The organism is Stenotrophomonas africana, assembly GCF_013004645.1.
GTDB classification, from domain to species: Bacteria; Pseudomonadota; Gammaproteobacteria; order Xanthomonadales; family Xanthomonadaceae; genus Stenotrophomonas; species Stenotrophomonas africana.
The window spans coordinates 1-56,950 of record NZ_JABEME010000005.1; the positions used below are offsets into that span (position 1 = coordinate 1).

51 protein-coding genes (1 of these 51 cut by a window edge) are annotated in these 56,950 nt (G+C 67.0%); 28 read left to right on the forward strand and 23 right to left on the reverse strand.

What is annotated here, in order from left to right:
* Positions 1 to 362: 362 nt before the first annotated feature.
* The 9 genes from HLA98_RS10390 to HLA98_RS10430 form a co-directional block, all read right to left on the reverse strand.
* Positions 363 to 788 carry a DUF2752 domain-containing protein gene (locus HLA98_RS10390; RefSeq protein WP_057499265.1) on the reverse strand — a complete coding sequence of 142 codons (426 nt, stop codon included), beginning with the start codon at positions 786 to 788 and terminating at the stop codon, positions 363 to 365.
* 43 nt (positions 789 to 831) lie between these two features.
* Positions 832 to 1,110 carry a CD225/dispanin family protein gene (locus HLA98_RS10395; protein WP_006473644.1) on the reverse strand — a complete coding sequence of 93 codons (279 nt, stop codon included), beginning with the start codon at positions 1,108 to 1,110 and terminating at the stop codon, positions 832 to 834.
* A 34-nt stretch (positions 1,111 to 1,144) separates the two neighbouring features.
* Positions 1,145 to 1,432, reverse strand: coding sequence for a CD225/dispanin family protein (locus HLA98_RS10400; RefSeq protein WP_005419784.1), 288 nt, complete (start codon positions 1,430 to 1,432; stop codon positions 1,145 to 1,147).
* A gap of 182 nt (positions 1,433 to 1,614) precedes the next feature.
* Positions 1,615 to 3,504, reverse strand: coding sequence for an MFS transporter (locus tag HLA98_RS10405; protein WP_057499266.1), 1,890 nt, complete (start codon positions 3,502 to 3,504; stop codon positions 1,615 to 1,617).
* 97 nt (positions 3,505 to 3,601) lie between these two features.
* Entirely contained in the window at positions 3,602 to 4,396 is a 795-nt protein-coding gene (locus HLA98_RS10410; RefSeq protein WP_057499267.1) for an SDR family NAD(P)-dependent oxidoreductase, read from the reverse strand.
* 139 nt (positions 4,397 to 4,535) lie between these two features.
* On the reverse strand, positions 4,536 to 6,713 hold the full coding sequence (yccS, locus tag HLA98_RS10415; protein WP_057499268.1) for a YccS family putative transporter: 2,178 nt from the start codon (positions 6,711 to 6,713) through the stop codon (positions 4,536 to 4,538).
* Between the two features lie 191 nt (positions 6,714 to 6,904).
* Positions 6,905 to 10,027 carry an efflux RND transporter permease subunit gene (locus HLA98_RS10420; protein ID WP_049448400.1) on the reverse strand — a complete coding sequence of 1,041 codons (3,123 nt, stop codon included), beginning with the start codon at positions 10,025 to 10,027 and terminating at the stop codon, positions 6,905 to 6,907.
* 31 nt (positions 10,028 to 10,058) lie between these two features.
* Positions 10,059 to 13,292, reverse strand: coding sequence for an efflux RND transporter permease subunit (locus HLA98_RS10425; RefSeq protein ID WP_049448398.1), 3,234 nt, complete (start codon positions 13,290 to 13,292; stop codon positions 10,059 to 10,061).
* A gap of 74 nt (positions 13,293 to 13,366) precedes the next feature.
* Positions 13,367 to 14,611, reverse strand: coding sequence for an efflux RND transporter periplasmic adaptor subunit (locus HLA98_RS10430; protein ID WP_057499269.1), 1,245 nt, complete (start codon positions 14,609 to 14,611; stop codon positions 13,367 to 13,369).
* Positions 14,612 to 14,799: 188 nt separating this feature from the next.
* Here HLA98_RS10430 and HLA98_RS10435 point away from each other — a divergent pair, with 188 nt between their 5' ends.
* From HLA98_RS10435 to HLA98_RS10485, 11 genes are all read left to right on the forward strand, one after another.
* Positions 14,800 to 16,119 carry a M20 family metallopeptidase gene (locus HLA98_RS10435; RefSeq protein WP_057499270.1) on the forward strand — a complete coding sequence of 440 codons (1,320 nt, stop codon included), beginning with the start codon at positions 14,800 to 14,802 and terminating at the stop codon, positions 16,117 to 16,119.
* Between the two features lie 73 nt (positions 16,120 to 16,192).
* Entirely contained in the window at positions 16,193 to 17,038 is an 846-nt protein-coding gene (gene queF / locus HLA98_RS10440) for an NADPH-dependent 7-cyano-7-deazaguanine reductase QueF (protein ID WP_170272470.1), read from the forward strand.
* A 285-nt stretch (positions 17,039 to 17,323) separates the two neighbouring features.
* Positions 17,324 to 17,617 (forward strand): LysM peptidoglycan-binding domain-containing protein, encoded by a 294-nt coding sequence (locus HLA98_RS10445; protein WP_005419771.1) that lies wholly within the window; start codon positions 17,324 to 17,326, stop codon positions 17,615 to 17,617.
* A gap of 45 nt (positions 17,618 to 17,662) precedes the next feature.
* Complete coding sequence (locus tag HLA98_RS10450) at positions 17,663 to 18,175, forward strand: hypothetical protein (protein ID WP_049446756.1); 513 nt, start codon at positions 17,663 to 17,665, stop codon at positions 18,173 to 18,175.
* Between the two features lie 894 nt (positions 18,176 to 19,069).
* Positions 19,070 to 21,292 (forward strand): NADP-dependent isocitrate dehydrogenase, encoded by a 2,223-nt coding sequence (locus HLA98_RS10455; RefSeq protein ID WP_049446753.1) that lies wholly within the window; start codon positions 19,070 to 19,072, stop codon positions 21,290 to 21,292.
* A gap of 290 nt (positions 21,293 to 21,582) precedes the next feature.
* Positions 21,583 to 22,548: a hypothetical protein gene (locus HLA98_RS10460; protein ID WP_057501782.1), complete on the forward strand. Its 966-nt coding sequence runs from the start codon at positions 21,583 to 21,585 to the stop codon at positions 22,546 to 22,548.
* Positions 22,541 to 23,089, forward strand: coding sequence for a GTP-binding protein (locus tag HLA98_RS10465; protein ID WP_057501781.1), 549 nt, complete (start codon positions 22,541 to 22,543; stop codon positions 23,087 to 23,089). The genes HLA98_RS10460 and HLA98_RS10465 overlap by 8 nt, the downstream gene beginning before the upstream one ends.
* The gene (locus HLA98_RS10470; protein ID WP_057501780.1) at positions 23,082 to 23,498 is read left to right on the forward strand and encodes a roadblock/LC7 domain-containing protein; all 417 of its coding nucleotides are present in this window, start codon (positions 23,082 to 23,084) and stop codon (positions 23,496 to 23,498) included. The genes HLA98_RS10465 and HLA98_RS10470 overlap by 8 nt, the downstream gene beginning before the upstream one ends.
* Positions 23,499 to 23,551: 53 nt before the next feature.
* A complete protein-coding gene (locus tag HLA98_RS10475) occupies positions 23,552 to 23,911 on the forward strand; it encodes a hypothetical protein (protein WP_005419760.1) in 360 nt (119 codons plus the stop codon).
* A gap of 167 nt (positions 23,912 to 24,078) precedes the next feature.
* The gene (gene aceK, locus HLA98_RS10480; RefSeq protein ID WP_057501779.1) at positions 24,079 to 25,809 is read left to right on the forward strand and encodes a bifunctional isocitrate dehydrogenase kinase/phosphatase; all 1,731 of its coding nucleotides are present in this window, start codon (positions 24,079 to 24,081) and stop codon (positions 25,807 to 25,809) included.
* Between the two features lie 61 nt (positions 25,810 to 25,870).
* Positions 25,871 to 26,761: an energy transducer TonB gene (locus tag HLA98_RS10485; protein WP_057501778.1), complete on the forward strand. Its 891-nt coding sequence runs from the start codon at positions 25,871 to 25,873 to the stop codon at positions 26,759 to 26,761.
* A 34-nt stretch (positions 26,762 to 26,795) separates the two neighbouring features.
* Here the strand turns inward: HLA98_RS10485 and HLA98_RS10490 are convergent, their stop codons facing one another.
* From HLA98_RS10490 to trxA, 3 genes are all read right to left on the reverse strand, one after another.
* A complete protein-coding gene (locus HLA98_RS10490; RefSeq protein WP_057501777.1) occupies positions 26,796 to 28,370 on the reverse strand; it encodes a sensor domain-containing diguanylate cyclase in 1,575 nt (524 codons plus the stop codon).
* A gap of 209 nt (positions 28,371 to 28,579) precedes the next feature.
* On the reverse strand, positions 28,580 to 30,331 hold the full coding sequence (gene rho, locus HLA98_RS10495) for a transcription termination factor Rho (RefSeq protein ID WP_057501776.1): 1,752 nt from the start codon (positions 30,329 to 30,331) through the stop codon (positions 28,580 to 28,582).
* 229 nt (positions 30,332 to 30,560) lie between these two features.
* Positions 30,561 to 30,890, reverse strand: coding sequence for a thioredoxin (gene trxA, locus HLA98_RS10500; protein WP_005411275.1), 330 nt, complete (start codon positions 30,888 to 30,890; stop codon positions 30,561 to 30,563).
* A 510-nt stretch (positions 30,891 to 31,400) separates the two neighbouring features.
* Between trxA and rhlB the strand changes: the two genes are divergently transcribed.
* From rhlB to rpoH, 6 genes are all read left to right on the forward strand, one after another.
* Entirely contained in the window at positions 31,401 to 33,125 is a 1,725-nt protein-coding gene (rhlB, locus tag HLA98_RS10505; protein ID WP_129550625.1) for an ATP-dependent RNA helicase RhlB, read from the forward strand.
* A 104-nt stretch (positions 33,126 to 33,229) separates the two neighbouring features.
* Positions 33,230 to 33,916, forward strand: a complete 687-nt coding sequence (gene ftsE, locus HLA98_RS10510) for a cell division ATP-binding protein FtsE (protein ID WP_129550626.1) — start codon at positions 33,230 to 33,232, stop codon at positions 33,914 to 33,916.
* Between the two features lie 3 nt (positions 33,917 to 33,919).
* Positions 33,920 to 34,867, forward strand: coding sequence for a permease-like cell division protein FtsX (ftsX, locus tag HLA98_RS10515; RefSeq protein ID WP_129550627.1), 948 nt, complete (start codon positions 33,920 to 33,922; stop codon positions 34,865 to 34,867).
* Positions 34,868 to 34,874: 7 nt separating this feature from the next.
* Entirely contained in the window at positions 34,875 to 35,717 is an 843-nt protein-coding gene (locus HLA98_RS10520; RefSeq protein ID WP_005414663.1) for a response regulator, read from the forward strand.
* A complete protein-coding gene (gene ung / locus HLA98_RS10525; protein WP_088479098.1) occupies positions 35,714 to 36,427 on the forward strand; it encodes a uracil-DNA glycosylase in 714 nt (237 codons plus the stop codon). Before HLA98_RS10520 ends, ung begins: the two co-directional genes overlap by 4 nt.
* Positions 36,428 to 36,705: 278 nt before the next feature.
* Positions 36,706 to 37,581, forward strand: coding sequence for an RNA polymerase sigma factor RpoH (gene rpoH, locus HLA98_RS10530; protein WP_032129545.1), 876 nt, complete (start codon positions 36,706 to 36,708; stop codon positions 37,579 to 37,581).
* Positions 37,582 to 37,715: 134 nt separating this feature from the next.
* Here rpoH and purD read toward each other — a convergent pair whose 3' ends face one another.
* Positions 37,716 to 38,999 carry a phosphoribosylamine--glycine ligase gene (gene purD / locus HLA98_RS10535; RefSeq protein ID WP_129550628.1) on the reverse strand — a complete coding sequence of 428 codons (1,284 nt, stop codon included), beginning with the start codon at positions 38,997 to 38,999 and terminating at the stop codon, positions 37,716 to 37,718.
* A gap of 61 nt (positions 39,000 to 39,060) precedes the next feature.
* The gene (gene purH / locus HLA98_RS10540) at positions 39,061 to 40,644 is read right to left on the reverse strand and encodes a bifunctional phosphoribosylaminoimidazolecarboxamide formyltransferase/IMP cyclohydrolase (protein WP_129550629.1); all 1,584 of its coding nucleotides are present in this window, start codon (positions 40,642 to 40,644) and stop codon (positions 39,061 to 39,063) included.
* A gap of 207 nt (positions 40,645 to 40,851) precedes the next feature.
* Here purH and HLA98_RS10545 point away from each other — a divergent pair, with 207 nt between their 5' ends.
* The 6 genes from HLA98_RS10545 to HLA98_RS10570 are packed head-to-tail and all read left to right on the forward strand — an operon-like array spanning position 40,852 to position 46,652.
* A complete protein-coding gene (locus tag HLA98_RS10545; RefSeq protein WP_129550630.1) occupies positions 40,852 to 41,469 on the forward strand; it encodes a CDP-alcohol phosphatidyltransferase family protein in 618 nt (205 codons plus the stop codon).
* A gap of 34 nt (positions 41,470 to 41,503) precedes the next feature.
* The gene (locus tag HLA98_RS10550; protein ID WP_057500728.1) at positions 41,504 to 43,255 is read left to right on the forward strand and encodes a bifunctional alpha/beta hydrolase/class I SAM-dependent methyltransferase; all 1,752 of its coding nucleotides are present in this window, start codon (positions 41,504 to 41,506) and stop codon (positions 43,253 to 43,255) included.
* Entirely contained in the window at positions 43,255 to 44,583 is a 1,329-nt protein-coding gene (locus HLA98_RS10555) for a phosphatase PAP2/dual specificity phosphatase family protein (protein WP_057500729.1), read from the forward strand. Before HLA98_RS10550 ends, HLA98_RS10555 begins: the two co-directional genes overlap by 1 nt.
* Positions 44,580 to 45,017 carry a hypothetical protein gene (locus tag HLA98_RS10560; protein ID WP_057500730.1) on the forward strand — a complete coding sequence of 146 codons (438 nt, stop codon included), beginning with the start codon at positions 44,580 to 44,582 and terminating at the stop codon, positions 45,015 to 45,017. The genes HLA98_RS10555 and HLA98_RS10560 overlap by 4 nt, the downstream gene beginning before the upstream one ends.
* A gap of 13 nt (positions 45,018 to 45,030) precedes the next feature.
* Positions 45,031 to 45,660: a lysophospholipid acyltransferase family protein gene (locus HLA98_RS10565; RefSeq protein ID WP_014038692.1), complete on the forward strand. Its 630-nt coding sequence runs from the start codon at positions 45,031 to 45,033 to the stop codon at positions 45,658 to 45,660.
* Entirely contained in the window at positions 45,657 to 46,652 is a 996-nt protein-coding gene (locus HLA98_RS10570) for a phosphatidate cytidylyltransferase (protein WP_049446723.1), read from the forward strand. Before HLA98_RS10565 ends, HLA98_RS10570 begins: the two co-directional genes overlap by 4 nt.
* A gap of 136 nt (positions 46,653 to 46,788) precedes the next feature.
* Here the strand turns inward: HLA98_RS10570 and fis are convergent, their stop codons facing one another.
* The 3 genes from fis to prmA form a co-directional block, all read right to left on the reverse strand.
* Entirely contained in the window at positions 46,789 to 47,064 is a 276-nt protein-coding gene (gene fis / locus HLA98_RS10575) for a DNA-binding transcriptional regulator Fis (RefSeq protein WP_005419706.1), read from the reverse strand.
* Between the two features lie 114 nt (positions 47,065 to 47,178).
* On the reverse strand, positions 47,179 to 47,940 hold the full coding sequence (locus HLA98_RS10580) for a DUF3426 domain-containing protein (protein WP_057500731.1): 762 nt from the start codon (positions 47,938 to 47,940) through the stop codon (positions 47,179 to 47,181).
* A gap of 42 nt (positions 47,941 to 47,982) precedes the next feature.
* Complete coding sequence (gene prmA, locus HLA98_RS10585) at positions 47,983 to 48,903, reverse strand: 50S ribosomal protein L11 methyltransferase (protein ID WP_049446720.1); 921 nt, start codon at positions 48,901 to 48,903, stop codon at positions 47,983 to 47,985.
* 164 nt (positions 48,904 to 49,067) lie between these two features.
* Between prmA and HLA98_RS10590 the strand changes: the two genes are divergently transcribed.
* Positions 49,068 to 50,036 carry a hypothetical protein gene (locus HLA98_RS10590; RefSeq protein WP_049446718.1) on the forward strand — a complete coding sequence of 323 codons (969 nt, stop codon included), beginning with the start codon at positions 49,068 to 49,070 and terminating at the stop codon, positions 50,034 to 50,036.
* Positions 50,033 to 50,407 (forward strand): hypothetical protein, encoded by a 375-nt coding sequence (locus HLA98_RS10595; protein WP_049446717.1) that lies wholly within the window; start codon positions 50,033 to 50,035, stop codon positions 50,405 to 50,407. Before HLA98_RS10590 ends, HLA98_RS10595 begins: the two co-directional genes overlap by 4 nt.
* Positions 50,408 to 50,540: 133 nt before the next feature.
* Here HLA98_RS10595 and accC read toward each other — a convergent pair whose 3' ends face one another.
* The 5 genes from accC to HLA98_RS10620 form a co-directional block, all read right to left on the reverse strand.
* Complete coding sequence (accC, locus tag HLA98_RS10600) at positions 50,541 to 51,908, reverse strand: acetyl-CoA carboxylase biotin carboxylase subunit (RefSeq protein ID WP_049446715.1); 1,368 nt, start codon at positions 51,906 to 51,908, stop codon at positions 50,541 to 50,543.
* A 10-nt stretch (positions 51,909 to 51,918) separates the two neighbouring features.
* The gene (accB, locus tag HLA98_RS10605) at positions 51,919 to 52,398 is read right to left on the reverse strand and encodes an acetyl-CoA carboxylase biotin carboxyl carrier protein (protein WP_049446713.1); all 480 of its coding nucleotides are present in this window, start codon (positions 52,396 to 52,398) and stop codon (positions 51,919 to 51,921) included.
* A gap of 53 nt (positions 52,399 to 52,451) precedes the next feature.
* The gene (locus HLA98_RS10610) at positions 52,452 to 52,877 is read right to left on the reverse strand and encodes a lysozyme inhibitor LprI family protein (RefSeq protein ID WP_049446711.1); all 426 of its coding nucleotides are present in this window, start codon (positions 52,875 to 52,877) and stop codon (positions 52,452 to 52,454) included.
* A complete protein-coding gene (gene aroQ, locus HLA98_RS10615; protein WP_057500732.1) occupies positions 52,874 to 53,323 on the reverse strand; it encodes a type II 3-dehydroquinate dehydratase in 450 nt (149 codons plus the stop codon). The genes HLA98_RS10610 and aroQ overlap by 4 nt, the downstream gene beginning before the upstream one ends.
* A 350-nt stretch (positions 53,324 to 53,673) precedes the next feature.
* Complete coding sequence (locus HLA98_RS10620; RefSeq protein WP_057500733.1) at positions 53,674 to 54,402, reverse strand: DOPA 4,5-dioxygenase family protein; 729 nt, start codon at positions 54,400 to 54,402, stop codon at positions 53,674 to 53,676.
* A gap of 165 nt (positions 54,403 to 54,567) precedes the next feature.
* On the opposite strand from HLA98_RS10620, the gene HLA98_RS10625 reads away from it, so the two are divergent.
* Positions 54,568 to 55,395 (forward strand): isocitrate lyase/PEP mutase family protein, encoded by an 828-nt coding sequence (locus tag HLA98_RS10625; RefSeq protein WP_057500734.1) that lies wholly within the window; start codon positions 54,568 to 54,570, stop codon positions 55,393 to 55,395.
* Between the two features lie 33 nt (positions 55,396 to 55,428).
* Here the strand turns inward: HLA98_RS10625 and HLA98_RS10630 are convergent, their stop codons facing one another.
* On the reverse strand, positions 55,429 to 55,965 hold the full coding sequence (locus HLA98_RS10630) for a hypothetical protein (RefSeq protein ID WP_057500735.1): 537 nt from the start codon (positions 55,963 to 55,965) through the stop codon (positions 55,429 to 55,431).
* 127 nt (positions 55,966 to 56,092) lie between these two features.
* On the opposite strand from HLA98_RS10630, the gene HLA98_RS10635 reads away from it, so the two are divergent.
* Positions 56,093 to 56,689 (forward strand): NAD(P)H-dependent oxidoreductase, encoded by a 597-nt coding sequence (locus HLA98_RS10635; protein ID WP_057500736.1) that lies wholly within the window; start codon positions 56,093 to 56,095, stop codon positions 56,687 to 56,689.
* Positions 56,690 to 56,705: 16 nt separating this feature from the next.
* On the forward strand, positions 56,706 to 56,950 hold the start of the coding sequence (locus HLA98_RS10640) for a TetR/AcrR family transcriptional regulator (protein ID WP_049446699.1). Its footprint extends 349 nt past the window's final position; only the first 245 of its 594 coding nucleotides appear in the window; the start codon lies at positions 56,706 to 56,708; the stop codon falls past the right edge of the window.

The following is a 56,950-nucleotide window of genomic DNA, read 5'->3' on the forward strand; positions in this document are numbered from 1 at the left end:
CGTCCATGGAGGCTTGGTCGCCGCATCCATGCGGCTCACACCCCCGCCATCCGACCCACCCCGCCTTCGACAGTTTTCCGCGCACGGACGTTCTCCAGAGCCGAGCCATGCTTGGCTCCGAGCGAGCGTAGCGAAGCGATCCGCTTTTGCTTTTGATCTTTTCTTTCTTTTCCGTGGTGGACGCGCACGGAAACTGTCCGTGGCCGGGCGGGTGGGCTGCGCAGGGGCGTGAGCCGCATGGATGCGGCGACCGAGCTTACATGGACGTACTTGCAGCGACCCCTGCGCAGTCCACCCGCCCGGCCAATCCCATGATCGACAAACGCCGCCCACCACGAGGGGCTGCGCCGTTGGCTGGAAACCTAGATCGGTGCCAGTGCAGTGAACGGTGCCCACGGCAGGTTGCGCAGCAGCGCATACCCGGGCAGCACCCAGAGCCAGAACACGGGATTGGCCAGCACCCGCATCAGCGGATCGAGCACGCGCGGGCGGATGCCGGCGATGTTCAGCAGCATCAGCAACAGGAACGGCAGGCTGATGACCAGCAGCGGGTTCATCGCCATCGCGCCGGGCAGGTCGAAGTGGACCAGGGAATACAGGCAGCGCGTGCTGCCACAGCCCGGGCAGTACAGGCCGGTCAGGGCGTACAGCGGGCAGCTCGGCAATGGATTGCCGGCGACATACGGATTGACGTTGCGCAGGACCACCGCGGCACCCACGGCCAGGCCGGCGGAAACCAGCAGCGGCGCCCATCGGGCGAGTCGGGAAGGAGCGGGAAGCGCGGACATGCGACAACGGATCCGGCGCAGGCGCCGGATCCGTCCAGACGTATCAGTAGCCGCTGTTGCTCATCGCGCCCATGCCGCCGAGCACAACGAAGAACAGCACGTACAGCACGACCACGACGACCCAGGCGATGGCCGACCAGATGGCCCACTTCTTGGCCTTGGCGGCGGAGTCCTGGGCGCCGGCGATGTCGCCAGCGGCCAGCTTGCCGTTGACCTGGGCGGCGTAGACGATCGACACGATGCCGGCCGGCAGGCAGCAGAACAGGGTGGTCAGGATCGCCCAGACCAGGTTGTTCGGGACCTGCGGAGTCGCAGTATTCATGGGTTCAAGCTCCTTGATGGGTGGTGGTGGTAAATCATTGGTCGGAAAGAGCGCCCAGTACGGCCAAGCCGCCGAACAGCCCGAACCACAACAGCAACAGGACCGGCAGGGCCACGGCCGAAGCCACCGCCCACCAGCCCGCCTTGCGCGACGCACTGTAGGCCCCCGGCAGGTCGCCGGCCGCGCGGCGGCCATCGACCTGGGAGGCATAGACGATCGACACCACGCCCAACGGCAGGCAGCAGAACAGCGTCGTCAGGATCGCCCAGACCAGATGGTTGGGGATGTAAACCGGACGGCTGAGCGGTGGTGGCTGATTCAAAGCAAGACTCCATTCCTTGGTGGCCAGCCGTGATGTATCGGCCGGACCTCCCCCCTGTGGGTGCGTAATCTACCGCAACCGACGTTGCATGTATGCGTTTACAGTCAAGACATGTCGCGTACGTCACCGGACGGTGGCCTATGCGGGGGAGGCTGCCGGGCCCGCCTGGCGGGCCGGGTCCGTCAGGCGTGATCGCCGCGCAGGGCCCGCACCTGGGCCTCCAGCACCGGGGCGCTGGTGCTGTGGCCATCCACGGCCGGTGCCGCCACCACCTCGACGGTGGCGCGGAAACGGCGCGGCACGCGCATGCGGCCAAGGCGGCTGTCGCGACGGCTCCACATGCTGGACCACATGCCGCGCAGCGCCATCGGCACTACCGGCACCGGCCGCCGTTCGAGGATCTTCTCGACACCGGACTTGAACGGCGCCATCGCGCCATCCTTGGTCAGCGCGCCTTCCGGGAAAATGCAGACCAGCTCGCCCTCGGCCAGCGCGGCGTCGATCTCGTCGAACGCGCGCTGCATCAGCGCCGGGTCTTCGCGCGCACCGGCGATCGGGATCGCCTTGGCGGTACGGAAGATCCAGCGCATCACCGGGATGTTGAAGATCCTGTAGTACATGACGAAGCGCACCGGGCGCGGAATCGTCGCCGACAGGATCAGTGCGTCCATGTAGCTGACATGGTTGCAGACCAGCAGCGCGGCGCCCTCGTCGGGCACGTTCGCCTCGATGCCGTGCGGGCGCAGGCGGTACAGGGTGCGCACCATCAGCCAGCTGAGGAAGCGCATCAGGAATTCGGGGACGATGGTGAAGATGTAGATCGCCACCAGTGCGTTGGCGATGGCCAGCGCCAGGAACTGCTGCGGAATGCTCCAGTGCAGCAGCTTGTGCGCGGCCAGTGACAACAGGGCTGCGCCGACGATGAAGCCGGAGTTCTGGATGTTCAGTGCGGCGAACACGCGCGACATCTGCGCCTTCGGTGTGCGGCTCTGGATCAGAGCGAACAGCGGCACCACGAAGATGCCGGTGAACAGACCGATGCCGATCAGGTCGATGACGATGCGGATGCTGCCGGGCTGCTGCAGGAAGGTGCCGATGGTCAGCCCGTGCACCGTCGCCTCGCCGCTGCGGGCGAAGTACAGGTCGAGCAGGAACGCGGTCATGCCGAATGCACCCAGCGGCACCAGGCCGATCTCCACCGTGCGCGCCGACAGCTTCTCGCACAGCAGCGAGCCAACGCCGGTGCCGACCGAGAACAGGGCCAGCGCGAAGATGTACAGGGTCGGTTCGCCGCCGAGGTTGGTCACCGCATAGGCCGGCAGCTGCGAGGTCAGCACGGTGCCGACGAACCAGAACCAGGATACGCCCAGGATTGAATTGCGCACTGCCTTCTGCTGGCGCGCCATGCGCAGCACCGCCAGCGATTCCGGCAGCGGGTTCCAGTTGATTTTCAGGTCCGGGTCGCCGGCGTCGACCTTGGGAATCAGGCGCGCAGCGACGTTGCCGCAGATCGCCAGGCCGATGATCGCGCAGGCCGCCACCACCGTGCCGTGGCTGCCGGCCACGGTGAACACCAGTCCGCCGACGATCATGCCGGACAGGATCGACATCGAAGTGCCCATTTCAACCAGACCGTTGCCGCCGGTCAGCTCTTCGGGCTTGAGCACCGAGGGCAGCACCGAGTACTTCACCGGGCCGAACAGCGTGGATTGCATGCCAGTGCAGAACAGGGCGACCAGCAGCACCGGCAGGCTCTGGGTGAGGAAGCCGGTGGCCGCCAGCGACATGATCACGATCTCCATGGTGGTGGTGATCACGATCAGCCGCGACTTTTCCAGTTTGTCGGCGATCTGCCCGGCCAATGCCGAGAACAGGAAGTACGGCAGGATGAAGATGGCCGGCGCCAGCGTGGCATACAGCCCCAGTTCTTCCTCTGGCACGGCCATGAACAGCAACATGCTGATGATCGCCTGCCGGTACACGTTGTCGTTGAACGCACCGAGCGCCTGCACGACGAAGAACGGCAGGAAACGGCGCTGGCGCAGCAGGGCGAACTGGTTGTGACCGGACATGGGGCCTCCTTGACCGGCGCAGCCTAGCATTCCTGCCCATCTGCTGTGGGGGCGGACCTGTGGGTGCGGACCGTTGGTCCGCACCCTTTGAAAGATCTCAGATGATGTCGTCGACCACGCCGCCGTCCACGCGCAGGGCGGCACCGGACGTGGCCGAAGCCTGCGTCGAGGCCAGGTACACCACCATGTTGGCAACTTCCTCGACCGTGGCGGTGCGCTGGATCAACGAAGACGGCCGGTGCGCCATCACGAACTCGCGACCGATCTGCTCCAGTGGCTTGCCGCTGCGCTGTCGTTCATCTTCGAACATCGCCGCGAAGCCGTCGGACAGGGTCGGGCCGGGCAGCACCGCGTTGACGGTGACACCGCTACCGGCCACGCGCTTGGCCAGGCCACGCGACAACGACAGCTGCGCGGTCTTGCTGACCCCGTAATGGATCATGTCAGCGGGAATGTTGCGGGCCGATTCGGAGGAGATGAACAGCACGCGGCCCCAGCCGGCATCGACCATCGCCGGCAGCAGTGCACGCGACAGGCGCACGCCGGACATCACATTGGTCTGCCAGTAGCGCTCCCAGGTGGCATCGTCGGTCTCGAAGAAGTCCTCGGGGCCGAATATGCCGGCGTTGTTGACCAGGATGTCGACCTGGGGCAGGCCCGCCAGCAGCGTGTCCACGCCGGCCGCATCGGAGAGGTCGGCGGCGACGCCGATCACCTCGGCACCCGGAACGGCGGCGAGCAGCCACTGGCGGGCGCGTTCGACACTGTCGGTGCTGCGGCCATTGAGAATGACCCGCGCACCTGCGATGGCCAGGCCCTGGGCGATCGCCAGGCCGATGCCGGCGGTGGAAGCGGTGACCAGCGCGGTGCGGCCGGCGAGTTCGATCTTCATGCGGGAATCCGGAGCAGGGGATGACCCAGTATCCGCGCAGGCGCGTGATCGGGCTGCAGCGCCAGGCGCAACGCGCTGTTGCGCACAGTGCAGTAGATCCACGCCATGCGTGGATGGAACGTCCGATCAGCGATCGGGATCAAGTCAGGCTGGTCACCGCCTCATTCGCCGCTGCCCGAACCTTCGGCAGCATCCGCAGCACCAGCGCCATCTGCGTGCGGATCAGCTGCAGCTTCGGCGGCATCGCCTCGTCGATCTGCTCCAGCTCGGCCGCCACCGCGCGGTCGGCGTCGTTGTCGTCCTCACTGACCGGTTGCCGTGCGGTCAGGGCCGAGGCCAGCTGCTGCAGCGCCTTGCGTACGCGCTCACCGGCGGCCAGCGCCAGCGGATCGCCGGCGTAACTGTCCACCTGGTCGCGGTGCGCACCCAGCGCCGAAAGATGGCCGAGCAGCATGTTGGACAACGCCAGGAAATGGAAACCGGCATCGAGGTTGCGGCGCACGTGGCCCGGCTCGTGCAGCATGTTCGACAGCGCGGTGGACAGCGCGGCGTCGGCGTTGTGCATGTCGCGGCGGGCGATGCGGTAGGCCAGGTCATCGCGCATGCCACTGCGGTACTGACCCAGCACCGAATCCAGGTAGCGCGCGGCGGTGTCCAGCACGCGCGCCAGCACCAGGTGCAGCTGGCGGCCCTGCCAGTCGGGCAGGATCAGGAACGCGGCGGCAGCGGCGATCGCGCAGCCCAGCAGCGTATCGACCATGCGCGGCACGATCAGCACGAAGCCATCACCGATCAGGTTGAAGCAGGTCAGGGCCATCACCGTGATCGCCGCCGACGCCACCAGATAGCGGTCGGTGCGGGTGAAGAAGAACAACAGCGCCGACAGCAGCGCGATGAGCAGTTGCACGTGCAGTTGCGGGAACAGCTGCAGCAGCGCCCAGGTCAGTACCAGGCCGGCCACGGTGCCGACGATGCGTTGCGCCAGGCGCTGGCGGGTGGCACCGAAGTTGGGGCGGCACACGAATACGATGGTCAGCAGCACCCATGAGCCGTTCTGGGCATTGAACAGCCGGATCGCCGCGAAACCGGCGATCAGCGCCAATGCCATGCGCAGGCCGTGGCGGAACAGGACCGATCCGGGCGTGAGCTGCTGGCGCACGCGTACGCCCATCTCGCGCAGGGTGTGCGGGTTGCTGTCGCGCAGGCGCGTATCGACGTTGTCCAGGCTGGCTTCGGAGCGCTCCGCATCCAGCAGGCGGCGCTCGATGCTGCGCAGGTTGTGCACCAGCAGGTCCAGCGAGCCAAGCAGTCGCTGCCACTGCGGCCGCTGCTGGTCGCGCAGGTAGGCGAGCGCATCGGCCAGGTCGCGTCCGGCCTGCTGGTTGCTTTCGCCATACACGAACGGACGGCGCAGGCGGATCGCCTCGCCCAGCCGCGCGCAGGCCTGGCCCTGCAGGTCGAGCAGGCGCTGGCAGCGGTACAGCACATCGCTGTGGAAGAAGGCATCGACCAGCGCACCGTACGGGTAGTGCGAGGAGCTGGCACGCTCGTGGAAATCCTGTGCCATGTAATAGAGGCGCAGGTACAGGCCGGAGTTCACGCCGGGCCGGCCGGAGCGGCCGAAGCGGGCGAGAATCGCCGCCTTGGCCTCGTTCAATGCGCCGACCACGCGCCGGTTCTGCTCGGCCAGGTCGAGCTGGCGACGTTGCAGGTCAGCCTCGCGCACCGGCTCGAACAGTGTTGCCTTCAACTGCAGGTAGCGGCCCAGTTCAACGTACAGGCGCGCCACGCGTTCGCGAACCGGACGGTTGGCGAACAGTGCGGTCCACAGGATCGACAGCAGGCCGTACCAGACCGCACCGGCCAGCAGATGGCTGACCGCGTCCAGCGCGCTGTGCAGGTCGCTGGCGCCATGCTGCTCCAGCCCGATCATGGTGTAGATCGCCAGCGTCACCGTGGCCTGGGCGATCGACGCATAGCGCTCGCCGAGCGCACCCAGCAGGGTCAGCCCGAACGTGGACAGCGCCAGCGCACCGATGAAGATCCATGGCCAGGGGAACAGCCAGATCACCGAGGCGGCGGCGAGGCAGAAGCACAGCAGCGACAGCAGTACCGCCTTGGTACGGCCCCACCAGTTGTCATCGGTCTCGGCGATGGCGCTGGCGATGATGCCGAGGAACACGCCGGGCAGGGCGGTGAGCGCATCCAGCTGCCAGCACACGGCAAGCGCTGCGGTCAGGGCGATGAACACACGTAGGCCGTAACTGGCCTTTTCGTGGGCCCAGAGACGGCTGAGGCGGGATTCGCGGGCGGACATGCAGGCTCGGTGGAAGGGTCTTCCACCATTATTGCGGGCTGCGCGTGAAATATGGAGTGCGGACCAACGGTCTGCACCCACCGTCCGCACCCACGGTAGTGCCGGCCGCTGGCCGGCAGATTCGCGGTAAGGAGAAAGCCGGCCAGCGGCCGGCTCTACCCGTAGAACCACGCCATGCGTGATGGGCCCTTCTACGCCCGCTGTGCGCGCTTGAGCAGCTTCGCTTCGCGCTTGCGCGCGCGACGCGCCCGCCAGCGCTCGGCCAGGCAGGAGAAGATCACGTACAGCGCCGGCGTGCTGAGCAGGGTCAGGCTCTGCGAGAACAGCAGGCCGCCGATCATCGCGATGCCCAGCGGTCGACGCAGTTCGGACCCTTCACCCAGGCCGATCGCCAGCGGCACCGCCGCCAGGATCGCCACCATCGTGGTCATCATGATCGGGCGGAAGCGCACGATGCTGGCCTCGCGCGCAGCATCGCGTGGTGCCAGGCCATGCTCGCGCTGCGCGACCAGCGCGAAGTCGATCATCATGATCGCGTTCTTCTTGACGATGCCGATCAGCAGTACCAGGGCGATCATCGAGATCACCGACAGCTCGGTGTTGGTGCCAAACAACGCCAGCAACGCACCGACGCCCGCCGCCGGCAGTGTGGACAGGATGGTGACCGGATGGATCAGGCTCTCGTAGAGCATGCCCAGCACCAGGTACACGGTCAGGATCGCGGCGAACACCAGGATCAGCATGTCGCTAGGATCGGAGTTGAAGCCGAAGCCCGCGTCGTCGGCCAGGCGGATGTCGCCGGGCATGCGCATGCCGGCCACCGTCGCGTCGATGATTGCCTTGGCCTCACCCATGCTCACGTTCGGAGCCAGGTTGTAGCTGAGGTCCATCGTCGTGTACTGGTTTTCGTGGGTGATCTGAGACGGTGCCAGCCCCGGGACCTGGGTGGCCACCGCGGTGATCGGCACCATGTCGCCGTTGCGCGCACGCACGTACACCTCATCCAGTGCCGCCGGGGTGGCGGTCTGCGAAGGCAGCGCATTGACCACCACGCTGTACTGGTTGATGTCCGAATAGATGGTGGAGATCTGGCGCTGGCCGAACGCACCGTACAACGCACCGTCGATGGCGCCGACCGTGATGCCCAGGCGCGCGGCTTTGGCGCGGTCGATCTGGATGTTCTGGCGCAGGCCTGCATTGTCCACGTCGGTGCCGACGTCACGCAGCTTCGGGTTCTTCTTCAGCTCTGTCTGCAGCTTGGGCAACCATTCCTGCAGTGCGGCCAGATCATTACCCTGCAGCGAAATGCGGTACTGCGCGCCCTGGCTGGAACCACCGCCATCGTTGCTGGGCAGATCCTGGATCGCGCGCAGGCGCAGCTGCAGGTCAGGGTAGCGGTCGGCCTTCGCACTGAGGCGCGCCAAGGCATGCGCGGTTGTTTCGCGGCGGCCGTCGCTGCGCGACTTCAGCTCGATGTTGAACTGCGCACTGGAGCCCTGGCGGCCGCTGCCCAGGCGCACACCCACGGTTTTCACCGCCGGGTCGGCCATCAGCATGTCGGTGATGCGGCGCTGGCGGGCGACCATGTCCTCGAAGGACACCGTGGCACTGGAGTTGGCGCGGCCCCAGATCAGGCCGGTGTCCTGCGGCGGGAACGCGCCCTTCTTCACCGCCCCGAACAGGAAGATGGTGACGCCGATCAGGATCAGCGGCGTCAGCGACAGCAGCAGCGCGTGGCGCAGCGAGAAGTCCAGGAACACGGTGTAGATGCGCAGCATGCGCTCGTGGCCGGCATCCAGCCAGCGGCCGAAGCGCGACGGTGGCGCGCTGTGGTCGTGTGCACTGAGGAAGCGGCTGCACAGTGCCGGGGTCAGCGTCAGCGAGACGATCATCGAGACCACGATCGCCGCCACCAGGGTGACGGTGAACTCGCGGAAGAAAGCGCCCATCATGCCGCTGGCGAACAGCAGCGGGATGAACACCGCCACCAGCGAGGCGGTGATCGAGACGATGGTGAAGCCGATCTCGCGCGCCCCGGTCAGCGCCGCCTGCATGCGCGGCATGCCTTCGTCGAGGTGGCGCATGATGTTCTCGATCACCACGATCGCATCGTCGACCACGAAGCCGATCGCGATCACCAGCGCCAGCAGGCTCAGGTTGTTCAGGGTGAAGCCCATCACGTACATCACCAGCGCGGCACCGGCCAGCGACAGCGGCACGGTGACCGCGGCGATCAGCGTGGGTGCCAGCCGGCGCAGGAACAGCGCCATGGTCAGCACCACCATCGCCAGGCTGATCAGCAGGGTGATCTGCACTTCATGCAGCGACGAGCGGATGGTCGGCGTACGGTCGAAGTACGGCGTCATCGTGGTGCCGGGCTGCAGGTAGTCCCGCAGGGTCGGGATCTGTGCCTTGACCCGATCCACGGTCTCCACGATGTTGGCACCGGCACGGGTGAACACATACATCACCACCGCCGGTTTGTGGTCGAACCACGCGGCCTGGTAGGCGTCCTGCTGGCCGTCGTAGACATTGGCGATGTCCTTCAGGCGGATGACCCGGCCATCGCCCTGGGTCTTGACCACCAGGTCGGCGAAGTCGGCGGCACGCGCCACCGAATCGTTGGCGATGATCGCGGTAGTGGTGTTGCCGTCGCTGAGGAAGCCGGTGGGCGAGGTCACGTTGGCCGCGCGCACGGCGTTGCGCAGGTCATCTGCGGTCAGGCCCAGCGCGTTCATCAGGCGCAGGTTGACGTCCACGCGTACCGCTGGCGTCGAGGCACCGGCGATGTCGACCGAAGCGACACCGCTGATCTGGCGGATGCGCTGCGCAAGCAATGAATCGGCGACGTTGTACAGCTCGTCGGCCGACTGCGTCTGCGAGGTCAGCGCGATCGCGATCACCGGGTCGTCGTTCGGATTCGCTTTCTGGTACATCGGTGACCCCATGCCCGAAGGCAGGTCAGCCTGTGCCGAATTGATCGCCGTCTGTACGTCCAGTGCCGCCGAATCGATGTTGTGGCCGCTCTGGAAGATCATGAACACCAGCGAGCTGCCTTCCGAGCTCGACGAGCGCATGCGGTCGATGCCTGGCAGCTGGCCGAGATGGCGTTCCAGCGGCGCGGTGACCGTGGAGGCCATGGTCGCCGCGTCGGCGCCGGACTGGCTGGCATGCACGAAGATCACCGGGATCTCGATGTTCGGCAGTGCCGATACGCCCAGGCGCAGGTAGCAGATCAGTCCGACCATGAACAGACCGATGGCCAGCAGCGCGGTGCCGATCGGGCGGCGGATGAAGGGGCCGGACAGGTTCATCGTGCGGCCCCCCGCAGCAGCGGGGCGTGGATCATGCCTGCGGCTCCTGCAGCGACCCGTTGCGCAGCGCGCGCTGCTCGCGGCGGCGGGCAAGCCACTCGGAGAAGCGTTCCATGTACAGGTAGATCACCGGCGTGGTGTACAGGGTCACCAGCTGCGACAGCAGCAGGCCACCGACGATGGCGATGCCCAGCGGGCGGCGCAGCTCCGAGCCGATGCCGGTGCCCAGCGCCAGCGGCAGTGCGCCGAGCATTGCCGCGGCGGTGGTCATCATGATCGGGCGGAAGCGCAGCAGGCACGCGCGGCGGATCGCTTCATGCGCGTTGGCACCGGCGCGGCGCGCCTCGATCGCGAAGTCCACCATCATGATGCCGTTCTTCTTGACGATGCCGATCAGCAGCACGATGCCGACGATGCCGTCCACCGACAGGCTCAGGCCGCACAGCATCAGCGCCAGCAGCGCGCCGACACCGGCCGGCGGCAGCGTGGAGATGATCGTGATCGGGTGGATGTAGCTCTCGTACAGCACGCCCAAAACGATGTAGATCACCACCAGCGAGGCCAGCAGCAGCCACACCACATCGGTCTGGCTGCCGGTGAACTCGGCCGCCTTGCCGATGAACTCGGCATGCAGATGGGCCGGCATGTCCAGGCTGTCCTTGGTTTCCTGGATGGCACGTACCGCATCGGACAGCGAATAACCGGGCGCGACGTTGAACGAGACCGTCACCGCCGGCAGCTGCTGCTGGTGGCTGACCAGCAGCGGCGCACTGCTGACCTTGCCTTCGGCCAGTGCCGACAGCGGGATGATGTTGCCGGCGCCGACGGTGATGCCGGTGTTCTGCGCGCCGATGCCGGTGGCGGTCGACGAGTTTGACGAGGTGACCTGGCCGAAGCTGGTGGCGTTGGTGCCGGTCAATGCGCCGGCACCGTTGGACGCCACCGCCAACTGCTCCATCAGCGCCGTGCTGGTGCGGAACTCCGGTGCCACTTCCAGTACCACGCGGTACTGGTTGAGTTCGGTGAAGATGGTCGAGATCTGGCGCTGGCCGAACGCATCGTAGAGCGTGTCGTCGATGGTCTGCATCGGCACGCCCAGCACGCTGGCCTTGTCGCGGTCGATGTTCAGCTCCAGGGCGCGGCCCTGGTTGGACAGGTTGTTGTCCACGTCGGCCAGTTCCGGACGCTTGCGCAGCGCTTCGGTCAGGCGCGTGGCTTGGGTCGCCACCGTTGCCGAATCCACGTCCGACAGCGAGTACTGGTACTCGGTGGCGGCCACACGGGTATCCAGGGTCACGTCCTGCACTGGCTTCAGGTACAGCGCCACACCGGGAATGCCGGCCACGGCCTTCTGCAGGCGCGGCAGGATCTCGTCCAGGCCATCGCGCTGGCTGCGCTCCTTCAGCACGATCGACAACTGGCCCTGGTTGAGCGTGGGGTTCATGCTGCCGGCACCGATGAAGGCCGAAACGCCCGTCACATCCGGATCGTGGCGCAGCGCTTCGGCGACCTGCTTGGTGCGCTGCTCCATCTGCGGGAAGGCGATGTTCTGGTCGGCCTGCACCACGCCGGTGATCAGACCGGTGTCCTGTTCGGGCAGCAGGCCCTTGGGAATCAGCACATACAGCAGCACGGTCAGCACCAGTGCGGCGCCAGCCACAACCAGGGTCAGTCGCTGGTGGCCCAGCACCCAGTCCAGGCTGTGCTCGTACAGGCCCACGGTGCGCGTCCACAGGTTCTGCTTGCCGGCGGCGGCCGCGCGTTCGTGCGCGTCCTCACCCTCGGGCAGGGCGTCGGGCTTGAGCAGGTAGGCGCACATCATCGGGGTGAGCGTCAGCGAGATCAGCATCGACAGCACCACGGCAATGCTCAGCACCCAGGCGAATTCGTGGAACAGGCGGCCGGTGACGCCAGGCATCAGCAGCAGCGGCAGGAACACCGCCACCAGCGAGACCGTCAGCGACAGCACAGTGAAGCCGATCTGGCGCGCGCCGATCTCGGCTGCTTCCTTGCCACTCTTGCCCTGCTCGATGTAGCGCACGATGTTCTCGATCATCACGATCGCATCGTCGACCACGAAGCCGGTGGCCACCACCAGCGCCATCAGCGACAGGTTGTCCAGCGACATGCCGGCGAACGCCATCACCGCGAAGGTGCCGGCCAGCGACAGCGGCACCGCCACCGAGGGAATGATCGTGGCCCACAGCCGGCGCAGGAACACGAAGATCACCGCCACCACCAGGCCGATGGTGAGGATCAGGGTGAACTGCACTTCATGCACCGAGGCGCGGATGGTCTCGGTGCGGTCGTTGAAGATCTCCAGGTGCACGTCGGCCGGCAGCACGCCCTGCAGCTGCGGCAGGATCGCGCGGATGCGCTCGACGGTCTGCACGATGTTGGCACCGGGCTGGCGGCGCACTTCCAGCAGTACCGCCGGCTTGCCATCGGCCCAGGCGGCCAGCTGGTCATTCTCCACGCCATCGATCACCTCGGCCACGTCCGACAGCCGCACCGGGCGGCCGTTCTTGTAGCTGATGATGGTGTCGCGGTACTCGGCGGCGCTGGCCAGCTGGTCGTTGGTGCCGATGCTGTAGGACTGCGTCTTGCCGTTCAACGAACCCTTCGGCGCATTGACGTTGGCCTGTGTCAGCGCGCTGCGCAGCTGCTCCAGGGTCAGGCCCATGTTCGACAGCTGCGCCGGATTGACCTGGATGCGCACGGCCGGGCGCACGTTGCCGGCAATCGAAACCAGGCCGACGCCCTGCACCTGCGACAGGCGCTGGGCCAGGATGGAGTCGGCGTAATTGTTGACGTCGCGCAGCGGGCGCGTGTCAGAGGTCAGTTTCAGGGTGACGATGGCCGCGTCGGCCGGGTTCACCCGGTTGTAGACAGGTTGGTAGGGCAGCGACGATGGCAGGGTGGCCTGGCGGATCGCCGCCTGCACGTCCTGTGCGGCGATGTCGATATCGCGGTCCATCGAGAACTGCAGGATGATCGTGGACAACCCAGCCGACGAATCGGAGGTCATCAGCTCCAGCCCGGAAATCTGCCCGAACTGGCGCTCCAGCGGCGTGGTGACCAGCGACGCCATGGTGGTGGCGTTGGCGCCGGGGTACTGGGTGGTGACCACCAGGCTGGGCGCATCGATTTCCGGCAGCGCCGACACCGGCAGCTTGCGGTAACCCAGAATGCCCAGCAGCAACAGGCCCGCCATCAACAGCGAGGTGGCAATGGGACGGCGGATGAAGATCGTCGAAAAGCCCACGGACTGATCCTTGCTGGCACTTCAATGTCGGCGCCGGCAGGTTCGCCGGCGCGAGGGAGATCAGTGGCCTGCGCTCAGCGCGGGCCACCACCGCGACGGCCACCGCCGCCCGCGTTCTTCTGTTCGGCGGCCTTCAGTTCGGCCTCGGTCGGTGCGGCCGGGGTCTCGCCCGGCTTCAGTGCGGTGACCTTGCTGCCCGGCTTCAGGCGGAACTGGCCTTCACTGACCACCCGCTCGCCGCCCTTCAGGCCTTCGGCGATCTGCACCTGGCTGTCGCCCACTTCCACGCCGCTGCGCACGGTCTGCATCTTTACCGTGTTGTCGCCCTGCACGACGTAGACGTACTCGCCGTCCGGGCCACGCAGCACCGCCTGGGTCGGGATGACCACACCACCGGCGATCGTGCGCAGCTGCATGCGCACGTTGACGAACTGGCCCGGCCACAGGCCGTTGTCGGTGTTGTCGAAGATCGCGCGCGCCTTGAACGTGCCGCTGTCGGCGCTGATCAGGTTGTCGACCACATCGAGCTTGCCATCACCTGACAGCACGTGCGAATCGGCACGGTCCAGCGCGGCCACCGGCACCGTGCCGGCGGCCTGCGCCTGGCGCACGTCGCCGAGCTGGCGCTCGGGCAGGTTGAACAGCACGTGGATTGGATGGATCTGGGTCAGGGTGACCAGTGCGGTGCCGGCGTTGACGACGTTGCCTGCATCGACGGCACGGATGCCGGCGATGCCGGAGATCGGTGCGGTGACCCTGGTGTACTGCAGCTGCACCTGCGCCGAGCGCATGCTGGCCTCGTTCGCCGCGACTGCGCTTTCGTACTGTGCCACTTGGTTTCGCTGTGTATCAAGATCGGTCTTGGCGACGTACTGGCGATACTCCGGCGCGTTCGAGCGCTGGAAGTTGGAGCGCGCGGTGGCCAGCAGGGCTTCGTTCTGGCGCTTGGCCGCGGCGGCCTGGTCATAGCTGGCCTGCGCGGTGCGCGGATCGATCACCGCCAGCACATCCCCCTGCTTCACTTCCTGGCCTTCGCGGAAATTCAGGCTCATCAGCTGGCCGCCGACCTGCGGGCTGACGGTGACGGTATTCATCGCGGTCACCGTGCCCAGCGCGCTGGCATACACCGGCACGTCCTGGCGTGTCGCATCGACCACGGTCACCGGCACCGGGCCGGCATCCGGATCTTCACCGCCCTGGCGCGCACCCGCTGCGGGTTTTCCAGCCTTGTCCTTGCCGCCACCGACGACGCGCAGGCCGACCACGGCCAGCACCAGCACTGCCACGACCAGCAGCACGATCTTCCAAACACGTGACATTACGAGGACTCCGAGAGGGCTGGACCGGGCGGGACGCCGGGGGCAATGCGCAAAGCATACCTGTGCCACATCACGTTTCCTGCATGACGGATGGGACGGGCGCTAAGACCGGATCCGGCGCCGGAGGTTCCCGTGGCGGCGGTGTTGCCCTACATTCAGCCGGAACCCCCTTTGTTGTGGAGATCGCGATGCGCCGTTCGCTGCTGCTGTCCGCCCTGCTGCTGGCCCTGCCGACCCTCGCCCACGCCCAGGACGGGCAACGCCCCGAAGTGACCGCTGCCGCGCAGCGCCTGCAGGCCAAGGTGGTCGAATGGCGCCGTGACTTTCATCAACACCCGGAGCTGTCCAACCGCGAGGAGCGCACCTCGGCCGAGGTGGCCAAGCGCCTGCGTGCGATGGGACTGAAGCCGAAGACCGGCATCGCCCATCACGGCGTGGTGGCGATCATCGAGGGCGGCAAGCCGGGGCCGAAGATCGCCCTGCGCGCCGACATGGACGCGCTGCCGGTGACCGAGCAGACCGGCCTGCCGTTTGCGTCAAAGGCCACCGCGCAGTACCGCGGGCAGACCGTGGGCGTGATGCACGCCTGCGGCCACGACGCGCACACCGCCACGCTGCTGGGCGTGGCCGAAGCACTGGTGGCGATGAAGAAGGATCTGCCGGGCCAGGTGATGCTGATCTTCCAGCCGTCCGAAGAAGGTGCACCGCCACCGGAGGAGGGCGGCGCTGCGCTGATGCTGAAAGAGGGCCTGTTTGCCGACTTCAAGCCGGAAGCCGTGTTTGGCCTGCATGTGTTCTCCAGCGTGCAGGCCGGGCAGATCGCCGTTCGCGGTGGCCCGCTGATGGCGGCGTCCGATCGTTTCGGCATCAAGGTGATCGGCCGCCAGACGCATGGCTCGGCGCCGTGGAACGGGGTTGATCCGATCGTCGCCACTGCCGATCTGGTTGGCACCGCGCAGACCATCGTCAGCCGTCGCGCCAACCTGTCCAAGCAGCCGGCAGTGCTCACCTTCGGTGCGATCAACGGCGGCATCCGCTACAACATCATTCCCGATGAAGTGGAGATGGTCGGCACCATCCGCACTTTCGATGAAGGCATGCGCCAACAGATCTTCGCCGACCTGCGCAACGTGGCCGAACACACGGCGGCCGCGCATGGTGCCAAGGCGGTGACCGAGATCTACGAGGCCGATGGCAACCCGGCCACGGTGAACAACCCGGCCTTGACCGCGAAGATGCTGCCGAGCCTGCAGGCGGTGGTGGGCAAGGACAACGTCTACGAGCCGCCGCTGCAGATGGGCGCGGAGGATTTCTCGCTGTACGCGAAGGAGGTGCCGGGCATGTTCTTCTTCGTCGGCTCCACCAGCGCAGGCATCGACCCGGCGACGGCGCCGGCGAACCATTCGCCGAAGTTCCTGCTGGATGAGAAGGCGCTGGATGTCGGGTTGAGGGCGTTGCTGCAGGTGAGCCTGGATTACCTGCACGGTGCCGGCACTCCTGCGGGGTGAGGGTTTCCGGCAGGGCTTGCAGCCCTGCACCCGCCTAAATCAACGTCAACGTCAAAAGCGGGCATTCCGCGGGATGGCGGGGTGGGTCCGGTGGCAGGGGACGCTGCAAGTACGTCCATGTAAGCTCGGTCGCGAGGTCAGTTACCCGTCGCAGTACGATCCCGGCCTGCTGTTTCCCATCCCCCGCAGCGGCGCCCGCGCCGAGATCGGCCTCGATGACGCCGCGCTGCCGTTCGTTGGCCACGACCGCTGGCATGCCTTCGAGCTGAGCTGGCTCGACGCGCGTGGCAAGCCGCAGGTCGCCGTCGCCACCGTGCAGGTGCCGTGCACCTCGCCGCGGTTGATCGAATCGAAGTCGTTCAAGCTGTACCTGAACTCCCTCAACAGCACCCGTATCGACAGCGCAGAGGCACTGCGCGCGCGCATCGTGGCGGATCTGTCGGCCTGCGCCGGTGCGCCGGTGGAGGTCGAATTCGGCCTGCCGGGCCTGCGTGAGACGCCGCTCGGCGAATCCATCGATGGGCTGGACCTGGAGATCGACTGCTACGGCCCGCCGCAGGCAGACTTCCTCGCCGCTGATGCCGGCGAGGAGGTGGAGGAAACCCTGGTCTCGGCGCTGCTGAAGTCCAACTGCCCGGTTACCGGCCAGCCGGACTGGGCCACGGTCAGCCTGCGCTACCGCGGGCCGAAGATCGACCGCGCCGGCCTGCTGCGTTACCTGGTCAGCTACCGCGAGCACGCCGAGTTCCACGAGCAGTGTGTTGAACGGATCTTCAGCGAGGTGTCTGCGCGCTGCCAGCCGCAGTGGCTGGAAGTGGAGGCCCGCTACACCCGTCGTGGCGGCCTGGATATCAACCCCTGGCGTGCCAGCCCGGGCATCGCCGCCCCGGCCGCGACCTACCGCGAACTGCGGCAGTAACCGCCACAGGCGGTTGCCCGTTGCGCCGGGCCATGCCCGGCGAGCGCCGGCCAGCGGCCGGCACTACCATGATTCGCAGGTGGTTGCGGGTAGAGCCGGCCGCTGGCCGGCAATCGGCCAAGGCCGGATCCCCCTGGCACAGCCGGCCAGCGGCCGGCACTACCGGGCGTCCATTCCCCCGATTGTTCAGCCGCCCCGGGGGGCGGCTTCACATCTGCACCATCCCCATTTAACAACCTCCATGGCACCGTGCGAATCACGTAGTCATGCAGACGGGAGTTGTGGATGAGTACCGAGAAGAAAGCCGATTTCTCCGGCGTCAGTGGCAGCGTCGACAGTACCGCCGAGCAGGTGCCGAAGGCGGACTTCTCCGGCGTCAGCGCCTCGGTGGACAGCACCGCAGACGTTGTCAGCGGCGGCACCTACACCGTGCAGAAGGGTGACTCGCTGTCGAAGATCGCCAAGCAGCATCTGGGCGACGCCAATGCCTGGAAGAAGATCTTCGAAGCCAACCGCGATGTGCTTGATGACCCGGACAAGATCTTCCCGGGCCAGACCCTGAAGCTGCCGCCGAAGTAAGCCGGCCATCGAACGCCGTCCGACAATCCCTGGGAGGAACCCCGAATGATCAAGACCACCCCGCTCCAGACCGCCCTGATCGCCGCCCTGCTGGGCAGCGTTGCCCTGGTCGGTTGCAAGAAGAAAGAAGAGTCGACCGACACCAACGCCGCTCCGGCAGCGACCGCCCCGGCCGAACCTGCAGCGCCGGCGCCGATGACCGGCGCACCGCCGCCGATGGCCGAGGCCGCCGCAGTCAGCGTCTCGTCGGTCACCGTCGGCAAGACCGCCGCCGCCGACAAGTCGGTTGCGACCACGGCATTGTTCGCACCGAAGGATGACGTCATCGTCTCGGTCAAGACCGACGGCGCAGCCAACAACGTCACCGTTGGCGCGAAGCTGACTTACCAGGACGGCCAGGTGGCCGGCGAACAGAACGCCACCCTGAACACCAGCGGTGCGGAAACCACCAACGTCACGTTCAAGAATGCAAAGGGCTGGCCGGCCGGCAAGTACCGCGCCGAGGTCACCGTCGATGGCAAGGCGGCCGGAACGCCGCAGGAGTTCGAGGTCAAGTAAGTCCTGCCGACTCTCTCCCGGCAGGGCTCACGATGGACGCAGCCGCGAGGCTGCGTCCTTTTTTATTGGGCGATGCCCGCTCTGGGGGGCTACCGGGGTACGCTGAACGCAACACGGACAGGTCGGGGACGGAATGCTCAGCTGGATTGCACTCACGCTCGCAGCGGGATCCGCGGATCTCTGGAACTACAGTTGCGACCACTTCCTATACGGCGCCTGTCTGCGCGTACCGACGGGCATGTCCGTGACCTACGAGGCACCTGTGGACTTTGGTCTGCACCGCGTCAGGCGCGGCGATAGGGAAGTTGCCCTGATCTACGAGGGCGATGCCCCCGAAAAGCCTGTGCCAGGAAGCACGCCGGATCTGCGCTTCACGGACGGCGGATATGCCGTGTCGGCGTATGCAAGGGCGGAAGGGCGTTCCACCCGGTACGACGTCTACGTTCGACCCGGATCGTCCGGCGCCGGGTCGCTACACATTCGAGGCGCTGCAGCGACGGCTGATGAACTCGCCAGCCTGGCCGCCGTCGTTGGGGGATTCCGCATCTGCAACTTCCAGCGAAGCAAGCACTCACAGACATTGACCTGTCCGAGGCGTGCCGAGTGGGGGCCGCGATTGTCGGAGTGGGTCGTACGTGCCTCCACGAGCGGGAAGGCGGACTAGCCAACCAAGCTTCAGGTTCCAGGCCGGAAGCGAACCGGCGGCGCAACACAGTGGTGCAGTACCGCCGCGTATGGCGTGGCTTTGCCCCGCGCGGCTGAAAACGCGACAATGCAGGGGTTTCCCCGCCGCGCGCCCACCCTGACGGCGACGGGGGAAAGCGACACGGTTGCACGTGGCCCGGCGCTGGCGCCGGCCTTCCCCTGAGCATTGCTACAGAGTCCAAGTCCCCCATGTCCAAGATCCTCTACACGCTGACCGACGAAGCCCCGTTCCTGGCCACCCAGTCGCTGCTGCCGATCGTCGGCGCCTACACCGCCACTGCCGGCATCGTGGTGGAAACCCGTGACATCTCGCTGTCCGGCCGCATCCTGTCGCTGTTCCCGGAACTGCTCAGCGACGCGCAGAAGGTCAGCGACGACCTGGCCGAACTCGGCCAGCTGGCGACCACGCCGGATGCCAACATCATCAAGCTGCCGAACATCTCCGCCTCGGTGCCGCAGTTGAAGGCGGCCATCAAGGAACTGCAGGACCAGGGCTATCCGCTGCCGGATTACCCGGAAACCCCGGCCGACGATCAGCAGCGCGACTACAAGGCGCGCTACGACAAGGTCAAGGGCAGTGCGGTGAACCCGGTGCTGCGCGAAGGCAATTCGGACCGCCGCGCGCCGCTGTCGGTGAAGAACTACGCGCGCAAGCACCCGCACCGCATGGGCGCCTGGGCGTCGGATTCGAAGTCGCACGTCGCGCACATGGCCGCCGGTGATTTCTACGGCAGCGAGAAGTCGGCCACCCTGGCCAACGCCGGTGCGCTGAAGATCACCTTCCACGGCAAGGACGGCAGCACCGTCGTGCTGAAGGAAAAGACCGCGGTCAAGGCCGGCGAGATCGTCGATGCCGCGGTGATGAGCCGTAAGGCACTGGCCGCCTTCATCAGTGAGCAGATTGCCGATGCCAAGGCCCAGGGCGTGCTGTTCTCGCTGCACCTGAAGGCGACCATGATGAAGGTCTCCGACCCGATCATGTTCGGCGTGGCCGTCAACGAGTTCTACAAGGACGTGCTTGCCAAGCATGCCGACGTGCTCAAGCAGGCCGGTTTCGATGCCAACAACGGCATCGGTGACCTGGCTGCGCGCCTGCCGTCGCTGCCCGAAGCCACCCGCGCTGCGATCGAAGCCGACCTGGCTGCCGAGTACGCACAGCGCCCGGGCGTGGCCATGGTGAACTCGGACAAGGGCATCACCAACCTGCACGTGCCGAGCGACGTGATCGTCGACGCCTCGATGCCGGCGATGATCCGCGACTCCGGCAAGATGTGGAACGCTGAAGGCAAGCTGCAGGACACCAAGGCCGTCATTCCGGACCGCTGCTACGCCGGCGTGTACCAGGCGGTCATCGACGACTGCAAGGCGCACGGCGCCTTCGACCCGGCCACCATGGGCTCGGTGCCGAACGTCGGCCTGATGGCGCAGAAGGCGGAAGAGTACGGCTCGCACGACAAGACCTTCCAGATTGCCGCCGATGGCGTGGTCAAGGTCACCGACGACGCCGGCACCGTGGTGTTCGAACACGCCGTGGAAGCCGGTGACATCTGGCGCATGTGCCAGACCAAGGACGCGCCGATCCAGGACTGGGTGAAACTGGCCGTCGAACGCGCCCGCCTGAGCAGCACCCCGGCCGTGTTCTGGCTGGACGCCGCCCGCGCCCACGACGCGCAGGTCATCGCCAAGGTCGAGCAGTATCTGAAGGACCACGACACCAACGGCCTGGACATCCGCATCCTGCCGCCGGTGGAAGCCACCGCGTTCTCGCTGGACCGCATCCGCAAGGGCGAGGACACCATCTCGGTGACCGGCAACGTGCTGCGCGACTACCTGACCGACCTGTTCCCGATCATGGAGCTGGGCACCAGCGCCAAGATGCTGTCGATCGTGCCGCTGATGGCCGGTGGTGGCCTGTTCGAGACCGGTGCCGGTGGTTCGGCCCCGAAGCACGTGCAGCAGTTCGTTGAAGAGGACTATCTGCGCTGGGATTCGCTGGGTGAGTTCCTGGCCCTGGCCGCGTCGCTGGAACACCTGGGCAACCGCTACGACAACGCTGCCGCCCGCGTGCTGGCCAAGGCGCTGGACGAAGCCAACGGCCAGTTCCTGGACAACGACAAGTCGCCGTCGCGCAAGCTGGGTGGCATCGACAACCGTGGCAGCCACTTCTACATCGCGCTGTACTGGGCGCAGGCGCTGGCCGCGCAGGACGAGGACGCTGCGCTGAAGGCACGCTTCGCCCCGCTGGCCAAGGCGTTGACCGACAACGAGCAGAAGATCGTCGAAGAGCTGATCGCCGTGCAGGGCAAGGCGGTGGACATCGGCGGCTACTACCGCCCGGACGTGGCCAAGGCCAGCAAGGCGATGCGCCCGAGCGCGACCTTCAACGCCGCACTGGAGCAGCTGCGCGGCTGATCCATCGCCGTTCGGCCGTGACACCGGAACCCGCGCCTAGGCGCGGGTTTCTTTTTTTCGGCTCGGAATCTGACCCCCATTCGACCCGCATCCAGAACCGTGACATCCGTCGACTGTCGGAATGCCGTCAATGAGGCATGAAACTTGCCCGCGATGGCCGTCGCATAACCGACAAGAGTGGTTCTGCCACCGCCCTCGATCTGAGCAGTCGATCACGACGGCCGCCGCTGGCGATGCCCTAGCCTTGGCGACGCGAGACCACCGGGGAGGTGGTCGCTCGGGGATCACGGATGGCACGCGTGCTGGTAGTGGGAACCGACATCCAGGGCGAGCAGGCCCTGCTGCAGCGGCTGCGCGTGGCATCGGCCCTGCCGGACGGCCAGATCCGCCGCAGCCAGGACCTGGACGATTGCGACCTGCTGGTCATCCGCGATACGCCGGCGCTGCGCAACGCGGCCCAGCGCATGCGCCAGCAGCACCCGCGATTACAGTGCTGGATCGAGGATATCGGCGGCCAGCTGCGTGATGGCGACGGGCACCAGGACGTGCTTGACGATGGTGCCATCGGCCGCGCGCTGCGCCGCATGCAGTTGATACCGGAGCCTCTGGCCATGCATGCACCTGCACCGATCCGCCTGGCCGATGGTGCACATGCCATTACCCGCCTGCTGCGCGAGCGGCTGCCCCTGCGCCAGGGGCAGGCACTGCTGAGTGATGCGGGTGACCCCGTCCTGCTGATGGACCTTGAGCATGATCAGGCCGTGCTGTTGCAGGAACCCGCGAGCGCGCTGGTGGAGCGCCTGGCTGATGCCTTCGAACGCCTGCAGCTGGATGCGCTGACACCCGCACGCCTGCAGGCGCTGGCCGGTGAGCGGCCACGCCAGCCACTGCGGCCGCTGCTGTGGCAATGGGCGCAACGCAGCCGTCATTGGCAGGCACTGGACGAACGCCTTCGCGGCGCCTCGGTGAAGTTGCTGCGCTGGCCGGATTTCCGCGTGCTGGGTCACGACCACGATGGTTTCCGCCTGTGCTCGCTGCTGCTCAAGCGCGCGTGCACGGTTGACGAGTGTGCGATGCTGCTGGAACTGCCTGCAGCGGCGGTGCGCGATTTCATCCATGCCGCCTACCTGTGCGGTTACGCGCAGCTGCAGCCCGCCCCGGCGACGCCGATGATGGCGACAGGTGGCATCCGCACCGACAACGGGTTGCTTGCCCGCCTGTGGCGGCACCTGCGCGGGAGCGAGCGCAATGCGTGAGCACAAGGTGGTGGTGCTGGGCGGCATGGGCAGCGGCAAGTCGACCCTCGTGCGTAGCATCGCGGCCGGTGCGGTGGTCGATACCGATGTGGCCAACAGTGATCGCCTCGGTGCCGACAAGGCTTCCACCACGGTGGCGCTGGACTATGCAGACATCGACCTGCCCAATGGCGAGCGCCTGCGTCTCTATGGAACGCCCGGGCAGCAGCGCTTCGATTTCCTGTGGCCGATCCTGCTGCAGGGGGCGCGTGGCGCGGTGCTGCTGCTGGACGCGCGCCGTGCCGGGTTGGCCAGCGAGCTGGAGGACTACCTGCAGGTGCTGCAGCCGTTCGCATCTTCCCTGGCACTGGTCGTGGCGGTGACCCATCTCGACCAGGCACCACAGGTCGCGCTGGATGACTGGGCCACCCGTGCCTGCCTCGATGACCAGCCGCTGCCGCTACTGGCCGTGGATACCCGCGACCGCGAACAGGGATTGCTGCTGATGGATGTACTGATGAGCGAAATGGAAGCGCACGCACTGGTGGCGGCGCATGGCTGACGGGCAGATGGCGGTGCTGCCCGATGCCGGCCAGCGTGAGCGCCTGCAGCCGCTGCTGCAGGATCTGCAGCAGCGGGTAGAAGGCGTGCGCACGGTGGTGCTGGCCAGTGTCGATGGCTTCGCCCTGGTCAGCGCTGGTGCCGAAGGGCGCGGCGAACGGCTGGCAGCGATGACCAGCGCGATGCTGGCACTGGCTGCAGCGGTGGGGCGCGAACTGGTGCTGGGCGATCTGCAGACACTGATGCTGGAATCCGCAGGCGGCAAGGTGCTGATGCTGGCGATCCAGGCCGACGGGCGTGCACCACTCCTGCTGATGGCGGCCTGCGACCAGCGCAGCGTGATCGGCCAGGTGCTGTGGCAGAGCAGGGAATGTGGCCAGGCGATCCTGGCCGAACTCGGCGGATCGTGAGCCCGGCCGCAGGGGAACGAGGGGCTCGAACCAACATCGACAAGGGGTGCGACGTGGCTGGATTGAATGAATCGTTGAACGCACTGATGGGCATCGACGGCGCGCAGGCGGTGGCGCTGGTTGACTACGAAAGCGGCATGCTGCTGGGCGAAGCCGGTGCCGGCATGGACATGGAAGTGGCCGCCGCCGGCAACACCGAAGTGATCCGCGCCAAGATGAAGACCGCCGCGTCGCTGAACCTCAACGACAGCATCGAGGACATCCTGATCTCGCTGGGCAAGGCGTACCACATCATGCGCCCCGTGGCGAAGAAGAAGGGCCTGTTCTTCTACATCGTGCTGGACCGCACCAAGTCCAACCTGGCGCTGGCCCGGCGCAAGGTGCAGGACGTGGAGGCCGAACTGGCGATCTGAGCCGCCGGCTCTTGTAGAGTCGAGCTTGCTCGACGGCTTCTGCCCCTGCCTTCTGTAGAGTCGAGCCATGCTCGACTTCGGCCGAAAGCAGTCGAGCATGGCTCGACTCTACACAAGTCACCCCACGCCGGCGTATGGTGGATGCCCGTCTCCCTGCCGAGCCGTGCATGTCCCAGCCTGACATCGCTGCCGAACTCGCGCCGCGTATCGCCGGCGCCATCCGCGATGGTTTCGAGCAGTACCACGCCCGCTTTGCGGCAATCACCGCCCGTGCACGGCTGCGTTTCGAGCAGCGCGACTGGGCCGGTGCGCGTCAGGATGCGGTCGAGCGCATCGCCCTGTACGACCTGTGCATTGCCGAGCAGATGGATGCGCTGCGTCGCCTCGCCGGTGACGCGATCGGCGAGCGCGCGTTGTGGCTGCAGGTGCACGCCCAGTACAGCGCGCTGCTGCAGGGCCTGATCGACGCCGAGCTGTACAAGACCTTCTACAACACGCTGTCGCGACGCCTGTTTGCTACCCGCGGCGTGGACCCGGCGCTGGAATTCATTGCTTTCGACGTCGAGCCCTCCGATGCCATCACCCATCCGGTGGCGCGGCATACCTATGCGGTCTCGCCGACGCGGCCGGTGGAGGCGTTGCAGCGGGTGCTGGCCGACTATCGCTTCGACATCCCCTATGCGCACCAGCTGCGCTGCGCCGCGGCCATCGTGGTGCGCCTGCAGGATGATCTGGCCCACTGGGGTGACACGCCGGTACGCAGCATCGAGCTGCTCGACACCGTGTTCTACCGCGAGCGCCGCGCCTACCTGGTCGGTCGCGTGTTCGGCGAGCATCGCTTTTCGCCGTGCGTCATTGCCCTGGTCAACGACGAGCGTGGCCTGCGTGCCGATGCAGTGCTGACCCGGCGTCGCGATGTCGCCCACCTGTTCGGCGTGTCGCGCAGTTATTTCCAGGCCGACCTCGCCACGGTGGGTGACGCGGTGGTGTTCCTGCGCAGCCTGCTGCCGGGCAAGCCCATCGATGAGATCTACACGGTGCTGGGCCGCGCCAAGCAGGGAAAGACCGAGCGCTACCGCACCTTCTTCCGCCACTTCAATGAACATCCGCAGGAGCGGCTGGTGCACGCCGAAGGCACGCCGGGCATGGTCATGGCGGTGTTCACCCTGCCCAGCTATCCGCTGGTGTTCAAGCTGATCCGCGACCGCTTCGCCTGGCCCAAGGCGATGTCGCGGCAGCAGGTGGAAGAGAAATACGCGCTGGTGTTCAATCTCGACCGCGTCGGCCGCCTGCTCGATGCGCAGCCGTATCGCCACCTGCGTTTCCCGCGCGACCGCTTCGCACCGGCCTTGCTGGAAGAGTTGCTGCAGCAATGCGCGCAGAGCGTTCGCGTCGATGGCGACCAGGTGGAAGTCGCACTGTGCTACGTGCAGCGTCGCTTCCGTCCATTGAACCTGTACCTGCGCGAGCAGGGCGGCGAGGCGGTGCGCGCGGCGGTACTCGACTACGCGCAGGCGATCACCGACATGGCGCGCAACAACATCTTCCCCGGTGACATGCTGCCGAAGAACTTCGGCGTATCGAGGCATGGTCGGGCCGTGTTCTACGACTATGACGAGCTGTGCCTGGTCAGCGACTGCGTGTTCCGCGCGTGGCCGCAGCCGCGTACGCCGGAGGAGGCCATGGCCGACGAGCCCTGGTTCCATGTCGGTCCGCGCGACGTGTTTCCCGAGCGCTTCGGCCCGTTCATGGGGCTGCCGGCGGGAGAGCTGGCCGCAGTGCGCGAGCACTACAGGCACCTGTTCGATCCGGGCTGGTGGCAGGGCCTGCAGGAACGCTTCGCCCGTGGTGATTATCCGGATACGCCCCCTTATGCGGGTATGCACCGGTTGGCCTGAGGCGGCTGTCATGGTGGCTGGGACTGGGGTACGCTCGCCGTTCATCACCAAGGATCCGGCAATGATGCGTTCTCCCTTGTTTCTCGCTTTCGCGCTGGCCGTAGGTGCCGGCACCCCGTTGCTTGCTGGCGAGGCCAGTGCGCAGACCGCGCGTGCGGTGCGTGCCACTGCAGAGATGAGCATGGTGCTGTCCGGCCATATCGAGATCACGCCTGAGGGTGAGGTCAACTCGCTGGTACTGGATCAGAAATCGGCCTTGACTCCGAGCATCGCCTCCTTCGTGGAAGGCACAATCGGCGGCTGGCGCTTCGAACCCACGCTGCGCGATGGCAAGGCCGTGGCTGCACGCGCCCCGATGCGGGTGCGATTGAGGGGGAGGCAGATGGCCGATGGCGGCTACGAAGTCAGCATGACCAGCGTCAACTTCAATGGATATGATCCAAAGGCGAGCGATTCGATCACCCGCGGGCGCACGACGCCACCACGCTACCCTGAGGAAGCTTTCCGCAACGGTGGTCAGGGTGAAGTAATGCTGGTGGTCAGGGTGGCACGTGATGGTACGGTGGCCGATATCATTGCCGAGCAGGTGAACTTGACCGTGGTCGGGCCGGAACGGGCCATGGCCAGAATGCGCGACCTTCTGGCCAAGGCCAGTATCAGCAGTGTCCGCACGTGGACCTTCAACCCGCCGACCACCGGCGAGGACAGCACCCGTGACAACTGGACGGTTCGCATCCCGGTGAGCTTCGCCCTGGGCGATGACCGCAACGCAGGGCAGGAGCGCTATGGCCGCTGGCAGGTCTTCATTCCGGGCCCGCGGCAGAGCGTGCCGTGGCGCAAGGCGGACCCGGTCGAGCAGGCTGGCAGCGACCTGCTGCCGGAGGGCGGTGTCTACATGGTCGATAGCGCCAAGCGCGGCCTGCGCCTGCTGACTCCGCTGGAGCAGGGCTGACGGTCACTGCGGAGCCGGCCAGCCCGGCTCCGCGTCAGTTGGCATAGGGGTAGACCACCACCCGGTTGCGGCCCTGTTCCTTGGCCATGTACAGGGCCTTGTCGGCCAGCCGCAGCGCCTGCTCGGCATCGACGTGGAAGCTGGGGAAATGGGCCACGCCCAGCGATACGGTGATGGTGCCGACCGGTTCGAACGGATGATCGGCGATGTGCTGGCGCAGGCGCTCGCCAGCGTGGCGCGCCGAGTCGGTACTGATGCCCGGCAACAGCAGCAGGAATTCCTCGCCGCCAGCGCGGCAGAGGATGTCGCTGTCACGCGAGTAGCGGCGCATCTGGTCGGCGATATGGACGATGGCGGCGTCACCGACGTCATGGCCATGGGTGTCGTTGATCGATTTGAAGCGATCGATATCCAGCGCCAGAATCGCGAACGGAATGCCCTGCACCTGCAGCGCATCCAGCGCCTGCTGCAGGCCGCGACGATTGAGCAGGCCGGTCAGCGGATCGGTGCGGTTGGCGCGATTGAGCGTGCCGATGCGGTCCTGCAGGGCGTTGAAGCTGTGCAGCACCGCCTGCTTGAGCTGGGCAACCTCGAAGTACCACGCGCGGATGCCGCTGACGTGGTTGATCGCGTTGCCGGTGTCCTCGCCACCCTGCACGTTGCGCGCCAGCTGCCACAGCGGCATCGAAATGCGGCGCGCGAACCACCAGGTGACCAGCAGCGACAGCAGGCCGAGCGGAATCGCATTCCAGATCACCGCGGTCATCAGCCGTGACAATGGCTGCAGGGTGGCCTCGGTCGGGCGCTGCGCGATGATACCCCAGCCGGTGGCCGTTACCGGTGCGTAGCCGGCCAGCATCGAAACGCCCAGGTTGTTGCGCACCTGCTGCGCACCGCGTTCACCGCGCACCACCGCCTTCACCGCCGGGTTGCCAACCACGTAGTCACCCACGCGCTTGCCATCGGCGTGGTACAGCAGGCGGCCATTGCGGTCCACCACGTACAGATAGGAACCGTCGCGGTAGTAGTGCTTGCCCAGCAGCGTGTGCAGTGCGCTGCGCTGGCGTAGGTACAGCGTGCCGCTTACATAGCCGCGATAGCGGCCCTGGCGGTCGAAGATCGGGTGCGACAGCGACACCAGCAGCTTGCCGGTGGCCGACTGGTAGGGATCGCTGATCATCGGCTGGCGCGCCGCAAGTGCTGCGTTGTTGCCGACACTGTGCAGCACCTCACCCTGCAGCTGCAGGGTCTGTGGCGAGGTGGCGATCACCAGGCCGTCGGCGTCCACCACCAGCGAGGAGTTGAAGCTGCTGGACTGCAGCTGAAGGCGGCTGGCTTCATCCTGGGCCTGCTTCGGATCAAGGTCGTCCTCACCCAGGCGGGTCGCGGCATAGGCCAGCTGCTGCTGTGCGGCCAGCAGGAAGTTCTGGGTGGTCTCTGCCAGTTTGGTGGCATAGACGCGGTTGGCTTCCAGTGTGTTGCCGACCAGCTGGTCGCGCTGCACGCGATAGCTGGCCAGCAGAGTGTTGGCCAGGGCGATGATGGCGCTGAGCAGAGCCAAGGCGAGGATCAGCTTGCCCAGGTTGAGGCGGGGAGACAGCGTTCGCATGCGTCGACGGATCCGGCAGGAGGCTGGACCCGACCGGTTCTCCGGAAGGGGCGACAGCGGGAATCGGTGGCCGGGCCCACGGGGGCCGGGCAGGGTATCGCGCGGATTATCGCCAAAAGCGGGCGCCAGCGAAGTGAAGTGCGTCGCCCTGCAGGCAAAAAAAAACCTGCCGCAGCGAGCGGCAGGTTTCTTCCGATGCAGCGCCGGGGTCAGCGCTTCATCGAACCGAAGAACTCGTCGTTGGACTTGGTGTTCTTCATCTTGTCGAGCAGGAACTCCATCGCGGCCATTTCATCCATCGGATGCAGCAGCTTGCGCAGGATCCAGATCTTCTGCAGCAGTTCCGGTTCGATCAGCAGGTCTTCGCGGCGGGTGCCGGAACGGTTGATGTCGATGGCCGGGAACACGCGCTTTTCAGCGATGCGGCGGCTCAGGTGCACTTCGCTGTTGCCGGTGCCCTTGAACTCTTCGTAGATCACCTCGTCCATCTTCGAGCCGGTGTCGACCAGCGCGGTAGCGATGATGGTCAGGCTGCCGCCTTCTTCCACGTTGCGCGCGGCACCGAAGAAGCGCTTCGGGCGGTGCAGGGCGTTGGCGTCCACACCACCGGTCAGCACCTTGCCCGAGCTCGGCACCACGTTGTTGTAGGCGCGGGCCAGGCGGGTGATCGAGTCGAGCAGGATCACCACGTCCTTCTTGTGCTCGACCAGGCGCTTGGCGCGCTCGATGACCATTTCGGCCACCTGCACGTGGCGCGCGGCCGGCTCGTCGAAGGTCGAGCTGATGACTTCGCCGCGCACGGTGCGCTGCATTTCGGTCACTTCTTCCGGGCGCTCATCGATCAGCAGCACGATCAGGTGCACGTCCGGATGGTTGGTGGTGATGGCGGTGGCGACCTGCTGCATCATCATGGTCTTGCCGGCCTTCGGCTGCGACACGATGAGCGAGCGCTGGCCCTTGCCCTGCGGTGCCATCAGGTCGAGGATGCGGCCGGTGATGTCTTCCGACGAACCGTTGCCACGCTCCAGGGTGAAGCGGCGGCGCGGGAACAGCGCTGTCAGGTTCTCGAACAGCACCTTGTTCTTCGACGCTTCGATCGGCTCACCGTTGATGGTGTCGACGATGTTCAGCGCGAAGTAGCGCTCGCCGTCCTTCGGGAAGCGGATGCGGCCGGAGATGTGGTCACCGGTGCGCAGGTTGAAGCGGCGGATCTGGCTGGGCGAGATGTAGGTGTCGTCCGGGCCGGCCAGGTAGCTGGCTTCGGCCGCGCGCAGGAAGCCGAAGCCGTCCGGCAGGATTTCCAGCACGCCATCGGCGGCGACGCCGTCACCGTGGCGGGTCAGCACCTTCAGCAGGGCGAAGATCACATCCTGCTTGCGGGCGCGCGCCACGCCTTCGGAGATCTGCAGCTGCTCGGCGATTTCCAGCAGCTTCTGCGCCGGCATGCGCTTGAGGTCGCTCAGCGAGTAGACCGGGAAGCCCTCGGGCACGTTGGCGTGCGGGCGCGGCACGAACGGCTGCTGCTCGCCGCCATCGTTGGGCAGGCCGTCGTCGCGGAAGCGGTTGTTGCGGTCACGGTCGCGGCGGTTGCGGAAGCGGTCGCGGCGGTTGCCCTGACCTTGCCCCTGGCCCTGCTGGCCGTTCTGGTTGTACGGGTTCTGGCCCTGGTTCTGGCCACCGCCCTGGTGGTTCTGCTGGCGCGGCTGGCCGGATTCGCGACCCTCACCGCCTTCGCCGCCGCCACTGCTGGCAGGGGCCTCGGCGGCGGGCGCGCTCGGTGCGGGGGCGGCTGCAGCCGGTGCCGGCGCTTCGGGCGCGGCGGCCAGCGGCAGGGTCGGCTGCGCCGGAGCGGCGCTGGTTTCGGCGGCTGACGGAGCGGCAGCCTTGGCTACGCGGGGCTTGCGCACGCGCTTTTCGGCGGGCGCATCGGCGCTGCCGGTTTCGGAAGTGTTATCGGACAAGAGCGTTATTCCTCGCTTGAAGGTGCGAGCGCCCGGCTGGGGCGGCGAACGTTGGGAATGGGTCTGGAAGAAACTGCGTCCAGAGGGTGCGGCACGCGAACGCGGCCGGATATGCCGACACTATCATCGGCCTGCGGCGCCGTGCAAGGGTCACCGGGAACAACATTCATCATGGGCGCGGGGCGCCCCGCCGGCAGCCGTGGTCCACGGCTGCCGGGGAACAGCAGGATCAGGCCAGGGCCTTGTCCAGCAGACCGGCCAGCTGGGCCTTGCCCACGGCACCGATCTGCTCGCCAACCTTCTCGCCGTCCTTGAACACGACCAGGTACGGAATCGAACGCACGTGGTACTTGGCGGCCAGCGCGCGGTTGTGGTCGACGTTGACCTTGGCGATCTTGGCGCGGCCCTGGTAGGCATCGGCCAGCTCGTCCAGCGCCGGTGCGATCATCTTGCAGGGGCCACACCACTCGGCCCAGAAATCGACCAGCACTGGTTCCTTGGAATTCAGCACTGCGCTATCAAAGTCGGCGTCGCCGACATGTACAACCTTGTCGCTCATCTTGGTTTCTCGTCTTGGATTGCACCCGGCCATGCCGGAGGTGGGTGAACTGGGCCATGCCCGGTGGCGCGACCCTCGTCGTTGCCTCGCGGCGCACTGCCGCGGTGCGTTCGGCGGGATGCCTGGACGCTCACGGCCGGAAGTGTACCCCTATCGCAGGGCAGGGACAGGCGCCGGCTGGAACCCAGCGTATCGTGATCGCTTCGAAGCTCGGTATGTGTCGGATTTCACTGTCTTCCTGTAGATGGGGCTGGCAGTGGGCGACACCAGCGGCCCTGGCCGGGCCGTTCAAGTCCGGTGTGGCTGGGTGAAGGTGGTCGTCTCTTTGTCTTGTGAGACGGGTCATTCCGGTTTGCTGGCCCGAGTGCGTTAAACTGGGGCATTGTGCGGCGCGCGGACCGGGTGGTCCCAGCCTGCCAACCCGCCGCAGGGGCCGCAGTTTGCGACGGTGCCCCTAGACGATGAAGTGCCAGCCGCCCTACGGGCCGGCGGCCATACCAAGACGGACACATGAGCGACAAACCGCTGACCGATTTGACCTTCTCCTCCTTCGAGCTGCATCCGGCCCTGCAGGCCGGCCTTGAAGGAGCCGGATTCACCCGCTGCACGCCGATCCAGGCGCTGACCCTGCCGGTCGCGCTGCCCGGTGGTGATGTTGCCGGCCAGGCCCAGACCGGCACCGGCAAGACCCTGGCCTTCCTCGTCGCTGTCGTGAACCGCCTGCTGACGCGTCCGGCCCTGGCTGACCGCAAGCCGGAAGATCCGCGCGCGCTGATCCTCGCCCCGACCCGCGAACTGGCCATCCAGATCCACAAGGATGCAGTGAAGTTCGGCTCCGACCTGGGCCTGCGTTTCGCGCTGGTCTACGGCGGCGTGGATTACGACAAGCAGCGCGAACTGCTGCAGCAGGGCGTGGACGTGATCATCGCCACCCCGGGTCGCCTGATCGACTACGTGAAGCAGCACAAGGTGGTCTCGCTGCACGCCTGCGAGATCTGCGTGCTGGACGAAGCCGACCGCATGTTCGACCTGGGCTTCATCAAGGACATCCGCTTCCTGCTGCGCCGCATGCCCGAGCGCACCACCCGCCAGACCCTGCTGTTCAGTGCCACCCTCAGCCACCGCGTGCTGGAGCTGGCCTACGAGCACATGAACGAACCGCAGAAGCTGGTGGTTGAAGCCGAGACCATCACCGCCGCGCGCGTGCGCCAGCGCATCTATTTCCCGGCCGACGACGAGAAGATTCCGTTGCTGCTGGGCCTGCTGTCGCGCAGCGAAGGCGCGCGCACCATGGTCTTCGTCAACACCAAGGTGTTCGTCGAACGCGTTGCCCGTTCGCTGGAAAAGGCCGGCTACCGTGTCGGCGTGCTGTCCGGCGACGTGCCGCAGAAGAAGCGCGAGAGCCTGCTCAACCGCTTCCAGAAGGGCCAGCTGGAAATCCTGGTGGCCACCGACGTGGCCGCGCGCGGCCTGCACATCGACGGCATCAAGTACGTCTACAACTACGACCTGCCGTTCGACGCCGAAGACTACGTGCACCGCATCGGCCGCACCGCGCGCCTGGGCGAAGAAGGTGATGCGATCAGCTTCGCCTGCGAACGCTACGCCATGGGCCTGCCGGACATCGAGGCCTACATCGAGCAGAAGATTCCGTCCGAGCCGGTCACCAAGGAACTGTTGACCCCGCTGCCGCGCCCGGAACGCCCGGCTCCGGCTGCAGGCGAGGAAGGCGAGGACAACGAAAGCGTCGGCCAGATCTTCCGCGAAGCGCGCGAAGCCCGTGCCGCCGAGGAAGAGCGTCGGGGCGGTGGCCGTAGTGGTGGCCGTTCCGGCGGTGGTGGTGGCCGTGGTGGCCGTGACGGTGAGCGCAGCGGCGAACGCCGCTCGCGTGGCCCGCGCAAGCCGCGCGTGGAAGGCGAGCAGGGCGCTGCCGCCCCGGCCGCCGGCGCCGAAGGTGCCACCGCCCAGGCTCCGCGTCCGCCGCGCCCGCCGCGTGCCGAAGGCGCACCGGAAGGTGCGGTGGACGGCGAGCACAAGCCGCGCAAGCGCCGTCGTCGTCGCCATGGCCGTCCGGTCGAGGGTGCCGAGGGCGTGCAGAGCGCCGCCGGCAATGGCGCCAGCCCGGTCACCCCGGTGCAGGTGGTGGCCAAGCCGGTGCGTACGGCTGCCGATACCGGCGATTCGTTCCTGACCCGCATCGGCCGCAAGATCCGCCGGATGCTGTCGGGCAACTAAGCCGGTGGCACCCGACCGTTGGTCGGGTGGCTTGAAGGGCGTGCCGACCAACGGTCGGCACCCACCGTCTCCACGACGTCGCGCCGGTCCTGCATAATCGGGGCATGAGTGTCCTGCGCTTCGACAATGTCAGCAAACAGTACGCCGGTGGCCACGAGGCGCTGACCGATGTCAGCTTCGAGGTCGCGCCGGGCGAGATGCTGTTCGTCACCGGCCATTCCGGTGCGGGCAAAAGCACCCTGCTCAAGTTGATCCACCTGGACGAGCGGCCCAGCCGCGGCGCGGTGGTGTTCGACGAGCGCAACCTGCTGAAGGTGCGCGGCAGCGACGTGCCCCGGCACCGACGCGCGGTGGGAGCGGTCTACCAGGACCATCGCCTGCTGATGGATCGCTCGATTGCCGAGAACGTGGCGCTGCCCCTGATCCTGCGCGGCACCCGCCGCGGCGACATCAACAAGCGGGTGCGTTCGGTGCTGGAGCGGATGGGCCTGGGCCATCGCGAGAAGGCGCTGCCCTCGCAGCTGTCGGCCGGCGAGCAGCAGCGCGTCGGCATCGCCCGCGCCATCGTCGGTGAGCCCAAGCTGCTGGTGGCCGACGAGCCGACCGGCAACCTCGACCCGACCCTGGCGGCGGAGATCATGGCCCTGTTCGCCGAGCTGCCCTCGCGCGGCACCAGCGTGCTGGTGGTCAGCCACGACCTGCCGCTGCTGCGCCGCATGCGCAAGCGCGTGCTGATCCTTGACCACGGCCGGCTGGTGGATGACATCTCGCCGCAGGACCTGGCGGAGTAATCGATGGCGAAGAACGAAAACAGCGAAGCCGCCGCCCCGTCCCGCGTGGGCGTCTGGTTCCAGCATCACGTGCACAGCGTGGTGTTCAGCCTGGGCCGCGCCTGCCGCAAGCCGTGGGCGACCCTGCTGACGGTGATGGTCATGGCGCTGGCGCTGGCCCTGCCGCTGGGACTGTCGATCGCGCTGGACAACCTCAAGCAGTTCGCCGGCAGCGTGCAGCAGTCGCGCGACATCAACGTGTTCCTGAAGGGCGACGTCGATGGTCCCGGCGCGCTGCGCCTGGCCGGCCAGCTGCGCGACCGTGATGACGTGGCCGAGGTGAACGTGCGCACGCCGGAGCAGGGCCTGCAGGAACTGCGCGATGCCGGGCTCGGCGAGGCGATTGATACACTCAACGACAACCCGCTGCCGTCGCTGCTGGTGATCACCCCGGGCCAGGGCAAGGACGACGCGCGGCTGGCGCGCGCGCTGGAAAGCCTGCCCGAGGCCGACCTGGTGCAGCACGACGCACTGTGGCGCCAGCGCCTGGATGCCTGGCTGGCGTTCGGCGCGCGGCTGGTGCAGGTGCTGTCGGTACTGCTCGGCGTCGGCGCCGCGCTGGTGGTCGGCAACACGGTGCGCCTGGACATCCAGGCCCGTCGCGAGGAAATCGGCGTGCTGCAGCTGCTGGGCGCCAGCGATGGCTTCATCCGCCGCCCGTTCCTGTACCTGGGCGCCTGGTACGGCCTGGGGGCCGGTGCGGTCGCGCTGGCCCTGATCGCCGCCGCCGGTGCCGCGCTGCGCGTGCCGCTGGCCGAACTCTCGCGCAGCTACGGCAGCCCGTTCGTGCTGCATGGCTTGGACCTGCTGCATGGCGGTCTGGTTCTGCTCGGCACGCTGTTGCTGGGCTGGCTGGGCGCATGGCTGGTGACCGGCCACTTCCTCCGCCAGACCCGCCCGACCGACACCTGAGACCGGCATGCAACCGCAAGCGTTGAAGCACCTTGAAGGGCCCGCGACGCGGGTGATGGTGGTCGATGGCTCGAAGCTGGTGCGCAAGCTGATCGCCGACGTCCTGCAACGTGACCTGCCGGGCGTGGAAGTGATCGGCTGCGACAGCATCGAGGACGCGCAGCAGGCGCTGGCGCAGGGCCCGGTGGACCTGGTGACCACCTCGTTGACCCTGCGCGATGGTGACGGCCTGGCTCTGGCGCGGATGGTCCGCGAAGCGGCCGGCCAGGCCTACGTGCCGGTGATCGTGGTTTCCGGCGATGCCCAGCAGCATCTGGAGCAGCGCCGCTTCACCGAGTACGTCACCGATTATTTCGACAAATCGCTGGGCCATGAGGCACTGGCAACCTTCATCCGTGGCTACGTGCAGCCGCAGACCATACCCGGCGCGACCATCCTCTATATCGAGGACAGCCGCGTGGTCGCCGAGGCCACCAAGCGCATGCTCGAGCGCCAGCAGTTGAACGTGCTGCACGTGGTCAGCGCCGAAGAAGCATTCACCCTGCTCACGGCCGAGTCGCTGGGCCGCAGCCGCCACCGCATCGACCTGGTGCTGACCGACGTCACCCTGAAGGGTGAACTGAGCGGCCGCGATGTTGTGCAGCGCGTGCGCGTGGACTTCGGTTACGGCAAGCGCCGCCTGCCGGTGCTGGTGATGACCGGCGATGGCAACCCGCACAACCAGACCGGGCTGCTGCAGTCCGGTGCCAACGACCTGGTGCTCAAGCCGATCGAAGAACGGCTGCTGGTCACCAAGGTGCTGTTCCAGCTGCGCCTGGCCCGCTTGAACGATGGACCCCTGATTCGATGATGGATGAAGCAGCCGACACCCCGACGATCCAGCTGGAACCGAGCTGGAAGCATCATGTAGGCGATTACCTGTTGCAGCCGCAGATGCGCGAGCTGTCCAGCTTCCTGCGCCAGCGCAAGGCCAGCGGTGCGGCGGTATTCCCGCCTGGCCCGCAGATCTTCGCCGCGTTCGACGCTACCCCGTTCGAACAGGTGAAGGTGGTGATTCTCGGCCAGGACCCGTACCACGGTCGTGGCCAGGCGCACGGCCTGAGTTTCTCGGTGCCGCCTGGCGTGCCGGTGCCGCCGTCGCTGCTGAACATCTACAAGGAGATCGAGAGCGATCTCGGCATCCCGCGCCCGGACCATGGCTGCCTGATCCCGTGGGCACAGCGTGGCGTGCTGCTGCTCAATGCCGTGCTGACGGTGGAAGAGGGCAAGGCAGGTGCGCACCAGGGGCGTGGCTGGGAAGGCTTCACCGACCACGTGGTGGATGTGCTCAACCGCGAACGCGAAGGACTGGTTTTCATGCTCTGGGGCGCCTATGCGCAGCAGAAGGGCAAGGTCATCGACACCGGTCGCCATCGCGTGCTGAAGTCGCCGCACCCGTCGCCGCTGTCGGCCCATCGTGGCTTCCTCGGCTGCCGTCATTTCTCGATGGCCAACGAGTACCTGCAGCGTCGCGGCCAGGCCCCGATCGACTGGTCGCTGCCGCCGCGTTCGGCGCTATGAGCACAGGCGCCCGGCCCGGGCTGAACACCTGGCAACGTTGCTGACCCTGAATGGGTCCCCAGAACGGCCCGTTCAGCTCCGCTTGACCGGAATCGGCCGCTTTTCGGCAGGTAATTGCTTGAATTCCAAGGGATTGTGAATCCCGAAAAGCGTGCTCGCCACTGTCATCAAATCGCGCTACGGTAGGGCTCTGTTTGGGACCAGTGTTGCATCAATAGGATGCTGGAACTTTTTCCTCCTTTAGCAGTCCAAATCCCGGACTGCTAAGATGGGTGCCTATGAGCCAGAACACCTCTACTGCCCTTGTGGCAAACAATCTCCCGATTCCCAGTGCGCTCGGTTCGCTGGACGCCTACATCGGTGCCGTGCACCAGATCCCGGTGCTGTCGGTCGATGACGAACAGGACCTGGCCCGTCGCTTCCGCGACGGCAACGATCTGGACGCTGCCCGCGAGCTGGTGCATTCGCACCTGCGCTTCGTGGTGCACGTGGCCCGCGGCTACAACGGCTACGGCCTTGCCCTGGGTGACCTGATCCAGGAAGGCAACATCGGCCTGATGAAGGCGGTCAAGCGCTTCGACCCGGATATGGGCGTGCGCCTGGTCTCCTTCGCCGTGCACTGGATCCGCGCCGAGATGCACGAGTTCATCCTGAAGAACTGGCGCATCGTGAAGGTCGCCACCACCAAGGCGCAGCGCAAGCTGTTCTTCAACCTGCGCAAGTCGAAGACGCGCCTGGGCTGGATGAATGCGGCGGAAGTCAGCGCGGTGGCCAAGGACCTGAACGTGTCCGAGCGCGAGGTGATGGAAATGGAGTCGCGCCTGTCCGGCCGCGATATCGGTTTCGATGCGCCGACCGACGAGGACAACGAGCATGCGCCGCCGTCGCCGGCTGCGTACCTGGTCGCCAACGACGAAGATCCTTCGATGGCCTACGAACGTGCGGACAGCGAAGACAACCAGATGCAGCTGCTGCGCGAAGGCTTGGCTGAGCTGGATGCCCGCTCGCGCGACATCATCCGCCGTCGCTGGCTGGATGCCGACAGCAAGGTGACGCTGCAGGAGCTGGCCGACGAGTACGGCGTGTCGGCCGAACGCATCCGTCAGGTCGAAGCGAACGCGCTGAAGAAGATGAAGGCGCTGTTCACCGCGTAAGGCGGGATGGCGTTGAAGCTAGGAAAAGGCCCGGCATTGCCGGGCCTTTTCTTTTCGGTGGCGTTCTCATCCACGCATGGCGTGGATCTACCCAGTGTCAGTAGAGCCACGCCATGCGTGGCTGCGGCGCGGCCTCAGCCCTCGCGTGCGATCGCGCGCCAGCCAATGTCGTTGCGGTGGAACTCGTTGGCCCAGGTCACCTTGGCCACGCCGGCATAGGCATTGGCCTGCGCGTCGCGCACGCTGTCACCCAGCGCAGCCACGCACAGCACGCGGCCGCCGGCGCTGACCACCTGGCCCTGTGCATCCAGTGCCGTACCGGCATGGAACACCTTGGCATTGGCAGGCACGTCGTCCAGGCCGGAAATCACCTCGCCGGTGATCGGCGCTTCCGGGTAGGGCTTCGCGGCCAGCACCACGCCCAGCGACGGCCGCGCGTCCCACTGTGCCTGCACCTGGTCCAGGCGGCCATCGATGGCCGCTTCCACCAGCTCCACCAGGTCCGACTGCAGGCGCAGCATCACCGGCTGGGTTTCCGGATCACCGAAGCGCACGTTGAATTCGATCACCTTCGGCGCACCGCTGGCGTCGATCATCAGGCCGGCGTAGAGGAAGCCGGTGAACGGGATGCCGTCGGCGATCATGCCCTGCACGGTGGGATTCACCACCTCACGCATCACGCGTGCGTGCACCTCGGGCGTGACCACCGGCGCCGGCGAATAGGCGCCCATGCCGCCGGTGTTCGGGCCGGTGTCGCCGTCGCCGACGCGCTTGTGGTCCTGCGAGGTGGCCATCGGCAGCGCGTGTACGCCGTCCACCATGGAAATGAAGCTGGCTTCCTCGCCATCGAGGAACTCTTCGATCACCACGCGGGCGCCGGCATCGCCGAACGCGTTGCCCGAAAGCATGTCACGCACCGCGTCTTCGGCTTCGGCCAACGTCATCGCGACAATCACACCCTTGCCGGCGGCCAGGCCATCGGCCTTGACCACGATCGGTGCACCCTTCTCGCGGATGTAGGCCAGGGCGGCGTCCACGTCGGTGTGCACGGCGTAGAACGCGGTAGGGATGTTGTGGCGGGCCAGGAAGTCCTTGGCGTAAGCCTTGCTGCCTTCCAGCTGCGCGGCGGCGGCGGTCGGCCCGAAGATGCGCAGGCCGGCGGCGCGGAAGCGGTCGACCACGCCGGCCACCAGCGGTACTTCCGGGCCGACCACGGTCAGCGCTACGCCTTCGGCCTGGGCCAGCGCCAGCAGGCCGTCGATGTCGGTGACCTTCACCGCTACGTTGCGGCACTTGTCTTCGCTGGCGGTGCCGGCGTTGCCGGGCGCCACGATCACTTCGGTGACACGGGAGGACTGGGCCAGCTTCCATGCCAGGGCGTGTTCGCGGCCGCCAGAGCCGATGACGAGGATCTTCATGGGACAGGGTTCTCGGATACGGAAAAGAAAAGCCGGGCAGAGCCCGGCTTCGTGATGCGGATCAGTGGCGGAAGTGGCGCACGCCGGTGAACACCATGGCCAGGCCATGTTCGTCGGCGGCGGCGATCACTTCGGCATCGCGCATCGAACCGCCCGGCTGGATCACCGCCTTGATGCCGGCGGCGGCAGCGGCATCGATACCGTCGCGGAACGGGAAGAACGCATCGGAGGCCATCACCGAACCCTCGACCACCAGGTTCGCATCGGCGGCCTTGATGCCAGCGATGCGCGCGGAATAGACGCGGCTCATCTGCCCGGCACCGACACCGATGGTGCGATTGTCCTTGGCATAGACGATCGCGTTGGACTTCACGAACTTGGCCACCTTCCAGGCAAACAGCAGGTCAGTGAACTGCTTGTCGGTCGGCGCCAGCTTGCTGACCACCTTCAGTTCGTCGCGGGTCATGCCGCGGTTGTCCGAGGACTGCAGCAGCAGGCCCGAGCCGACGCGCTTGCTGTCGAAGTTGTTCAGGCCGTCGCCATGCGGGATGCGCAGCACGCGCACGTTGGCCTTTTTCTGCGCGTATTCCAGCGCGGCCGGCTCGTAGTCCGGGGCGATCAGCACTTCGACGAACTGGCGGTCGAGGATCACCTTGGCAGTGGCGGCGTCCAGCGGCTTGTTGAAGGCGATGATGCCGCCGAAGGCGCTGGTCGGGTCGGTGGCGTAGGCCAGCTCGTAGGCATCGCCGTTGCCGGCGCCAACCGCCACGCCGCACGGGTTGGCGTGCTTGACGATGACGCAGGCCGGCGCATCGAACTGGCGCACGCATTCCCACGCCGCATCGGCGTCGGCCAGATTGTTGTAGCTCAGTTCCTTGCCCTGCAGCTGCTGGAACGTGGCCAGGGTGCCCGGCACCGGGTACAGGTCTCGGTAGAACGCGCCGCTCTGGTGCGGGTTCTCACCGTAGCGCAGGTCCATCACCTTCACGAAGGTGGAATTCATCTGCGCCGGGTACTCGGCACGCGCCGGCACGGCGGCGTCGGTGGCGGTGACCGCCGACAGGTAGTTGCTGATGGCCGCGTCGTACTGGGCGACGCGGTTGAACGCAGCCACCGAGAAGGCGAAGCGGGTGCTGGCCGACAGCTGGCCATCGTTGGCGTCCAGCGAGGCCAGCAGCTCGGCGTACTGCGACGGGTCGGTGGCTACTGCCACGCGGGCGAAGTTCTTGGCCGCCGAGCGCAGCATGGCCGGGCCGCCGATGTCGATGTTCTCGACCGCGTCGGCCAGGGTGCAGTCGGCCTTGGCGGTGACCGACTCGAACGGGTACAGGTTCAGCACCAGCAGGTCGATGGCGCCGATGCCGTGCTCGGCCATCACCGCGTCATCCAGGCCGGAGCGGCCCAGCAGGCCGCCGTGCACCATCGGGTGCAGGGTCTTGACCCGGCCGTCCATCATTTCGGGGAAGCCGGTGACGTCGGCCACGTCCTTCACGACCAGGCCCGCATCGCGGATCGCCTTGGCGGTGCCGCCGGTAGACAGCAGCTCCACGCCGCGTGCCGCCAGCGCAGTGGCCAGCTCGACCAGACCGGTCTTGTCGGAAACGGAGAGGAGGGCCCGGCGGACGGGCAACAGATCAGCAGTCATGGGACAGAATCGGCAGCGGAGCGGGGCCGATATTGTAGGCGGTGGGGGCCGGTGGCGGGCGCCGTGGGGCGAAATCGGCCGAGGGCGGGGCCGGTGGCCGCCTTGGCACAGCCGGGTTGGCCGCAGACTGCAAGCAATCCGATGGGGCGGCATCGCCCCGATCAGGTAGTCTGTGCCCGGACTGCCAAGGATCAGCAGGTACGGATCGTGTCGATCTATGCATTGAAAGGACGTTTCCAGGACCTGTTGCGTCCGGCCGTACGCGGCCTGTACCGCATGGGGATCACCGCCAACACGGTGACCATGGCCGCTGCCGTGGTCTCGCTGCTGGTGGCTGCGGCCGTGTGGTGCTGCGCGCCGGCGCAGCCCCTGCTGTACCTGCTGCTGCCACTGTGGATGCTGCTGCGCATGGCGCTCAACGCCGTGGACGGCATGCTGGCCCGCGAGTTCGGCCAGCAGTCGCGGCTGGGCGCCTATCTGAACGAGTTGTGCGATGTGGTTGCCGATGCGGCGTTGTACCTGAGCCTGCTCAGCGTGCCGGGCGTGCGCCCGGAAGCGCTGTGGCTGCTGGCCTGGACCGCGGCGCTGAGCGAGTACGCCGGCGTGCTGGGCCTGATGGTCGGCGCCAGCCGCCGCTATGACGGCCCGATGGGCAAGAGCGACCGCGCCTTCGTGGTCGGAGCGCTGGGCCTGCTGCTGGCGTTCGGGTGGGTTGGCGCGATGACGGTCACTGGCGTGGCCGCGGCCATGGCAGTGCTGTGCGTGCTGACGATGGCCAATCGCGTCCGTCGCGGGCTGCGGGAAGCGGCGGTTTCGCCGAATTAATCAAGCAGATACAAAAAGACAATCAGGAGATTGCATGCGTCAGGCGCAGGAACGGGAATTCCACAGCTTCGACCAGGTGCCGCTGTTCTACCGGTACTGGGCGGGCACCACCGTAACCCCGGCCACCAAGGCCATCGTGCTGCTGCACCGCGGCCATGAACATTCCGGCCGGGTCACCCACCTGGTTGACGAGCTGGACCTGCCCGACACTGCCTTCTTCGCCTGGGACGCGCGCGGGAATGGCCGTTCGCCGGGCGCACGTGGCGATGCACCGGGCTTCCCGGCGCTGGTGCGCGACCTCGATAGCTTCATTGCCCACATCGGCGCCGGACACGGTATCGCGGTGGAAGACATCGTGGTGATCGCGCAGAGCGTGGGCGCGGTGGTCGCTGCTACGTGGGTGCACGATTACGCGCCGCGCCTGCGCGCGCTGGTGATGGCTTCGCCGGCGTTCAAGGTGAAGCTCTATGTACCGTTCGCACGCCCGGGCCTGGCATTGATGCAGAAGCTGCGCGGCAACTTCTTCGTCAACAGTTACGTCAAGCCGCAGTGGCTGACCCACGATCCGGCACGGGTGGAAAGCTACCGCACCGATCCGCTGATCACCCGGCCGATCTCGGTGCGCGTGCTGCTGGGCCTGTACGACGCCGCCGACCGCATCGTCGCCGATGCGCAGGCGATCAGCGTGCCGGTGCAGCTGCTTGTGTCCGGCTCGGACTTCGTCGTGCACCGTGGCCCGCAGGACCGCTTCTACGAGCGCCTGTCCAGCCCGATCAAGGAGCGCGTGCACCTGCCGGGCTTCTTCCACGACACATTGGGCGAGCGCGATCGGGCGCCGGCGCTGGCGCGCATCCGCAGTTTCATCCAGGCACGTTTCGCCGAGCCGCTGCGTGAGCTGTCACGGCGCGATGCGCACCGCCATGGGCCGACCTTCGAGGAATCGGAGATCCTGGCCTGGCCACCGGAACGCAACAGCCTGGCCGACCTGCGCTGGCGCGTGGTGCGTGGCGGCCTGCGCTTCGGCGGCACGCTGTCCGAAGGCATCGCGCTGGGCCTGCAGACCGGTTTCGATTCCGGCAGCACGCTCGACTACATCTATCGCGACGAAGCACGTGGCAAGGGCCCGCTGGGCCGCATGGTCGACCGCAACTATCTCGATGCGATCGGTTGGCGTGGCATCCGCATCCGTGGCCAGCACCTGCAGGAACTGCTGCGCGACGCCGCCCAGCGCCTGCGCGGGCAGGGCACGCCGGTGCGCGTGCTGGACGTGGCGGCCGGCCATGGCCGCTATGTGCTGGAAGCGCTGGGCCAGGGCGAACAGCGTGCCGAGCGCATCGTCCTCCGTGATTTCAGCGATCTGAACGTGACCCAGGGGCAGGCCTTGATCGAGCGCCTGGGCGCGGCCGACATCGCCCGCTTCGAGCAGGGCGATGCGTTCGACCCGGTGCAGCTGGCGCAGGTCGACCCGGCGCCGACGCTGGCGGTGGTTTCGGGCCTGTACGAACTGTTCCCCGACAACGATGCGGTGCTGCGTTCGCTGCAGGGCATCGCCGCGACCGTGCCGGTGGGCGGCTACCTGGCCTATACCGGCCAGCCCTGGCACCCGCAGCTGGAATTCATCGCGCGGGCCTTGACCAGCCACCGTGGCGGCGCGGCGTGGGTGATGCGTCGCCGTACCCAGCAGGAGATGGATGAGCTGGTACGCCTGGCCGGGTTCGAGAAGGTGGCGCAGCGTATCGACGACTTCGGCATCTTCACCGTGTCGCTGGCACGCCGGACCGCGTGATGGCGACACTCGCTGCAACCCCGCTGGCCGTGGAGGGGCGCCCCTGGCGGCGCGCCCTGGTGTGGCTGGCCCTGCTGGGCCCGTTCTTCTTCGCCAGCTATGGCTTCGCCAACTGGATGGCCGGTCGCCACGCTGCGTTGCCGGTGATGGCGTTCGCGTGGGAGACACGCATCCCGTTCGTGCCGTGGACGATCGTGCCGTACTGGTCAATCGACCTGTTCTACGCGATATCGTTCTTCCTGTGCCGTCGGCGCCTCGAACTGGACCGGCACGCGCTGCGGCTGTTCAGTGCACAGCTGATCGCGGTGACCTGCTTCCTGCTGTGGCCGCTGCGCTTCAGCTTCGAGCGGCCAGAAATCGGCGGTGTGTTCGGCTGGCTGTTCGATGTGCTGCTGGGTTTCGACAAGCCGTTCAACCAGGCGCCGTCGCTGCACATCGTGCTGCTGATCGTGCTGTGGGTAAAGTTCGCGCAGTACCTGCACGGCGTGTGGCGCTGGGTGCTGCACGTGTGGGCGCTGCTGATCGGCGTCTCGGTGCTGACCACGTTCCAGCATCATTTCATCGATATACCGACTGGCCTGCTGGCCGGGTGGCTGTGCGTCTGGCTGTGGCCCGAGCAGGGCACGCCACCGTTGCATGCGTGGCGCACGACGCAGGATGCCAAGCGCTGGCGCCTGGCGGGGCTGTACCTGCTCGGGGCGGCGCTGCTGCTGGTGCCAGTGATCCTGCTGCGGGGTGTGGCGTTGTGGCTGCTGTGGCCGGTGGTATCGCTGCTGCTGGTGGCGCTGGCCTATGCCGGGCTGGGCACGGCGGTGTTCCAGAAGCGCGCCGACGGACGCCTGACCATGGCGTCACGTTGGCTGCTGGCGCCGTACCTGGGTGCAGCCTGGATCAATTCGCGGCTGTGGACGCGGCGTGCGCCGCAGCCGGTGCCGGTGATGGATGGCGTGTGGCTGGGGCGCATTCCCTCCGAGGCATTGGCGGCACCCCTGGTGGGGGTGGTCGATGCCTGCGCCGAGCTGTCCTGTCGCGCGCAGGGCGAAGCGTATGCCAGCGTGCCGATGCTGGACCTGGTGGTCCCTGCACCGGAACAGCTGCGCGCGGCGGCTGAGCGCATCGAGTGCCTGCGTGCGCGGGGGCCGTTGCTGGTGTGCTGTGCGCTGGGCTACTCGCGCAGTGCTGCCAGCGTGGCGACCTGGCTGCTGCGCAGTGGTCGCGCGGCTGATGCCGATTCGGCGGTGGCGATCGTGCGTGCTGCGCGACCTGGCATCGTGCTGGGCGCAGCGCATCTGCATGCCATCACTGCTGCGGCAGGAGCGCGCGCATGAGGACGGTTCCCGATCTGGCAACCATGCAGCTGCTGCTGCGGCAGGGGCGTTGGCCGGCGCTGCTGTCGCTGGGCCTGTTGCTGGTGGCGTTGCTTCTGCTCGGCATCGAGCCGGGGCTGGCGATGATCGCTGCCGGCCTGTTGCTGCTCAGTGTTGCCGCGGGCATCGCACAGGCCTATCACGCGTGGAGGGTGGCGCTGGACGCCAGCCTGCTGCAGCTGCTGCGCGATGAGGGCCTGGACGGCGATGCTGCCGCGCGCCGCACCGATCAGCTGCTGCAGGACAGTGGCCTGCGCCGCGCGTCGCCCGATGCGCAACTGCGGGGCTGGGACGCGCGCTGGGTCGGCATGCGCCGCCTGCTGCTGCGCCAGTACCTGCTGACCGCGGTGCAGTTCGCACTGCTGGTGCTGGCCGTGTTGTGGCCGCAGACGTGAACCGGAGGGATCGATGTTCGCCGAACTGATTGCCCGCGCCTGCAGTGGCGCGATCCATGTGGTGACCGGCGCCCGTGCGCTGTGGATCGGCTGTGCGCCGTCCAGCGAGCGACGCGTGTATTACGGCAACCACGCCAGCCATGGCGACTTCGTGCTGATCTGGTCGTCGATGCCGCCGGCACTGCGGCGGCAGGTGCGCCCGGTGGCCGCGGCCGAATACTGGCAGCGCGATGGCCTGCGCCGCTACCTGATCGATGCGGTGTTCAACGGTGTGCTGGTCGAGCGCGAGGCCGGGCATCGCCAGCAGGATCCGCTGCAGGTACTGCGCGATGCCGTGGATGAAGACTGCTCGCTGATCCTGTTTCCGGAAGGCACGCGCAATGTGGGCGATGAGCCGCTGCTGCCGTTCAAGAGCGGCATCTACCACCTGGCGCGGCAACGGCCGGAACTGGAGTTCGTGCCGGTGTGGATCGACAACCTGAAGCGGGTCATGCCCAAGGGCCGGTTCCTGCCGTTGCCCCTGCTGTGCACGGCCACCTTCGGCACGCCGTTGCGGCTGCAGGCCGACGAGGACAAGGCCGCGTTCCTGGCGCGCAGCCGGCAGGCGCTGCTGGACCTGGCGCCGAATGGAGGTCGTGCATGAGTTTCGTGTTGGATGTATCTGGCGATCTGGCAACGCAGAGCGTCGGCCAGCAGACCGGCCTGCTGTTCGCTGGCGTGGGTGCGGTGCTGGTGCTGGCGACACTGGTGGCTGAGACCCTGCGCTGGCGCCAGCGTGGGCGGCCCAGCGCGGTGATCGCCAACCTCGTCTCGCGCATCCGCGCGTGGTGGGTGATGGCGATCGTGGTTGGGCTGGCGCTGTTCTTCGGCCGTGCCGGGGTGATCGTGCTGTTCGCGATCATCTCGCTGTTCGCGCTGCGCGAGTTCATCACCCTGGCGCCGACCCGTTCAGGTGACTACTACGCGCTGCTGGCCGCGTTCTACATCGTGCTGCCTTGGCAGTACTACCTGGTGTGGATCGACTGGTACGGCATGTACACACTGCTGATTCCGGTCTATGCGTTTCTGTTCCTGCCGATCCTGTCGACCATCGGCGGCGACACTACGCACTACCTGGAGCGCACGGCGAAGGTGCAGTGGGGGTTGATGATCTGCGTGTTCTGCATTTCGCATGTACCGCTGCTGCTGAACCTGCACGTGCCGGGCCATGACCCGTCGCGCAACGTGTTGCTGTTCGCCTTCCTGGTGATCGTGGTGCAGTCCTCGGACGTGCTGCAGTACATCTGGGGCAAGCTGCTGGGCAAGCACCTGATCGCGCCGAAGCTGTCGCCGTCGAAAACGGTGGAGGGCTTCGTCGGCGGCGTGCTGAGTGCCAGCGCGCTGGGCGCGGCGCTGTGGTGGATCACCCCGTTCACGCCGCTGCAGGCGTTCGGCCTGTCGCTGCTGATCAATCTGATGGGGTTCTGGGGTGGCCTGGTGATGTCGGCGATCAAGCGCGATCGTGGCATCAAGGACTGGGGCCACATGATCGAGGGCCATGGCGGCATGCTCGACCGGCTGGATTCGGTGTGCTTCGCCGCGCCGGTGTTCTTCCACGTGGTGCGGTATTACTGGAAGGCGGGCGGGGGCGGTTGATTCTGCCGGGCTTTCATCCACGCATGGCGTGGTGACCCGCTTCTGTAGACTCGAGCCATGCTCGACTGCTTCTGCGCCAGGCAATCCGTAAACGACAGTCGAGCATGGCTCGACTCTACAAAGGCGGCATCGGCGCTCAGGCGCTGATGCCGTATTCCTTCAGCTTCTTGCGCAGGGTGGCGCGGTGGATGCCCAGCATCGCGGCGGCCCGGCTCTGGTTGCCTTCGCAGTGGTTGAGCACTTCCACGAACAACGGGATCTCCATCTCGCGCAGCACGATCTCGTAGACATCGTCCGCGTCGCAGCCATCGAGGTCACGCAGGTAACGGCGCACGGACTGGGCGACGTGTTCACGCAGCGGTGGCCGGGGAGCGCCACGACTGTTGTCAGGACGAGAAAGGACAGCGTTCAAGGGGGTTCCCGATTCGGTTGGCCCGTGCGCGCGAAGCGCGCGGCCGGACGAGGTGGTGGCGGTCAGTCTAGCGCGAGCGTGCCCGGCCTGCCATGACCGGGCGGCCACTTGCGATCAAAGGAAGTCGAAGGTGAATGCGACGGTGGACGCCGCAGGCTCCTGTACGCGGAAGGCGATGCGTGCGCTCTGGCCCGGTTCCAGCAGGGCCGCACCGGGGTTCTCGCCCAGGTACTGCGCAGGCGTGAACACGCTGCTGCCGATCACCCGGCCATCGGCATCGGACAGCGACAGGCGCAGGTCCGGCCATGCCTGTGCCCAGCGCGCGTCGTTGCGGATGCTGGCCTGTACCTGCAGCACGCCGGCCTGCCCGGGCAGTGGCCGGATCTCGCGACTGGTCATGGTGAAGGCGGTGGGTTCATGCCAGGCGGGCAGGCTGCAGCGCAGCACGCCACAGAGCGTGCCCAGCCATGCGCGGTTGCCGGCGTCGGCGGCCAGCCGCGCTCGGTCGGCAAGCACGCTCTGCAGTACCAGCAGCAGCGCCAGCGCGGCGACCAGCGCCCAGTGCCAGCGGGGCGTCGGCAGGGCGCGCGGGCGCACATTGCCGAGGAAACTGGGTGCATCGGCAGTAACCGTCGTTGCCGGGGGTACGACCCGCGCCGGTTCAAGGGCCGCGGTGTCATCAACGATGACCGTGTCATCGTCGCGTTGCATCTCCGCCGCCGGCGCAGGGGCCAGCTCGACGGGTGCGACCGGCACCTGCGTTGCAGGCCCAGCTTCGTCCTGCGTGCGCGTATCGGACGCAGGCGCGGCCTCACCTTCCGGCGTCGTGCGCAGGAAGGTCGCCAGGGGACGGCGCGGTGGGTTCGGCTCGGACATGCTCAGGGCGCGGGCTCGGATCCAGCGGTCATTCAACCACGATCAGGCGCGGCGTACGCCGGTGATGCGCATCCAGTCGCCATCCTGGGTGGCCTGCAGGTCGTCGAACCACGCGGCATAGCGCTGCAGCAGTTCGCCTTCCTGGCCATGCAGGATGCCGGACAGGGCGATGCGGCCGCCGGCGGCGACGCGCGCGGCCAGCAGTTCGGCCAATGCATCCAGCGCCGAAGCGAGAATGTTGGCGACCACGATCGGGTAGGTTGCCACCGGTTCGTCCTGCGGCAGGTACACGTGCATGCGCGCCTGTTCGCCGTTGCGCTCGGCATTGTCGGCGGTGGCGACCAGGGCCTGCGGATCGTTGTCCACGCCGATGGCTTCAGCGGCACCCAGCTTCAGTGCGGCCAGCGCGAGAATGCCCGAGCCGCACCCGAAGTCGAGCACCCGCTGGCCCTGCAGCAGGCCGTCCACGGCAAGCTGGTCCAGCCAGCGCAGGCACAGGGCCGTGGTCGGGTGGGTGCCCGAGCCGAAGGCCAGGCCCGGGTCCAGTCGCACCACGGCCGCATCGGCGGCTTGGGCGGCTTCCGGCAGTTCATGGTTCCACGGCACGATCCAGGTACGGCTGCCGAAATCCATCGGCTGGAACTGGTCCAGCCAGGCGCGTTCCCAGTCTTCGTCCTCGACGGCACGGAAGCTGCCACCACTCCAGTCCAGCTCCGGGTCGAACGATTCCAGCGCGGCCAGCAGCAGCAGGGCGTTGCTGTCGGCGGGGAACAGCGCGCTCAGCACCAGGGTGTCCCACAGCGGGGTCTCGCCCACGCCCGGCTCGAGGATGGCCTGTTCGTTGCTGGTATCGGCCTCGGCATCGAGCAGGGTGACGGCCAGTGCGCCGACGTCCTCCAGCGCGTTTTCATAGCGGGGCTGGGTGGCTTCGGTGCAACGCAGGGTCAGTTCCAGGAACGGCATGGCGGTGGGGGCAATCACGGGAAAGGGGGCCATGCTAGACCATCAGGGCGTCTCCGTATTGCCTGAGATGCTGCCCCTGGATGAACGGAGGTGGTTCAGACAGGCCTGTCGGGCCTTGCTAAACTTGGCGCCTTACTGTGTGCCGTGAACGATCACTGCCGCCAATGGCTTTTGCTCCGACCCTGAAAACCTGGTTGCTCGTGCTGCCGGCGGTGGCCGTGCTGGGCGTGGCCGGGTATCGGGCCAGCGGCCATGCCGGGTCGGCGCAGGCGACGGCGGACGAGCTGCCGGTGTCGTCGCTGGCAGCGGTGGATGCGGCGGTGCCGCTGCCGGTGATGCCGGAAGCGCTGGCGCGTCGCCTGGCGGCATTCGAGCGCGGCAATGCGCTGCCCTCGGGCCTGCCGCTGGATCTGCGCGCCGACATCGAGGATGCCACCGATCTCTACGCCTATGCGCAGCGCCTGCGCGTGCAGGCCGACGACGGCAATCACGAGGCGCGCTGGATGCTCAGCCGGGTTTACGACTACTGCGCTCAGTACGCCATCGACCCCGGCGGCTACCGTTTGGACAACAACGTGCTGGCCGGGTTGGGTCTGACCGCCGCACCGGCGATGGTGCAGGCGCGTGAGCGCGTGGCGCAGCGCTGCGGTGGCTTCGTGCCGGGCGACAAGCTGGGGTCCGCCCTGGTGCTGGCGGAGCGTCGCAAGGCGGCCGCGCAGGGCAACCTGGCAGCGGAAGCATCGCTGTTCGCCGAAGGCGAGCCATTGCAGGACAGCCCCGAGTATCGCCGTGACCTGGTCGAGCGGGTGCGCACCTCACGCGACCCGGAAGCGTTCATGGCGATCGCCCCGGGCATGGGCGTGCGTGCGGCAGGGGACCGCGCACTCAATGGCCTGGTGGCCGGCGAGCAGCTCAGTGAACTGGCATGGCGGCTTGCGGCCTGCGAACTCGGTCTACCGTGTGGGGCCGACAGTGTGCTGGTCAACAGTTTTTGTGCGAATGGAGGGATCTGTTCGCAGGATGGGACGCAGGATTTCCGGGATTTTGTGTATGACGCTGCGGTTTCGCGGCAAGGTGCGGGGAAAATGAAGCAGTGGATCAAGCGATTGGTTGGAAAGAGGGACGGGCAATGAATTACCGTCGATTCCTGCATGGGGCCAAGTTCTGGTTCTGGGTGGCGCTGTTCGTGGCTTACTCGGCCGGCGCGGTCGGGCTGTTGATGATCGACACGTACGAAGATCGTTACCGGCATCTATCGAAAGTGGAACTGACCACGGTGAAGACGCACGAAGACGTGCGCCGCGCGGGTGCCAGCCAGGTCGCCGCAGTCTATCGCGCGCAGAGTGGCATGCCGTTCGCCTCGTTGCCGGCCGGCAGCACCTTCCAGGTGGTGTGGCCCGACGGCTCGACGGAGACCATGGTGATCATCGACCCGAGCTCACCCAACGGTATCCGTCCGCTGGCGAACTCGCAGATTCCTGCGACGGCGGCCGACGCGCGCTGAACCTGCATGTGTAGAGCCGAGCCATGCTCGGCTGCTCTTACCGGCATGCCGAGCGTAGGCTCGGCTCTACAGAAGAGATACGGAAAAGGGCGGGGATTTCCCCGCCCTTTTCATGTCCAGCACCTGCCGCCGATCAGGTCAACGCGATCGGCTTGTTCTTGCGCTCGGCAAGACGCTTTTCCAGGTAGTGGATGTTCTGGCCACCGGCCTGGAAGCCCTTGTCGCGCATGATCCGCTGCTGCAGGGCGACATTGGTCTTGATGCCATCTACCACCATTTCGCTCAGCGCCACCTGCATGCGGGCAATGGCGGTTTCGCGGTCCGGGCCGTGCACGATCAGCTTGCCGATCATCGAGTCGTAGTTCGACGGCACGCGGTAGCCACTGTAGATGTGGGTATCCACGCGCACGCCGGGGCCGCCCGGCGGATGGAAGCCGGTGATGGTGCCCGGGCTCGGCACGAAGGTCTCGGCGTCTTCGGCGTTGATGCGGCACTCGATCGCATGACCGTTCAGCACTACGTCGCTCTGCTTGATCGACAGCTTCTGGCCAGCAGCGATCTTCAGCTGCTCGGCCACCAGGTCGATGCCGGTGACCATCTCGGTGACCGGATGCTCCACCTGGATGCGGGTGTTCATTTCGATGAAGTAGAACCGGCCGTCCTCGTAGAGGAACTCGAACGTGCCAGCGCCGCGATAGCCGATGCGGATGCAGGCTTCCACGCACACCTTGCCGATCTGCTCGCGCTGTTCGGCGGTGATGCCCGGTGCCGGCGCTTCTTCCACCACCTTCTGGTGGCGGCGCTGCATCGAGCAGTCGCGCTCACCCAGGTGGATGGCGTTGCCCTGGCCGTCGGCCAGCACCTGGATCTCCACGTGGCGCGGATTCTCCAGGAACTTCTCCATGTAGACCTCGCCATTGCCGAACGCGGCCTTGGCCTCGCTCTTGGTGGTTTCGATCGAGGTCTTCAGCGAGGCTTCGGCGTGCACCACGCGCATGCCACGGCCACCGCCGCCACCGGCTGCCTTGATGATGACCGGGTAGCCGATCTCACGGGCGATCTTGGTGTTGGCGACGATGTCCTCGCCCAGCGGGCCGCCCGAACCGGGCACGCACGGCACGCCGGCGGACTTCATCGCGCGGATGGCTTCGACCTTGTCGCCCATCATGCGGATGGTGTCGGCCTTGGGGCCGATGAAGATGAAGCCGGACTCTTCCACGCGCTCGGCGAAGTCGGCGTTCTCCGACAGGAAGCCGTAGCCCGGGTGGATCGCCTGGGCGTCGGTGACTTCGGCGGCGGCGATCAGTGCCGGGATGTTGAGGTAGCTCTGCGGCGACGGCGCCGGGCCGATGCAGACCGACTCGTCGGCCATGGCCACGTGCTTGAGGTTGCGATCGACCGTGGAGTGCACGGCCACCGTGCGGATGCCGAGGGTGTGGCACGCGCGCAGGATGCGCAGCGCGATCTCCCCTCGGTTGGCGATGACGACTTTGTCGAGCATGGCGTGCCCCTCAGCCGATCACGAACAGCGGCTGGTCGAATTCGACCGGCTGGCCGTTCTCGCCGAGGATGGCGACGATGGTGCCGGACGTGTCGGCTTCGATCGGGTTGAACATCTTCATCGCTTCGATGATGGCCAGGGTCTCGCCTTCCTTGACCTGCTGGCCAACGGTGACGAAGGCCGGCTTGTCCGGAGCGGCCGACGCATAGAAGGTGCCGACCATCGGCGAACGCAGCACGTGGCCTTCCGGCAGGGCCGGGCCCGGCTTGGCGGTGCCGCCGGTGGAGGCTTCGGTCGGCGACTGCATCGGCATCGCCTGTGCAGCCGGGGCGGCCGGCGGGGCGTACACCGGGGCCGGCATCGGTGCGGCGTAGCCGGCAACCGGGGCGCGCGACAGGCGCACCGACTCTTCGCCTTCCTTGATTTCGATTTCAGCCAGGTTCGACTCTTCCAGCAGGTCGATCAGCTTCTTGATTTTGCGGAGATCCATGGTGGCCTCTTTGCTCTTGATGTCAGTGTGGTGGGGAGCGCATCGCGCTCGGGTCAAAGCAGTTCGTAGAACTCGCGCAGCTGCCGTGTGCGGTCGCGCGTCTGGGTGATCAGGCATTGCATCTTCGCGGGGTTGCGCGAGGTGCCGTCTGCATTGAAGGCATACACCGCCTCGCAATCTGCATCGCGCAAGGTGATCCAGATGCGCTGGGCCTTCACCAGCTGCTGTTCGGCCACCGCGCAGCGGCTGCAGCTGCCATCGGTTGCCTGCGCCTTCAGTTCGCCACGCGCCTGCGCGTAGACGGCGTTCAATGCGCTGTCGGCATCATCCAGGCGATCGGAATCGCACATGTCGCGCTCGTAGCCGCCGCTTGCCTGTGCGCAGTCGATGCCCGCGGCCGCGCGCTCGGCAGCGACACTGGCGCCGCACAGACCGGCCCACGCCAGAACGCCGGCAATCACGCGCGGCAGCATCTTCACGCGCGGGCCGCCTGCACGCGCAGCAGCGCCGCGTCCATCGCGTAGCGGTAGCTGTCGGCGCCGAAGCCGCACACCACGCCCACGGCCTTGTCACTGAAGTAGCTGTGCTGGCGGAACGGCTCGCGGGTATGCGGGTTGGACAGGTGGATCTCGATGAACGGCACCGCCACCGCCGCCAGCGCATCGCGCAGGGCGACCGAGGTGTGGGTGAACGCGGCCGGGTTGATCAGGATGAAAGCGGTTCCGTCATTGCGCGCGACCTGCACGCGGTCCACCAGCACATGCTCGGCGTTGGACTGCAGGCTCTCCACGGCGTGCCCGGCGGCCGATGCCTGGGCGGCCAGGGCCTGGTCGATGTCGTCCAGCGTGGTGTGGCCGTAGACCTCCGGCTCGCGGGTGCCGAGCAGGTTGAGGTTGGGGCCGTGCAGGACCAGCAGCTTCGCCATGGGATCCGGAAGACGGGAAAGGGCGGCAGTCTGGCGGAACCGGCGGATGCTGTCCAGTTCGACGAAGTTTGCAGCGTTTCAATCGCGCGTTTGAAATCTGCCGGAGCGCTTGTGGCTGTACGGCGGGCGGTGGATCAAGGCGCGCTGAACGCCGTGCTGGCCGGGGATGCGTGCATGTAGGCCGACGATGGCGGCAGGCAGGGAGAAGGCGGATGCCGCCATGGGCCGTGATGCGGTGGATCCACGCCATGCGTGGATGTGGGAAGTTCGGTGTGCAGCAAGCTATTCCCCCATCGAGGGGCAGCCCAAAGTACGCGGCACGCCAGCCACCGCAATTGCCATACACCCGCTCAGGTCTCCAGTGGCACCGTCGGCACCACGTTCGGGAACACCTCCTCCAGTGGCTCCCGTTCCCCCGGCTTCGGTGCCGGCCAGTTGTAAGCGTTCACCGGCTGCGCGCGGTTCACCCATAAGGCGTAATACAGATGGTCGGCGCGGCCATCACCGGTATTGGGGTGGATCAGGATGGTCAGGCCCAGGCTGTTGAGTTGCAGCCAAGGTACCAGCACCGGCAGCAGGTCGTTGGTGAAGCCGAAATAGAACGACGGGGTGACGTGCGGGCCGCGTGGCTCCAGGTTCCAGTTGCCCAGTTCCACTGGGAAACGCTCGGCCGCCCAGCGCCGCAACAGGGCCGCCTTCTCGAAGCTGTCCTCGTCGAAGTAGATATGCGCGTGATAGCTCTTGATGTCGGTGTAGGCGCGTGGAGTCGCGGGCAGCGTGGCCTCGCCGGGGCGCACGCTGGCCGGGCGCGGGGTCGGTTCGCTGGCCGTGGCGTGGCCCCAGGGGCTGCTGCCCTCGGGCGCGGGCGGAACGATGGCGCGGAAGCCGGGCCGCCCAGGTTCGGTGGTGTTCGCCGCGCCGTTGCCGCGCGGGGCGGCGGTGGCGGTCGATGCACTGGCCAGGCCGCCAGCGGCCAGACCTGCCGAAGCGATCAGGCGGCGCCGTGCGGGCGAAAGCAGGTCGGCCCAGTGGGCGTCATCGTCGCCGGTGTCGGTGAGGGGCTGCGGGTCCGGGTGCATGAGGGGCTCCGTGGCGGCATCGTGTGGGCAGGCAAGCACGCTCGGGCAGGGCTGCCGGTGGCGTCCAATAAGCAGGGGGCATCACCTCATGCAGGGGCGCCTTCGTCGCCTTGAGTGCGACCGGACGGCGGGCTAGGGTGCAGGTCTGCCGCCCTGGAACCCGCCATGACCTCGCTCGATGCCGACACCCCGCGCAAGCGCGCGGCCTTCCGCCAGCTGCATGCGCAGGGTTGCTTCGTGTTGCCCAATCCGTGGGATGTGGGCAGTGCCCGCTACCTGCAGCGGCAGGGCTTCCAGGCCCTGGCCACGACCAGTGCCGGCTGTGCCTGGAGCGAAGGGCGGCCGGATGGCGCGGTTTCGTTGCCGGCCACGCTGGAGCATCTGCGCCTGATGGCGGCGGCGACCCCGTTACCGTTGAATGCCGACTTCGGTGATGGCTTCGGCGCTACGCCGCAGGCGGTGGAGGAGGCGGTGGCCGCGGCGCTCGACACGGGCATCGCGGCGTTGTCGATCGAGGACGCCAGCGGCGTGGCCGATGCACCGCTGAGACCCATCGACCAGGCGGTCGAGCGCCTGCGCGCTGCCCGTGCAGCCATCGATCGCGCGGGCGGCGACGTGCTGCTGGTCGGGCGTGCCGAGAACTTCTTCGTCGGCGTGCCGGATCTGCAGGACACCCTGCAGCGCCTGCGCGCCTATGCCGAGGCCGGTGCAGACGTGCTGTATGCACCGGGCATCACCACGCGCGAGCAGATCAGCGCGGTGGTTGCCGCCGCGGGGTCGAAGCCGGTGAACCTGCTGGTCGGTGGACCGACACCGCTGCGCCTGCAGGACATCGCCGCACTCGGCGTTCGCCGGGTCAGCCTGGGCGGCGCACTGGCCCGTGCCGCGTGGGGTGGGCTGATGCAGGCGACCCAGCCGATCATGCAGGACGGATGCTTCGATGGCCTGCAGCAGGCGGCCTCCGGGGCTGCCTTGAACGCGCTGTTCCGCTAGCTCCACACCCTGCAAGGCGGGAGGGGCCGGCGACTACAGCGCCTCGAACTCCCGCTTGGGCAAGGTCACGCCGGGTTCCAGCGCTGGCAGCAGTTGGCGAAGCAGGTGTGGATTGCCCTGCAGCCCGGTGCCATCCAGATACGTCCAGCCGGAACCGCCAACGCGGCGCACGGCCACCATGAACGTGGTGCTGCGCATCGGGGTTTCACGCACCCGTATCAGGGATTGGCGTGGCACGAAGCAGACTTCTTCCTCCCCGGCAGCATAGGTCCGGGTCGGCACACCTACATCTTCGCTGATGACCACTACGCCGGCGCTGTGCTGCTTCTTCAACGCATCACGGGTGATCGCCTGGAAGGCGTCATCGCCGCCGGCCAGCCGCTTGAGGCTGGGATGGGTGCGCTTGATGAGGAAGTCCGCATCGCCGCGGGCGTACGCAGCCATCATGGCGCGCACATCTTCGCGCAGCGACTTCGCATCACTGGGACTGAGTTCACCAGCGAAGGCGGATGGCAGCAACAGCGACAGCAACAGCAGCATCAGTATCGTCAGGGGCAGGCGTCGATGCATGTTCGGGTGTCTCACAGGGCACCGCCGCACTATACGGTGGATGCGAAAACAGCGTCCCACCGATGGCGCTGGTTTCCCCGGAATCTCTACTTACTATTGGTAGGTAGTGATTCCCGGAGACCCCCCCATGCACAGCCTCATTGTCATCGCCCACCCTGAACCCGATTCGCTGACCCATGCGATGGCACATCGCATCGGCGATGCCATCACTGCGGCCGACGCCCGCAACACCGTGGCCTACGCCGACCTGATGGCCGAAGGCTTTGATCCACGCTTCAATGCTCAGGACCAGGCCTTGTTCCGCAGCACTGGCGCGGTACCGGCCGACATCGCTGCCGAGCACGCACGGCTGGAGGCCGCCGATACGCTGGTACTGGTGTTTCCGTTGTACTGGTGGTCGTTCCCGGCACTGCTGAAGGGCTGGATCGACCGCGTCTTCACCAACAAATGGGCGTACGCACAGGATGCACAGGGCAAGCTGGTGAAGAAGCTGCAGCGCCTGAACGTGCATCTGGTGGGGCTGGGCGGCGCCGATGCAGCGATGGTCGAACGACGCGGCTACGATGCGGCGATGAAGACGCAGATCGACATGGGCATCTTCGACTACTGTGGCGCACGCGTGCTGACGTCAGACCTGCTGCTGGATGCCGATACCGGTGCGGCCGAAACGCATCTGCAGACCGCGCTGGCAATCGGCCGTAAAATAGGCACTCCGATGCGCTGATCGCCGTGTACCGCCGATGCCCGCCAACGCCGTTCCCACGCGCCGCCGATTGACCCGCGAGCAACGCGCTCGCCAGTTGCTGGACGTGGCCTGGACGCTGGTTGGCGAAGAGGGTACCGACGCGCTGACGCTGGGACGGCTGGCCGAGGCGGCCGGTGTGACCAAGCCGGTGGCCTACGATCACTTCGTAACCCGCAACGGCCTGCTGGCTGCGCTCTACGATGACTATGACGGGCGGCAGACGGTGGTCTTCCACGAGCG

Excerpts from the sequence above, each read along its gene's own strand:
- HLA98_RS10565 (WP_014038692.1), top strand. The coding sequence starts at position 45,031 with ATGTTCGCCGAACTGATTGCCCGCGCCTGCAGTGGCGCGATCCATGTG.
- ung (WP_088479098.1), top strand. The coding sequence starts at position 35,714 with ATGATGGATGAAGCAGCCGACACCCCGACGATCCAGCTGGAACCGAGC.
- HLA98_RS10560 (WP_057500730.1), top strand. The coding sequence starts at position 44,580 with ATGAGGACGGTTCCCGATCTGGCAACCATGCAGCTGCTGCTGCGGCAG.
- HLA98_RS10625 (WP_057500734.1), top strand. The coding sequence starts at position 54,568 with ATGACCTCGCTCGATGCCGACACCCCGCGCAAGCGCGCGGCCTTCCGC.
- purH (WP_129550629.1), bottom strand. The coding sequence starts at position 40,644 with ATGACTGCTGATCTGTTGCCCGTCCGCCGGGCCCTCCTCTCCGTTTCC.
- yccS (WP_057499268.1), bottom strand. The coding sequence starts at position 6,713 with ATGTCCGCCCGCGAATCCCGCCTCAGCCGTCTCTGGGCCCACGAAAAG.
- accC (WP_049446715.1), bottom strand. The coding sequence starts at position 51,908 with ATGCTCGACAAAGTCGTCATCGCCAACCGAGGGGAGATCGCGCTGCGC.
- HLA98_RS10450 (WP_049446756.1), top strand. The coding sequence starts at position 17,663 with ATGATCAAGACCACCCCGCTCCAGACCGCCCTGATCGCCGCCCTGCTG.
- HLA98_RS10490 (WP_057501777.1), bottom strand. The coding sequence starts at position 28,370 with ATGCGAACGCTGTCTCCCCGCCTCAACCTGGGCAAGCTGATCCTCGCC.
- HLA98_RS10630 (WP_057500735.1), bottom strand. The coding sequence starts at position 55,965 with ATGCATCGACGCCTGCCCCTGACGATACTGATGCTGCTGTTGCTGTCG.
- HLA98_RS10465 (WP_057501781.1), top strand. The coding sequence starts at position 22,541 with ATGCGTGAGCACAAGGTGGTGGTGCTGGGCGGCATGGGCAGCGGCAAG.
- HLA98_RS10460 (WP_057501782.1), top strand. The coding sequence starts at position 21,583 with ATGGCACGCGTGCTGGTAGTGGGAACCGACATCCAGGGCGAGCAGGCC.
- ftsX (WP_129550627.1), top strand. The coding sequence starts at position 33,920 with ATGGCGAAGAACGAAAACAGCGAAGCCGCCGCCCCGTCCCGCGTGGGC.
- trxA (WP_005411275.1), bottom strand. The coding sequence starts at position 30,890 with ATGAGCGACAAGGTTGTACATGTCGGCGACGCCGACTTTGATAGCGCA.
- HLA98_RS10435 (WP_057499270.1), top strand. The coding sequence starts at position 14,800 with ATGCGCCGTTCGCTGCTGCTGTCCGCCCTGCTGCTGGCCCTGCCGACC.
- HLA98_RS10405 (WP_057499266.1), bottom strand. The coding sequence starts at position 3,504 with ATGTCCGGTCACAACCAGTTCGCCCTGCTGCGCCAGCGCCGTTTCCTG.
- HLA98_RS10520 (WP_005414663.1), top strand. The coding sequence starts at position 34,875 with ATGCAACCGCAAGCGTTGAAGCACCTTGAAGGGCCCGCGACGCGGGTG.
- HLA98_RS10445 (WP_005419771.1), top strand. The coding sequence starts at position 17,324 with ATGAGTACCGAGAAGAAAGCCGATTTCTCCGGCGTCAGTGGCAGCGTC.
- HLA98_RS10635 (WP_057500736.1), top strand. The coding sequence starts at position 56,093 with ATGCACAGCCTCATTGTCATCGCCCACCCTGAACCCGATTCGCTGACC.
- HLA98_RS10550 (WP_057500728.1), top strand. The coding sequence starts at position 41,504 with ATGCGTCAGGCGCAGGAACGGGAATTCCACAGCTTCGACCAGGTGCCG.
- rhlB (WP_129550625.1), top strand. The coding sequence starts at position 31,401 with ATGAGCGACAAACCGCTGACCGATTTGACCTTCTCCTCCTTCGAGCTG.
- prmA (WP_049446720.1), bottom strand. The coding sequence starts at position 48,903 with ATGCCGTTCCTGGAACTGACCCTGCGTTGCACCGAAGCCACCCAGCCC.
- HLA98_RS10555 (WP_057500729.1), top strand. The coding sequence starts at position 43,255 with ATGGCGACACTCGCTGCAACCCCGCTGGCCGTGGAGGGGCGCCCCTGG.
- HLA98_RS10620 (WP_057500733.1), bottom strand. The coding sequence starts at position 54,402 with ATGCACCCGGACCCGCAGCCCCTCACCGACACCGGCGACGATGACGCC.
- HLA98_RS10395 (WP_006473644.1), bottom strand. The coding sequence starts at position 1,110 with ATGAATACTGCGACTCCGCAGGTCCCGAACAACCTGGTCTGGGCGATC.
- HLA98_RS10570 (WP_049446723.1), top strand. The coding sequence starts at position 45,657 with ATGAGTTTCGTGTTGGATGTATCTGGCGATCTGGCAACGCAGAGCGTC.
- rpoH (WP_032129545.1), top strand. The coding sequence starts at position 36,706 with ATGAGCCAGAACACCTCTACTGCCCTTGTGGCAAACAATCTCCCGATT.
- aceK (WP_057501779.1), top strand. The coding sequence starts at position 24,079 with ATGTCCCAGCCTGACATCGCTGCCGAACTCGCGCCGCGTATCGCCGGC.
- ftsE (WP_129550626.1), top strand. The coding sequence starts at position 33,230 with ATGAGTGTCCTGCGCTTCGACAATGTCAGCAAACAGTACGCCGGTGGC.
- HLA98_RS10590 (WP_049446718.1), top strand. The coding sequence starts at position 49,068 with ATGGCTTTTGCTCCGACCCTGAAAACCTGGTTGCTCGTGCTGCCGGCG.
- HLA98_RS10410 (WP_057499267.1), bottom strand. The coding sequence starts at position 4,396 with ATGAAGATCGAACTCGCCGGCCGCACCGCGCTGGTCACCGCTTCCACC.
- HLA98_RS10430 (WP_057499269.1), bottom strand. The coding sequence starts at position 14,611 with ATGTCACGTGTTTGGAAGATCGTGCTGCTGGTCGTGGCAGTGCTGGTG.
- HLA98_RS10390 (WP_057499265.1), bottom strand. The coding sequence starts at position 788 with ATGTCCGCGCTTCCCGCTCCTTCCCGACTCGCCCGATGGGCGCCGCTG.
- HLA98_RS10455 (WP_049446753.1), top strand. The coding sequence starts at position 19,070 with ATGTCCAAGATCCTCTACACGCTGACCGACGAAGCCCCGTTCCTGGCC.
- HLA98_RS10470 (WP_057501780.1), top strand. The coding sequence starts at position 23,082 with ATGGCTGACGGGCAGATGGCGGTGCTGCCCGATGCCGGCCAGCGTGAG.
- purD (WP_129550628.1), bottom strand. The coding sequence starts at position 38,999 with ATGAAGATCCTCGTCATCGGCTCTGGCGGCCGCGAACACGCCCTGGCA.
- HLA98_RS10580 (WP_057500731.1), bottom strand. The coding sequence starts at position 47,940 with ATGTCCGAGCCGAACCCACCGCGCCGTCCCCTGGCGACCTTCCTGCGC.
- aroQ (WP_057500732.1), bottom strand. The coding sequence starts at position 53,323 with ATGGCGAAGCTGCTGGTCCTGCACGGCCCCAACCTCAACCTGCTCGGC.
- queF (WP_170272470.1), top strand. The coding sequence starts at position 16,193 with ATGGCGGGGTGGGTCCGGTGGCAGGGGACGCTGCAAGTACGTCCATGT.
- HLA98_RS10420 (WP_049448400.1), bottom strand. The coding sequence starts at position 10,027 with ATGAACCTGTCCGGCCCCTTCATCCGCCGCCCGATCGGCACCGCGCTG.
- HLA98_RS10595 (WP_049446717.1), top strand. The coding sequence starts at position 50,033 with ATGAATTACCGTCGATTCCTGCATGGGGCCAAGTTCTGGTTCTGGGTG.
- accB (WP_049446713.1), bottom strand. The coding sequence starts at position 52,398 with ATGGATCTCCGCAAAATCAAGAAGCTGATCGACCTGCTGGAAGAGTCG.
- HLA98_RS10485 (WP_057501778.1), top strand. The coding sequence starts at position 25,871 with ATGATGCGTTCTCCCTTGTTTCTCGCTTTCGCGCTGGCCGTAGGTGCC.